The sequence below is a fragment of the Bacillus sp. (in: firmicutes) genome, from assembly GCA_017656295.1.
GTDB lineage: Bacteria > Bacillota > Bacilli > Bacillales > JACDOC01 > JACDOC01.
Map to the genome: position 1 here is coordinate 1 of JACDOC010000015.1, position 57,671 is coordinate 57,671.

General features: G+C 38.1%; 67 protein-coding genes and 1 other annotated feature (1 of these 68 running past the window's edge). Of the genes, 49 read left to right on the forward strand and 18 right to left on the reverse strand.

From position 1 onward, the window contains the following. Positions 1-206 precede the first annotated feature (206 nt). Together H0Z31_11510 and H0Z31_11515 are read right to left on the reverse strand one after the other, a co-directional pair. Positions 207-893, reverse strand: coding sequence for a Crp/Fnr family transcriptional regulator (locus H0Z31_11510; protein MBO8178069.1), 687 nt, complete (start codon positions 891-893; stop codon positions 207-209). A 46-nt stretch (positions 894-939) separates the two neighbouring features. Continuing rightward, a complete protein-coding gene (locus tag H0Z31_11515; GenBank protein ID MBO8178070.1) occupies positions 940-1,752 on the reverse strand; it encodes an undecaprenyl-diphosphate phosphatase in 813 nt (270 codons plus the stop codon). A 170-nt stretch (positions 1,753-1,922) separates the two neighbouring features. On the opposite strand from H0Z31_11515, the gene H0Z31_11520 reads away from it, so the two are divergent. After that, a complete protein-coding gene (locus tag H0Z31_11520) occupies positions 1,923-2,102 on the forward strand; it encodes a YjzC family protein (protein ID MBO8178071.1) in 180 nt (59 codons plus the stop codon). 38 nt (positions 2,103-2,140) lie between these two features. On the opposite strand, the gene H0Z31_11525 is transcribed toward H0Z31_11520, so the two are convergent. Beyond that, complete coding sequence (locus H0Z31_11525) at positions 2,141-2,323, reverse strand: YjzD family protein (GenBank protein MBO8178072.1); 183 nt, start codon at positions 2,321-2,323, stop codon at positions 2,141-2,143. A gap of 220 nt (positions 2,324-2,543) precedes the next feature. On the opposite strand from H0Z31_11525, the gene H0Z31_11530 reads away from it, so the two are divergent. From H0Z31_11530 to H0Z31_11545, 4 genes are all read left to right on the forward strand, one after another. Beyond that, positions 2,544-3,281, forward strand: a complete 738-nt coding sequence (locus tag H0Z31_11530; GenBank protein ID MBO8178073.1) for a hydrolase — start codon at positions 2,544-2,546, stop codon at positions 3,279-3,281. 69 nt (positions 3,282-3,350) lie between these two features. Further along, a complete protein-coding gene (locus H0Z31_11535) occupies positions 3,351-4,184 on the forward strand; it encodes a hypothetical protein (GenBank protein ID MBO8178074.1) in 834 nt (277 codons plus the stop codon). A gap of 137 nt (positions 4,185-4,321) precedes the next feature. Beyond that, entirely contained in the window at positions 4,322-5,290 is a 969-nt protein-coding gene (locus H0Z31_11540) for a BMP family ABC transporter substrate-binding protein (GenBank protein MBO8178075.1), read from the forward strand. Further along, complete coding sequence (locus H0Z31_11545; GenBank protein MBO8178076.1) at positions 5,290-5,481, forward strand: competence protein ComG; 192 nt, start codon at positions 5,290-5,292, stop codon at positions 5,479-5,481. Before H0Z31_11540 ends, H0Z31_11545 begins: the two co-directional genes overlap by 1 nt. 149 nt (positions 5,482-5,630) lie before the next feature. Here H0Z31_11545 and H0Z31_11550 read toward each other — a convergent pair whose 3' ends face one another. Then, the gene (locus H0Z31_11550) at positions 5,631-5,768 is read right to left on the reverse strand and encodes a hypothetical protein (GenBank protein MBO8178077.1); all 138 of its coding nucleotides are present in this window, start codon (positions 5,766-5,768) and stop codon (positions 5,631-5,633) included. A gap of 65 nt (positions 5,769-5,833) precedes the next feature. Between H0Z31_11550 and H0Z31_11555 the strand changes: the two genes are divergently transcribed. Further along, on the forward strand, positions 5,834-6,901 hold the full coding sequence (locus tag H0Z31_11555; protein ID MBO8178078.1) for an FUSC family protein: 1,068 nt from the start codon (positions 5,834-5,836) through the stop codon (positions 6,899-6,901). A gap of 47 nt (positions 6,902-6,948) precedes the next feature. Here H0Z31_11555 and H0Z31_11560 read toward each other — a convergent pair whose 3' ends face one another. Next, positions 6,949-7,191: a hypothetical protein gene (locus H0Z31_11560; GenBank protein ID MBO8178079.1), complete on the reverse strand. Its 243-nt coding sequence runs from the start codon at positions 7,189-7,191 to the stop codon at positions 6,949-6,951. Between the two features lie 203 nt (positions 7,192-7,394). Between H0Z31_11560 and H0Z31_11565 the strand changes: the two genes are divergently transcribed. From H0Z31_11565 to H0Z31_11630, 14 genes are all read left to right on the forward strand, one after another. Then, positions 7,395-8,327: a ketoacyl-ACP synthase III gene (locus H0Z31_11565; protein MBO8178080.1), complete on the forward strand. Its 933-nt coding sequence runs from the start codon at positions 7,395-7,397 to the stop codon at positions 8,325-8,327. Between the two features lie 53 nt (positions 8,328-8,380). Beyond that, positions 8,381-9,619, forward strand: a complete 1,239-nt coding sequence (gene fabF / locus H0Z31_11570; protein ID MBO8178081.1) for a beta-ketoacyl-ACP synthase II — start codon at positions 8,381-8,383, stop codon at positions 9,617-9,619. A gap of 219 nt (positions 9,620-9,838) precedes the next feature. Next, positions 9,839-10,630, forward strand: a complete 792-nt coding sequence (locus tag H0Z31_11575) for a hypothetical protein (protein ID MBO8178082.1) — start codon at positions 9,839-9,841, stop codon at positions 10,628-10,630. Positions 10,631-10,760: 130 nt separating this feature from the next. Beyond that, positions 10,761-11,786, forward strand: a complete 1,026-nt coding sequence (locus tag H0Z31_11580; protein MBO8178083.1) for an ABC transporter ATP-binding protein — start codon at positions 10,761-10,763, stop codon at positions 11,784-11,786. After that, positions 11,786-12,805, forward strand: a complete 1,020-nt coding sequence (locus tag H0Z31_11585; protein ID MBO8178084.1) for an ABC transporter ATP-binding protein — start codon at positions 11,786-11,788, stop codon at positions 12,803-12,805. The genes H0Z31_11580 and H0Z31_11585 overlap by 1 nt, the downstream gene beginning before the upstream one ends. A gap of 25 nt (positions 12,806-12,830) precedes the next feature. Next, a complete protein-coding gene (locus H0Z31_11590; GenBank protein MBO8178085.1) occupies positions 12,831-14,558 on the forward strand; it encodes an oligopeptide ABC transporter substrate-binding protein in 1,728 nt (575 codons plus the stop codon). Between the two features lie 33 nt (positions 14,559-14,591). Beyond that, positions 14,592-15,557: an ABC transporter permease gene (locus H0Z31_11595; protein MBO8178086.1), complete on the forward strand. Its 966-nt coding sequence runs from the start codon at positions 14,592-14,594 to the stop codon at positions 15,555-15,557. Between the two features lie 11 nt (positions 15,558-15,568). Further along, positions 15,569-16,477: an ABC transporter permease gene (locus tag H0Z31_11600; protein MBO8178087.1), complete on the forward strand. Its 909-nt coding sequence runs from the start codon at positions 15,569-15,571 to the stop codon at positions 16,475-16,477. Positions 16,478-16,621: 144 nt separating this feature from the next. Next, the gene (locus tag H0Z31_11605) at positions 16,622-16,828 is read left to right on the forward strand and encodes a hypothetical protein (protein ID MBO8178088.1); all 207 of its coding nucleotides are present in this window, start codon (positions 16,622-16,624) and stop codon (positions 16,826-16,828) included. Positions 16,829-16,891: 63 nt separating this feature from the next. Beyond that, entirely contained in the window at positions 16,892-17,644 is a 753-nt protein-coding gene (locus tag H0Z31_11610) for a YjbA family protein (protein ID MBO8178089.1), read from the forward strand. Between the two features lie 421 nt (positions 17,645-18,065). Beyond that, a complete protein-coding gene (locus H0Z31_11615; protein ID MBO8178090.1) occupies positions 18,066-19,607 on the forward strand; it encodes a spore germination protein in 1,542 nt (513 codons plus the stop codon). 13 nt (positions 19,608-19,620) lie between these two features. Continuing rightward, the gene (locus H0Z31_11620) at positions 19,621-20,733 is read left to right on the forward strand and encodes an endospore germination permease (protein MBO8178091.1); all 1,113 of its coding nucleotides are present in this window, start codon (positions 19,621-19,623) and stop codon (positions 20,731-20,733) included. Then, on the forward strand, positions 20,726-21,910 hold the full coding sequence (locus H0Z31_11625) for a Ger(x)C family spore germination protein (GenBank protein MBO8178092.1): 1,185 nt from the start codon (positions 20,726-20,728) through the stop codon (positions 21,908-21,910). Before H0Z31_11620 ends, H0Z31_11625 begins: the two co-directional genes overlap by 8 nt. A gap of 6 nt (positions 21,911-21,916) precedes the next feature. After that, positions 21,917-22,147, forward strand: a complete 231-nt coding sequence (locus H0Z31_11630; GenBank protein MBO8178093.1) for a hypothetical protein — start codon at positions 21,917-21,919, stop codon at positions 22,145-22,147. Between the two features lie 51 nt (positions 22,148-22,198). On the opposite strand, the gene trpS is transcribed toward H0Z31_11630, so the two are convergent. Then, on the reverse strand, positions 22,199-23,197 hold the full coding sequence (gene trpS / locus H0Z31_11635; GenBank protein ID MBO8178094.1) for a tryptophan--tRNA ligase: 999 nt from the start codon (positions 23,195-23,197) through the stop codon (positions 22,199-22,201). 237 nt (positions 23,198-23,434) lie between these two features. Further along, positions 23,435-23,675, reverse strand: a binding site (T-box leader). A gap of 62 nt (positions 23,676-23,737) precedes the next feature. Then, positions 23,738-24,094 carry a DUF3899 domain-containing protein gene (locus H0Z31_11640; GenBank protein MBO8178095.1) on the reverse strand — a complete coding sequence of 119 codons (357 nt, stop codon included), beginning with the start codon at positions 24,092-24,094 and terminating at the stop codon, positions 23,738-23,740. 363 nt (positions 24,095-24,457) lie between these two features. Here H0Z31_11640 and H0Z31_11645 point away from each other — a divergent pair, with 363 nt between their 5' ends. The 6 genes from H0Z31_11645 to H0Z31_11670 all read left to right on the forward strand — a co-directional run bounded on the left by H0Z31_11645 (position 24,458) and on the right by H0Z31_11670 (position 31,658). Continuing rightward, on the forward strand, positions 24,458-26,128 hold the full coding sequence (locus tag H0Z31_11645) for a peptide ABC transporter substrate-binding protein (GenBank protein ID MBO8178096.1): 1,671 nt from the start codon (positions 24,458-24,460) through the stop codon (positions 26,126-26,128). A 116-nt stretch (positions 26,129-26,244) separates the two neighbouring features. After that, positions 26,245-27,174, forward strand: coding sequence for an ABC transporter permease (locus tag H0Z31_11650; GenBank protein MBO8178097.1), 930 nt, complete (start codon positions 26,245-26,247; stop codon positions 27,172-27,174). Further along, positions 27,174-28,193, forward strand: coding sequence for an ABC transporter permease (locus tag H0Z31_11655; GenBank protein ID MBO8178098.1), 1,020 nt, complete (start codon positions 27,174-27,176; stop codon positions 28,191-28,193). The genes H0Z31_11650 and H0Z31_11655 overlap by 1 nt, the downstream gene beginning before the upstream one ends. A gap of 17 nt (positions 28,194-28,210) precedes the next feature. Then, positions 28,211-29,269 carry an ABC transporter ATP-binding protein gene (locus H0Z31_11660; GenBank protein ID MBO8178099.1) on the forward strand — a complete coding sequence of 353 codons (1,059 nt, stop codon included), beginning with the start codon at positions 28,211-28,213 and terminating at the stop codon, positions 29,267-29,269. Between the two features lie 3 nt (positions 29,270-29,272). Then, positions 29,273-30,214 (forward strand): ATP-binding cassette domain-containing protein, encoded by a 942-nt coding sequence (locus tag H0Z31_11665; GenBank protein ID MBO8178100.1) that lies wholly within the window; start codon positions 29,273-29,275, stop codon positions 30,212-30,214. A 262-nt stretch (positions 30,215-30,476) separates the two neighbouring features. Beyond that, positions 30,477-31,658, forward strand: a complete 1,182-nt coding sequence (locus H0Z31_11670; GenBank protein ID MBO8178101.1) for a putative glycoside hydrolase — start codon at positions 30,477-30,479, stop codon at positions 31,656-31,658. A 69-nt stretch (positions 31,659-31,727) separates the two neighbouring features. Here H0Z31_11670 and H0Z31_11675 read toward each other — a convergent pair whose 3' ends face one another. After that, positions 31,728-31,910, reverse strand: coding sequence for a hypothetical protein (locus H0Z31_11675; protein ID MBO8178102.1), 183 nt, complete (start codon positions 31,908-31,910; stop codon positions 31,728-31,730). A gap of 111 nt (positions 31,911-32,021) precedes the next feature. Here H0Z31_11675 and H0Z31_11680 point away from each other — a divergent pair, with 111 nt between their 5' ends. The 6 genes from H0Z31_11680 to pepF all read left to right on the forward strand — a co-directional run bounded on the left by H0Z31_11680 (position 32,022) and on the right by pepF (position 39,010). Beyond that, positions 32,022-32,594, forward strand: coding sequence for a GNAT family N-acetyltransferase (locus H0Z31_11680; GenBank protein ID MBO8178103.1), 573 nt, complete (start codon positions 32,022-32,024; stop codon positions 32,592-32,594). Positions 32,595-32,842: 248 nt separating this feature from the next. Continuing rightward, entirely contained in the window at positions 32,843-33,238 is a 396-nt protein-coding gene (gene spxA, locus H0Z31_11685) for a transcriptional regulator Spx (GenBank protein MBO8178104.1), read from the forward strand. A 321-nt stretch (positions 33,239-33,559) separates the two neighbouring features. Next, positions 33,560-34,216 (forward strand): adaptor protein MecA, encoded by a 657-nt coding sequence (gene mecA, locus H0Z31_11690; GenBank protein ID MBO8178105.1) that lies wholly within the window; start codon positions 33,560-33,562, stop codon positions 34,214-34,216. A 129-nt stretch (positions 34,217-34,345) separates the two neighbouring features. Further along, positions 34,346-35,857: a cardiolipin synthase gene (gene cls / locus H0Z31_11695; protein ID MBO8178106.1), complete on the forward strand. Its 1,512-nt coding sequence runs from the start codon at positions 34,346-34,348 to the stop codon at positions 35,855-35,857. Between the two features lie 43 nt (positions 35,858-35,900). Continuing rightward, positions 35,901-37,094 carry a hypothetical protein gene (locus tag H0Z31_11700; GenBank protein MBO8178107.1) on the forward strand — a complete coding sequence of 398 codons (1,194 nt, stop codon included), beginning with the start codon at positions 35,901-35,903 and terminating at the stop codon, positions 37,092-37,094. A gap of 101 nt (positions 37,095-37,195) precedes the next feature. After that, positions 37,196-39,010, forward strand: a complete 1,815-nt coding sequence (pepF, locus tag H0Z31_11705; GenBank protein ID MBO8178108.1) for an oligoendopeptidase F — start codon at positions 37,196-37,198, stop codon at positions 39,008-39,010. A gap of 56 nt (positions 39,011-39,066) precedes the next feature. Here pepF and H0Z31_11710 read toward each other — a convergent pair whose 3' ends face one another. The 5 genes from H0Z31_11710 to H0Z31_11730 form a co-directional block, all read right to left on the reverse strand. After that, positions 39,067-39,243: a hypothetical protein gene (locus H0Z31_11710; GenBank protein ID MBO8178109.1), complete on the reverse strand. Its 177-nt coding sequence runs from the start codon at positions 39,241-39,243 to the stop codon at positions 39,067-39,069. A gap of 269 nt (positions 39,244-39,512) precedes the next feature. Then, positions 39,513-40,379, reverse strand: coding sequence for a DsbA family protein (locus H0Z31_11715; GenBank protein MBO8178110.1), 867 nt, complete (start codon positions 40,377-40,379; stop codon positions 39,513-39,515). Next, positions 40,376-40,774: a globin gene (locus H0Z31_11720; protein MBO8178111.1), complete on the reverse strand. Its 399-nt coding sequence runs from the start codon at positions 40,772-40,774 to the stop codon at positions 40,376-40,378. Before H0Z31_11720 ends, H0Z31_11715 begins: the two co-directional genes overlap by 4 nt. Positions 40,775-40,934: 160 nt before the next feature. Next, a complete protein-coding gene (locus tag H0Z31_11725) occupies positions 40,935-41,516 on the reverse strand; it encodes a lytic transglycosylase domain-containing protein (GenBank protein MBO8178112.1) in 582 nt (193 codons plus the stop codon). A 3-nt stretch (positions 41,517-41,519) separates the two neighbouring features. Further along, entirely contained in the window at positions 41,520-42,128 is a 609-nt protein-coding gene (locus tag H0Z31_11730; protein MBO8178113.1) for a CYTH domain-containing protein, read from the reverse strand. Positions 42,129-42,257: 129 nt separating this feature from the next. On the opposite strand from H0Z31_11730, the gene H0Z31_11735 reads away from it, so the two are divergent. From H0Z31_11735 to H0Z31_11750, 4 genes are read left to right on the forward strand one after another with little or no spacing between them, the layout of a single operon-like run. Continuing rightward, complete coding sequence (locus tag H0Z31_11735; GenBank protein ID MBO8178114.1) at positions 42,258-42,632, forward strand: hypothetical protein; 375 nt, start codon at positions 42,258-42,260, stop codon at positions 42,630-42,632. A gap of 23 nt (positions 42,633-42,655) precedes the next feature. Continuing rightward, on the forward strand, positions 42,656-43,306 hold the full coding sequence (locus H0Z31_11740) for a GTP pyrophosphokinase family protein (protein MBO8178115.1): 651 nt from the start codon (positions 42,656-42,658) through the stop codon (positions 43,304-43,306). Between the two features lie 34 nt (positions 43,307-43,340). Further along, positions 43,341-44,138: an NAD kinase gene (locus H0Z31_11745; protein MBO8178116.1), complete on the forward strand. Its 798-nt coding sequence runs from the start codon at positions 43,341-43,343 to the stop codon at positions 44,136-44,138. Between the two features lie 21 nt (positions 44,139-44,159). Then, on the forward strand, positions 44,160-45,050 hold the full coding sequence (locus H0Z31_11750) for an RluA family pseudouridine synthase (GenBank protein MBO8178117.1): 891 nt from the start codon (positions 44,160-44,162) through the stop codon (positions 45,048-45,050). 54 nt (positions 45,051-45,104) lie between these two features. On the opposite strand, the gene prpE is transcribed toward H0Z31_11750, so the two are convergent. Then, entirely contained in the window at positions 45,105-45,821 is a 717-nt protein-coding gene (prpE, locus tag H0Z31_11755; protein ID MBO8178118.1) for a bis(5'-nucleosyl)-tetraphosphatase PrpE, read from the reverse strand. A 348-nt stretch (positions 45,822-46,169) separates the two neighbouring features. Between prpE and H0Z31_11760 the strand changes: the two genes are divergently transcribed. The 11 genes from H0Z31_11760 (at position 46,170) to H0Z31_11810 (ending at position 53,996) form a co-directional block, all read left to right on the forward strand. Then, positions 46,170-48,029, forward strand: a complete 1,860-nt coding sequence (locus H0Z31_11760; protein ID MBO8178119.1) for a monovalent cation:proton antiporter family protein — start codon at positions 46,170-46,172, stop codon at positions 48,027-48,029. A 174-nt stretch (positions 48,030-48,203) separates the two neighbouring features. Next, positions 48,204-48,980 (forward strand): enoyl-ACP reductase FabI, encoded by a 777-nt coding sequence (gene fabI / locus H0Z31_11765; GenBank protein MBO8178120.1) that lies wholly within the window; start codon positions 48,204-48,206, stop codon positions 48,978-48,980. A gap of 220 nt (positions 48,981-49,200) precedes the next feature. Continuing rightward, positions 49,201-49,707, forward strand: a complete 507-nt coding sequence (locus H0Z31_11770; protein MBO8178121.1) for a hypothetical protein — start codon at positions 49,201-49,203, stop codon at positions 49,705-49,707. Positions 49,708-49,961: 254 nt separating this feature from the next. Then, positions 49,962-50,315 (forward strand): DUF1360 domain-containing protein, encoded by a 354-nt coding sequence (locus tag H0Z31_11775; GenBank protein ID MBO8178122.1) that lies wholly within the window; start codon positions 49,962-49,964, stop codon positions 50,313-50,315. Between the two features lie 300 nt (positions 50,316-50,615). Continuing rightward, positions 50,616-51,083 carry a YhcN/YlaJ family sporulation lipoprotein gene (locus H0Z31_11780; protein ID MBO8178123.1) on the forward strand — a complete coding sequence of 156 codons (468 nt, stop codon included), beginning with the start codon at positions 50,616-50,618 and terminating at the stop codon, positions 51,081-51,083. Positions 51,084-51,095: 12 nt separating this feature from the next. Beyond that, a complete protein-coding gene (gene spoVAC, locus H0Z31_11785; GenBank protein ID MBO8178124.1) occupies positions 51,096-51,560 on the forward strand; it encodes a stage V sporulation protein AC in 465 nt (154 codons plus the stop codon). Next, on the forward strand, positions 51,560-52,576 hold the full coding sequence (spoVAD, locus tag H0Z31_11790) for a stage V sporulation protein AD (GenBank protein ID MBO8178125.1): 1,017 nt from the start codon (positions 51,560-51,562) through the stop codon (positions 52,574-52,576). Before spoVAC ends, spoVAD begins: the two co-directional genes overlap by 1 nt. 18 nt (positions 52,577-52,594) lie before the next feature. Further along, positions 52,595-52,951 carry a stage V sporulation protein AE gene (gene spoVAE / locus H0Z31_11795; protein MBO8178126.1) on the forward strand — a complete coding sequence of 119 codons (357 nt, stop codon included), beginning with the start codon at positions 52,595-52,597 and terminating at the stop codon, positions 52,949-52,951. A 154-nt stretch (positions 52,952-53,105) separates the two neighbouring features. Next, complete coding sequence (locus tag H0Z31_11800) at positions 53,106-53,246, forward strand: YjcZ family sporulation protein (protein ID MBO8178127.1); 141 nt, start codon at positions 53,106-53,108, stop codon at positions 53,244-53,246. A gap of 122 nt (positions 53,247-53,368) precedes the next feature. Next, positions 53,369-53,629: a stage VI sporulation protein F gene (locus H0Z31_11805; GenBank protein ID MBO8178128.1), complete on the forward strand. Its 261-nt coding sequence runs from the start codon at positions 53,369-53,371 to the stop codon at positions 53,627-53,629. Between the two features lie 94 nt (positions 53,630-53,723). After that, positions 53,724-53,996: a hypothetical protein gene (locus tag H0Z31_11810; protein ID MBO8178129.1), complete on the forward strand. Its 273-nt coding sequence runs from the start codon at positions 53,724-53,726 to the stop codon at positions 53,994-53,996. Positions 53,997-54,007: 11 nt separating this feature from the next. On the opposite strand, the gene H0Z31_11815 is transcribed toward H0Z31_11810, so the two are convergent. The 4 genes from H0Z31_11815 to H0Z31_11830 form a co-directional block, all read right to left on the reverse strand. Continuing rightward, positions 54,008-54,688 (reverse strand): DUF421 domain-containing protein, encoded by a 681-nt coding sequence (locus tag H0Z31_11815; GenBank protein ID MBO8178130.1) that lies wholly within the window; start codon positions 54,686-54,688, stop codon positions 54,008-54,010. A gap of 113 nt (positions 54,689-54,801) precedes the next feature. Next, a complete protein-coding gene (locus H0Z31_11820) occupies positions 54,802-55,224 on the reverse strand; it encodes a GNAT family N-acetyltransferase (GenBank protein ID MBO8178131.1) in 423 nt (140 codons plus the stop codon). A 6-nt stretch (positions 55,225-55,230) separates the two neighbouring features. Beyond that, a complete protein-coding gene (locus H0Z31_11825) occupies positions 55,231-55,743 on the reverse strand; it encodes a 2'-5' RNA ligase family protein (GenBank protein ID MBO8178132.1) in 513 nt (170 codons plus the stop codon). Between the two features lie 161 nt (positions 55,744-55,904). Then, positions 55,905-56,630: an esterase family protein gene (locus H0Z31_11830; protein ID MBO8178133.1), complete on the reverse strand. Its 726-nt coding sequence runs from the start codon at positions 56,628-56,630 to the stop codon at positions 55,905-55,907. A 128-nt stretch (positions 56,631-56,758) separates the two neighbouring features. Here H0Z31_11830 and H0Z31_11835 point away from each other — a divergent pair, with 128 nt between their 5' ends. Next, complete coding sequence (locus H0Z31_11835) at positions 56,759-57,304, forward strand: phosphatidylglycerophosphatase A (GenBank protein MBO8178134.1); 546 nt, start codon at positions 56,759-56,761, stop codon at positions 57,302-57,304. 241 nt (positions 57,305-57,545) lie between these two features. Then, positions 57,546-57,671: the start of a TAXI family TRAP transporter solute-binding subunit gene (locus H0Z31_11840; GenBank protein ID MBO8178135.1), read on the forward strand. It continues 852 nt past the right edge of the window; the window shows 126 of its 978 coding nt (coding positions 1-126); the start codon lies at positions 57,546-57,548; the stop codon falls past the right edge of the window.

The following is a 57,671-nucleotide window of genomic DNA, read 5'->3' on the forward strand; positions in this document are numbered from 1 at the left end:
GATGAGGTGAATCCAGCTTTGAATAGCCTGGTTTCCTGGTGCGAGAACCATGCGTGGAGAGGCTCCATGTCAAGCTAAATGAATAATAGACAATATACCATAAGAAAAAGGGAGCAATTACCTTTTAAGGATAATTACTCCCGGGGTTTTTTAAACTTCCACTTTTTTGGGGCTAGACCAGAACTCCGATAGGTTTTCTTATTTCGTTATTCCATTCGGCAAATATCAATTGGACAATTTTCGCAATCGATTTCGCGTTTTAAAAATTCGAGGTCATGGACAATGATATGGCCGTTTTTGATAGAAACAATGTTGTTCTTTTTTAAGTCACCTAACATTCGATTAATGACCTCACGGGATGTCCCACATAAATTCGCTACCTGTTGATTGGTTAACTTAACATCGATAAGCATTCCATCTTCTACTTCTTTTCCAAAACTGTTAACAAGTCGGATAAGCGTCGAGAAAAGGGCTCCTTTTTTACCGTGTAATATCAAGTCCCGAAACTTCGATTGTTGGCGTCTATTTTGCAGTTGTATCCATTTTAACCATTCAAGGGTAAAGGAAGGATCCGCTGCTAACGCTTCTTCGAATTCGGTTTTTGGTAAAACAAAGACTTCCCCATCTTCCAGCATTTTTCCGTTTAACGAGTAGGTTGTAGACGGACAAAATAATGTAAACTCACCGATAATGTCTCCTGATTGGCAGATTTGTAAGGACAATTCTTTCCCATCAGGGATGACTTTACTAATTTGAATTTTACCTGTATGGATATAAAATAACTCCTCTACCGGCATCCCTTCTTGAAAAAGATACTTCCCTTTCGCATATTTCCGACGAACATTTTTTTGATGAAACAATTGTTTTACTTTTTCAGTCACTTGCTCATACATGACTGATCACACGCCTTTTTAAAGATATATTACCATATTTATTCAACTATAAAAAGAGAAGAACAAGGGGGCCGACAATTAAACAATACACGGCAAAAATAATTAAGTTTCCTTTCGCCATCACGTTCATAAACCATTTTAAGGAAAAATAGCTGGCTACTAAAGAGCTAAAAAATGCAAGGACATATGGAACAAATAAGTCGTGTAAGTGTGGATCGTTGACTAAATCACTGATGCTTAATACCATTCCTCCTAAGCTAACCGGGATGTATAGAAGAAAGGAATAACGCAGCGCCGTTTCTTGTTTCATTCCCCGGGCCATCGCCGCCACAATCGTAGCACCTGAGCGACTAATTCCAGGAATTAAGGCAACGGCTTGGGCGAAACCGACAATAAGAGCATCTTTCAACGTTAAGTCGCCATCGTTTTTTCGTCCTCTTAAGTTACGAATGAGATAAAGTGCTATACCGGTAATAATTAACGATATTGCCACTGTTCGAATATTGGATAGATGCTCTTTAATCCAATCGTCCAATAAAATGCCTAATACACCGGCTGGGATCGTACCCACGATTAAATAAATAATAAAGCGAAAGTCCGTCTTGGCATGTTCGTTCTTCGTCGTTAAATACTCCCATCCGTTACTGATTAGCCGAATTAAGTCTTGGCGGTAAATGATTAGTACCGCTATTAACGAAGCGGAATTCACCAATAATTCAAAAGTGAAGTTTTCCATCGTAATACCGAAGATATGTTGTGCGAATTGTAAATGGCCGCTGGATGAAATTGGAATTGGTTCGGTAAACCCTTGAAAGGCGCCCAGTAATAAATATTTGATTAAGACGTACAGCTTTTCCATATCCATAAGGAATTTCCTCCATCATATGTTTGTACCATCTCATTTAACACTACACATTCCAGTTTTGTAAAGATACTTTTTATTACATATTTTTTTCATTTTTTCAACTTGTTTAATGAATGATGAACTTTTAAAAAATGGGCAAGATAATGGTAAGGAGGTGGTTGTGGATGGGTCAACGTCATCAATTTCGTCCTGGTGAAAAAGCCCCCAACAACGGAACGTATATTGAAATTGGAGAAACAGGAAGTAATGTAAAAAATCCGAAAAAAATTAAGCTCAAAGCGGGAGATGAATTTCCAGAAGCATCGAATCATAACCGCCACTGGACATATATGCGAAAACCTTAAACAAAAAGCGATTGTCTCATAACGACAATCGCTTTTTATTAATGCTTTTCTACAGGGTCGTTTGGTAGAATGGTTGGAACGACATAAATTAGTACAGTAGCAATCACGGCTAATAGGGCTCCAGTTTCAAAATGGTATTCAGCCCCCATCATAGAACTAACTACGTATGAAAGCATTTGTACTAATAAAAATGCCCAGAAAAACGTTGCTAAATAACGCACGATTTTTCACCTCAATTCTAAAAGTAAGCTATGTACGATACCGATTGAAATTGAAATACATATCTTTTTTCATATTACCATAGATAATTAAAATTTTAAATGATTATCCAAATAAAATGAAACCCCTTTCAGCATTGAAAATTAGGTCATTCTCCCATTCAATCTTTATTTTACTGTCATACGTTATTTAAGAGGACTCTGTCAAAGAGGGGATTTTCATATGGAACAACGATCATTTCAATTACAAGGACAATGGTGCAAGATTCATTATCCAGAGCGGCCAAACGGGTTTGCCGTTTTTATTCTTGGGGACGGGCACCATTTTGTTGAACAAAAGGATAGCTTTTGGACACAGCATTATGGCAGAGCGTACCTTCTTGAGGAGTTAAAACAAGAAGGTTACCTAGTTTTTTATTCTCATCTATTTGGAAAACATTGGGGAAGTAAGCGGGCAGTTGAATTTGCTGTTCAACTATATCATTACATTTGCCAAAAAGAAATCATTAATCATAAAATACACATTTTAAGTGAAGGAATGGGTGTTTTAGTCGCTAAACAATTAATGGAACGAATCCCCGGCCAAATAAGAAGCATGACGTTGTTACAGCCATGTTTGTCTTTAAAAAAATATATACGTCAAGAAAAGAAAAACAAAGTCTTTTATAAAAAATTAAAGCAAGAAATGGCTGCTGCTCATAAAGTACCGTTGGAACAATGTGAACAAATCATCAATGACGAGTCGTTGAATATTTTGATGAATACCAATATACCGCTTCAATTTATTCATATTTTAGATCATAGCCGCTATCAACCACAAATGGAATTGTCGAGAAGAATTAATATTGTCCGTAAACAAAAGGGGAAATCCATTGAAATTCAATATTTACTGCCAGAAAAAAGAGGAATGGTTGGACGAAAAATGATTCGGTTTTTTAAAAAAAATGAGAAGGTACTATAAGCCATTTGTTTTATCTGACCTTCTTCATGCATACGATACAAAGAGGACATTTGTCAGAGGAGGGTCATAATGAATCAGGCAGTAGTGATGGCAGCAGGGCAGTTCCTCGGATTTGAAATATGTAAAGCATTGTTAGAGGAAGGATATGAAGTTGTTGGATTGGATGATATTTGTGAAGAGAACCGGGGGTTAATTGAACAAAAATGGTTGGAAGTAGGGAGGAATGCTAATTTTTCAGCTGGAACAATGGACGAAAGGGAAGTGTGCCTCACGAAGCCAACCTTTATTTTTTTACCGATTTTTGACTATTATTTTCACCATGACGTTTATTTTCAACGGTTACAACAAATCCAACACAACGTGTCCCAATGGTCATTACCACCAAAAAATGAGTTCATTTTTATCCTCCCTACTCAAATGTTATATGAGCGTAATGAACGAGTAGAAGACGTAAAAGAAGTTTTACAGAAAATGAAAACGTGGATGGAAGAAAAGAGATATAAGATAACTGATTATTACGTGCCGACGGTTTATGGACCCTATCAACCGGAAGTTTTTCTATTTCATCAACTTTTGAAGAAAAATTTACATTCTGAACCATCGAATATTGAATTTATGGATGATCCATCCGATGCGATTTATGTGCAGGATGCAGCCGTTTCCATCATTCAACACGTATTATCGGGGAAAAAGGAGGAGAAAGGTCCATTTCTTCTTTCGAGCGGTGAAAAAAATCGCTGGAAAAACATTATCCATAAAATCACGTCCTATACGAATCAATATTTGCTCAAAGAAGAGAGGAAATATCCACTTACAGTAAAACAAATACCTATATCTCAACAAACCCCTTTAGAAGAAGGTTTGGAGCGACAGGCTGTTTGTATACAAAACTATCTGAAGTGACAGGAATACAAATGCCTCTTTTCATGTTATCGATTCAAGGGTAGAATAAAAGAGATTGAGAATCCTAGGGAAATATACGAAATTTTGGCTGTAACATCCCCTTTTACCTGTAGCAATGGAAAAAGGAGTTGCTATATATGATGAAAAAAATAATCGGAATTGCACTTACGCTCCTCCTTCTTACGGCTTGTTCCTCGATACAAGATCAATCTAACTTAACAAAAGCAGGATTACTCGTACCTGATACGATCAGTGATCAAGTGTGGGGAACAAAAGGGTATAAAGGAATGTTAAAAATTCAATCGAAATATAATGTTGATGTATTTTATAAAGAAGGAATGAATTCCAAAGCTTTAGTGGAACAAGCGGTCAAAGAATTTGACCAAAAAGGGGTTAATCTCATTTTTGGTCATGGAAGCGAGTATGCAGAATATTTTAACGAAATAGCTAATGAATATAAACATATCCATTTTGTCAGCTTTAACGGTAATGCGACTGCTTCAAATACGACGAGCCTTCAATTTAAAGGCTTCGCTATGGGGTATTTTGGTGGAATGACCGCCAGTCACATGTCCAAAACGAAAAAAGTGGCCGTTTTAGCGGCATTTGAATGGCAACCAGAAGTCAAAGGTTTTATTGAAGGGGTACAGTTCCAAAATAGCGATACCGAAGTTATTGTCACTTACACGCATAATTGGGATGATGTTGGTATCGCACTTGAAGCATTAGAGGAAATGATTGCAAAAGGCGTAGACGTCGTCTATCCCGCAGGTGATGGCTTTAATGTTCCCGTCATTGAAAAGCTAAAAGAACAGGGGTTATATGCCATTGGTTATGTGTCCGACCAATCGGACTTAGGAGAAACGACTGTGCTAACTAGTACGGTACAACATATTGATAAATTATATGAATTAGTCGCTGAGAAGTTTATACAAGGGGCATTAGAGCCAGGCAATTTACAATTTGATTTTCAAGATGGAGTTATTTCCATGGGGAAATTCAGTCCGTTAGTTGACAATGAATTCAAAGAGCAATTAAATAAATATATCGACCAATATATAAAAACTGGGCAATTACCGGATGAACAACCTATGGAGGGATCGTAATGTCACCAGACAAATCAATGGAATTTATGCAAATTGCGATGAAATATTTACCAGAAGCGAAAGAGAAGTTGGATGAAACAGGGATTGAGTTAACAATGGAAATGCTTCAACCGTTTATGGAGTTATTTATGAAAGTGATGAATGAAGCATATGAACTTGGTCGTAAAGATGCTTTACATGAAGAACAGTAAGCTTGTCGTATATCGGCAAGCTTTTTTAGTGGATATTTAAAATAAAGGTTCTACCCTAAAATAACTGTTGATAACTTTTGCTGTTATTTTATTCATCGATGTGCCAATGGCAATTGGCATGAATGTCAGTTAAACGATACTGTTGATATTCATACATTACGCTTGTGGCGGACGCTTTCCGCGGGCAAGCCGCTTCCCTCGCTACGCTCAAGTAAGGGTCTTGCGGCTTCTTGTTCCCGCTGGAGTCGCCGCCGTGTAAATAACTTGCTAAAAATCAACAATGACATATAACATAGCCTAAATAAAAAAATCCATTCTGTAAATAAGAATTGTTTAGACCGAGGCGATGATCATGGCACTCATTCAAAAACTGAAGCATTTTATCGGAGGAAGAATTATAAAAACGGCCCTATCCGTGTTTTTAACGGCACTCATTTGTAATTGGCTACATATTCCTGCGATATTTGCGATTATTACGGCTATCGTCACCATTGAGCCGACCGCGTCGGATTCTATTCAAAAAGGAATCATTCGCTTTTTTGCTTCTGCCATTGGGGCAGGATATGCCATCCTTTTTTTAACGTGGTTTGGCCATACTCCATTCACCTATGCGTTTGTAACGGCGGCAACCATTATGACATGTCATAAATTACGTTTAGAAGCCGGGATGCTTGTGGCAACTTTAACGGCCGTGGCGATGGCCTCATTAATGGAGCAATTAACTATCACGTCATTTTTCATTCGCTTATCGACAACTACGATAGGAATTGTCATCTCAACCATTGTCAATTTATTGATCTTACCGCCTAAGTATTCTACATTTATCACCAATAACATTCACCAATTATACAAACGGACCGCTAACGTACTGGAGCAACGTCTATTAGAAATTGTGCATCAAAGACCACAACAAAAAGATACAAAATTAAAATACCAACTGATAATTCGTCAAATAGAGAAAACGGAGCAACTTTGTCATTATCAAAAACAAGAATGGAAATTTCATCGTTATTCGAAACAAGAAATGCGAAAGTATCATTACGAACATAAAAAGTTAGCCGTTTTACAACAGATGCTTTATCATTTAGCCAATTTAGTTTATTTACCTTTTTCAAAAATTTTCTGGGATGAAAAGGAAAAAAAACATTTATTAAATATCGTCGAAGCGCTTGTAGATGGATTAAATAATTGCTCTTATTCGTTTGGAGAACGTCAAAAACAATTAGCGCGAGAGTTATTCGATGATTTTAAAGACGACTTATATAATTTGAAAACACATTCTCCGGATACATATGAACATATTTTTTCGCCGAAGTCGATTGTCATATATGAAATCTTATCCATTTATGATTTAGTCGAAGAATTACATCATATTCACCTTCAAGAAGAAAAGCATCAAAATCTCGTCGTTTACCAATAAAAAACCAGTTTGCATCAAGCGAACTGGTTTTTCTCATTAACATCTGGTTAATTGTCATTATTAAAAAAATTTTGGAAATGAGGCGTAATCTTTTTCAGCAATGGCTTGATGGAAGAAGCAACTTTCATTACTTCATCAAGACTATTGAACAGTTGGTCAATATCTACCTCGTTTAATATATTTTCAAACGTATGCACTGTATCCTCTGTTTTTTGTTCTATTTTTTGTTTCTTACCAAACATCAATTCATCAAACCGTAGAAACGGGTGTTGATTGTTCTCTTGATCCATCGTATCACCTCACAAACAGAAGTTCGGACCTACTGTAACATATGCATATTCCTTAATTTCGACTAGACTTGAACACAAAATTGAGTGAAATACATTGCCAGATTGCTTATTTTCCGATAAAATTAGTACCAAGTCATAATAATTGATATCAAAAATAAACTGATGATAGATGAGTTTAAAAAAAGAAAGAAGGGGAAACTTGAATGAACGCTGGAATTATCGGAATTGGCAAGTATGTACCTGAAAAGGTGTTAACAAACCATGATTTGGAAAAAATAATGGACACGTCAGATGAATGGATTCGGACACGAACAGGGATTGAGGAGCGTCGGATTGCCGATGATTCGATGGATACTTCTGATTTAGGGTTTGAAGCGGCAAAAAAAGCAATTGAGAATGCAGGCATTTCTCCAGAGGAGATCGACTTAATTTTAGTAGCCACGGTTACCCCAGACCAACCGTTTCCAACCGTAGCTTGTATGTTACAAGAGCGGTTAGGAGCGAAAAAAGCAGCAGCGATGGATATAAGTGCAGCATGTTCTGGATTTATGTACGGTGTGGCTACAGCGAAACAATTTATCGAATCAGGTGCCTATAAATATGTGTTAATTGTGGGTGTAGAAAAATTGTCAAAAATCTTGAACTGGAAAGACCGGAATACCGCTGTACTGTTCGGGGATGGAGCTGGAGCAGCTGTCATGGGTCCTGTATCAGAAGGTCGTGGCGTTCTTGCGTTTGAACTTGGGGCAGATGGAACAGGGGGAAAACATTTGTACCAAGACGAATATGTAATTATGAACGGTCGTGAAGTATTTAAATTTGCTGTTCGACAAATGGGTGAATCTTGTATGAACGTCTTAGAAAAAGCGGGATTAACGAAAGAAGACGTTGATTTTCTTATTCCACATCAAGCAAACATTCGGATTATGGAATCTGCACGACTTCGTTTAGATTTACCGGAAGAAAAAATGTCGAAAACGATTCACAAATATGGAAATACATCAGCAGCCTCTATTCCAATTTCTCTTGTTGAAGAGGTGGAAGCTGGTAAAATAAAAGATGACGATATTGTCGTTATGGTAGGCTTTGGTGGAGGATTAACGTGGGGTTCCATCGTTATGAGATGGGGAAGATAATAATTTCATTTACTATATTAGTCTTCATAAGAAATAAAAAGGAGATGAAGATTATGCAAAAAAGACGAGTCGTTGTAACAGGACTTGGAACAGTTTCACCACTTGGGGTGGATGTGAAAACGACATGGGAAAATATTATTAATGGAGTTTCTGGAATTGGTCCGCTTACAAGGGTCAATGCAGATGATTTTCCGGCAAAAGTAGCAGCAGAAATCACTGATTTTAATCCAGAAAATTTTATGGATAAAAAAGATGCCCGTAAAATGGACCGCTTTACGCAATATGCGGTAGCTGCATCGATGATGGCCGTGAAAGATGCCAACTTAACAATCGATGATTCCAACGCCCATCGGGTAGGAGTTTGGATCGGTTCTGGTATTGGGGGAATGGAAACGTTCGAACAACAATTCGAAATGTTCCAAAAGCGAGGTTACCGCCGAGTAAGTCCATTCTTTGTTCCGATGATGATTCCTGATATGGCATCCGGACAAGTATCCATTATGTTAGGAGCTAAAGGCATTAACTCTTGTACCGTCACTGCATGTGCAACTGGTACAAACTCTATTGGTGATGCTTTTAAAGCGATTCAACGTGGCGATGCGGACGTTATGATTACCGGTGGAACAGAAGCGCCGATTACGAAAATGTCTGTTGCTGGATTTAGTGCAAACACGGCTCTTACTACAAACCCTGATCCAAAAACAGCTAGTCGTCCGTTTGACAAAAATCGTGACGGATTTGTTATGGGAGAAGGAGCTGGCGTGATTGTACTGGAAGAATTAGAACATGCGTTAAAACGTGGGGCCAACATTTACGCAGAAATCGTCGGCTACGGTGCAACAGGAGACGCTTACCACATTACGGCTCCAGCACCAGGTGGTGAAGGTGGCGCGCGCGCGATGAAGCTTGCTCTTGAAGATGGTGGATTACAACCAGAAGATATTGATTACATTAACGCCCACGGTACAAGTACACCATACAATGACAAATATGAAACAATGGCGATTAAAGAAGTGTTTGGCGATCATGCTTATAAATTAGCGGTGAGCTCTACAAAATCCATGACAGGGCATTTACTTGGAGCGGCTGGTGGTGTAGAGGCGATCTTTACTATACTAGCCATTAAAGAAAATATTTTACCGCCAACAATTAATTATGAAACACCAGACCCAGACTGTGACCTAGACTACGTGCCAAATAAAGCTCGTAAAAAAGAAATCAAAGCGGCAATAAGTAACTCACTTGGATTCGGTGGACATAACGCAACGATTGCGTTCAAAAAATATGAATAAGAGATCGTTTGATGAAAGGTGACTCAACAAATAGAAATTGAGTCACCTTTTTTATGTAAGTGATAGTATTTCTAGATACCATGTAGTATTATGGATCCTTTCCTTCTGTATTGCGACATCCATTTTTGGTTTTTCAAAAGCACATTTACTTCTTTTTGTTTCCCACTTTCTTTCGCTTCCTCATATGATGAAAAAGGAAAATTAGATGAGGTGACAACCGTGGGAGTGATTAACACTAAAAAGTGGCTCGACAAATATTTTGACGATCCAATCAAGATTTGTTCTGCCTTCGATCAAGAGAGGTCAAAAGAAGTCTATAAATATTTACAGCTCTTCGGAATGTATCAACCTTCCTCATTAAATCGAGGCATATACAAAGAGTTAGTAGAAGCAAAAGCATGGCAAAAGATTCTTCAACTTTTTAAAAAGTATCAGAAAAAATGGAAAGGGCCCAATCCATCTATTTACATTTTTCCGATCGATGGAAGGAACGGTAAACTATTAAAAACGACCGGAGGAAAATCGGGAGTAACTTTCAAAGATAAAATATTTTTATTTTTATCAAAGCCAAAAAAAGAGAAAGATTGGGAAGCGTTATTTGTCCATGAGTATCACCATTGTACCCGGATGAATCAACTAAATAAAAAAGAAGACGACTATAACCTGCTAGATTCCCTTGTTTTTGAAGGATTAGCAGAGCATGCCGTTCTTGAATATTGTGGAGAAAAATATTTAGCATCTTGGTGCAACCGCTACAAAGAGAACATATTAAAAATTTATTGGGATCGTAAAATTAAACATTATTTAGACCTCCCAATGAGTGATTCTGTTCATGATGATATAATGTACGGAAGGAAATTTTATCCTGAAATGTTAGGATACGCATTAGGGTTTCAAATCATCTCCCACTTTAAGAAAAAGGGAACTTTTTCGATTACCCAAAGCTTTTCAATGGATTCAACGGAATTTTTAAAAGATGATTTTTTTAAAGAACAAAAGCCCAAAAAATAGGGCTTTTTTAATTTTATTTATTTCAGAATTAAAACAAAATACAAAAAAATCTTGAAATTGAAATAATTTTGTAATACTATTTTATAAAAAATAACAAATATCCTAAAAATAGTTAATTTGGGGTGGCCAAATGATTGAGAAAAAACGGGTTTACGAACAGCAACCACTACTTGAAGTAAAAAATTTAGAAACAGCCTTTGACATTGATGGTGAAGAATATAACGCCGTTGATAACGTCTCGTTTAAAGTCGAACGCCGTAAGATTATCGGCGTTGTTGGAGAATCGGGATGTGGGAAAAGTGTCATGTCCTTATCCATTATGAAGTTACTCCCGAAAGGAATTGGTCGAGTTAAAAACGGTGAAATTTGGTTTGAAGGAACCAATTTAGCGAATTTATCTGATCGGGAGATGAATAAAATTCGAGGAAAAGATATTTCAATGATTTTCCAAGAACCAATGACCTCTTTGAACCCAGTATTTACAATTGGCTTCCAATTAGAAGAAGTTTTTTTTAACCATTTTAAAATCTCCAAAAAAGAAGCACGTATGAAAAGTATTTCTCTCTTAAAAAATGTCGGAATTTCTAGACCTGAAAAAATTGTGGACGAGTATCCACACCAATTATCCGGTGGTATGCGGCAACGGGTCATGATTGCCATGGCCATTGCCTGTCAACCCAAGCTACTTATCGCGGACGAACCAACAACGGCTCTTGACGTAACGGTGCAAGCACAAATTCTTGAGCTGTTAAAAGAAATTCAACAAATGAACAATATGTCCATTATTTTAATTACTCACGATTTAGGCGTCGTTGCCGAAATGTGCGACGAAGTACTTGTCATGTATGCCGGAAAAATCGTGGAAAGAACGGATGTCGATTCGTTGTTCTATAACCCGAAACATCCGTATACGCAATTGTTGATGGGGGCCATTCCGCGAATGGACGAAGAAGTCGATCGTTTAAGCTCAATTAAAGGAATTGTTCCTTCATTGAAAAATATGCCGAAAGTAGGGTGTCGCTTTGCTAATCGTTGTCCGCATGCGATGCCAGAATGTGCGGCCGTCACGCCATTGTTAAATGAAAACGAAACAGGGCATGAAGTAGCGTGCTTACTGTATGAAACGAGTAAGCCGAAAGAAGGGATGAACGCTTAATGACAGTGACAAAATCAATTCGCTTAAACCTAGAAAACAAACAAGCAACGAATCTATCAGAAATCTTGTTAGAAGTGAAAAATCTAAAAACGTATTATCCGATTAAAGGTGGTTTTTTTCGCCGTACGATAGGGGTCGTCAAAGCGGTCGACGATGTATCTTTTGAAATCAAACGCGGGGAAACCCTCGGGTTAGTTGGAGAATCTGGTTGTGGAAAATCAACTACCGGTCGGACGATTTTACGATTGCTTGAACCAACGAACGGACAAATCCTTTTTGATGGGAAGGATATTACATACCTTCGTGGTCGCGAGTTACGCGAGGCACGCCGCGATTTTCAAATGGTGTTCCAAGACCCATACGCCTCACTTAATCCGATGCAAATGGTGGGGGACATCGTTTCCGAACCAATTCAAAACTATACAAAGAAATCAAGAAAACAAATAATGGACGAAGTAATGGATTTGCTGGAACGGGTAGGACTGCCAGAAGATGCATATTACAAATATGCGCACGAATTTTCTGGAGGACAGCGCCAACGAATCGGCATTGCCCGTGCCTTAGCCTTACGTCCAAAACTCATCGTGGCGGATGAACCTGTTTCGGCACTTGATGTGTCCGTTCAGTCACAAGTGTTAAATCTATTAAAAGAGCTGCAACAAGATTTCGATCTTACTTATTTATTTATTGCCCACGACTTAAGTGTGGTTAAACATATGAGCGACCGTATTGGGGTCATGTATTTGGGAAATCTTGTCGAAATTGCTGATAAAAAAAGCATTTATCAAGAACCGTTACATCCGTATACACAAGCGCTTATTTCAGCAATTCCAGAACCCGATCCACGAAAGAAAAAAGAACGAATCGTGCTTCAAGGAGATGTTCCAAGTCCGGTGAATCCTCCTTCAGGCTGTCCGTTTCATACGAGATGTCCGGTAGCCAAAGAGGAGTGTTCTATACAAAAGCCTTCTTTAAAGGAGGTGAAACCAGGTCACAAAGTAGCTTGCCTTCTTTATTAAATGAAAACTAAATGGGGGGAAGAAAATGAAAAGTAAAAAATCGATCTTTTGGCTAACGTCCATTATGCTGGCGTTATCCATGTTTTTAGCTGCATGTAGTGGCGGGGAATCGACGAGCAAACCGACAGAAGATAACAATTCATCTGATGAAAATAACACAGCAAATGAAGGTCCAGTAGATGGCGGAACATTAGTGTACGCGATGGAATCAGAATTTAAAGGGCTGTTAAACTTTAACTTCTATGACAGTCAATCCGATTGGGAGATTATTGCATTCTTTGATGAAGGATTAATTGATTATGATGAAAACTTAAAACCACAGCCAAATATTGCCTCATGGGAAACAGATGATAATAAAGTGTTTACATTTACTTTTGAAAAAGGGGTTAAATGGCATAACGGGGAAGAATTAACGGTTCATGACTGGGTATTCGCCCTTGAAACGATTGCGACACTTGGACCTGAGCACCACCGTTGGTCGAACGTCAATACAATTGAAGGCGCGAAAGACTTCCATGAAGGAAAAGCGGACAGCATTTCCGGTATTGAAGTCATCGATGATTACACGGTTAAAATTACGTTTGATAAAGCACGTGTTAACAACTTAGAAAACTTATGGACATATCCACTTTCTCGTAAAGAGTTTGAAGGAATTGCCCCAGAAGATATGGCCGCTTCTGACCAAGTTCGCCTAAATCCTGTTGGGCTTGGACCATTTAAAGTAAACAAAGTCATTCCTGGTGAGTCTGTTGAGCTCGTTCGATTTGATGATTATTGGAAAGGAAAGCCGCATATTGAGCGTATCGTTGTAAAAGTCATTGACGGCTCTCTCATTGTCGGTGAATTACAAAACGGCGGAGTAGACTTTACTGCATTCCACCCAACATTGTTACCTGAAATTGAAAAAATCAATAACGTTCGTGTTGAAAAAGTACCTGGTCTCTCCTACTATTATATTGGTTTTAAGCTGGGAGAATTTGACGGTAAGAAAAACGTGATGAACAAAGACAAATATGCGAACAAAAAATTGCGTCAAGCGATGCTTTATGCAATCGACCGTGAAGCTTGGGTAGAAGCCTTCTTTAGTGGATTAGGATCTCCTGTTAACCGACCAGTACCTTCAGCGCACTGGATCGCAGCGGACCATAGCGAACTGCCAAACAATTATACGTACGATCCAGAAAAAGCGAAACAATTGTTAGACGAAGCCGGTTATAAAGACGTGGATGGTGATGGCTTCCGCGAAGATCCGAACGGTAATGAATTTGTTGTGAAATTCTCTCACTACGCAACGGGTAATCCAACGTATGAAGCACGTGCCAAAGCTCTAACACAATATTGGGAAGATGTCGGCTTAAAGGCTGAATTAACGATGACAGACGTCAACCTTTACTATGATCAGTTAGAAAACGACGACCCATCTATGGAAGTATTCTACGGTGGTTGGGGAACTGGTGCTGATCCAGATCCATATCCGTTATGGGGTATTGAGTCTGTCTGGAACTATCCTCGTTGGGTAAACGAAGAAGCTGAACAACTTCTATTAGATGCCACTGACATTGAAGTAGTCGGTACAGATACAGAAAAACGGAAACAGTTATACGTAGAATGGCAAAAAATCTTTAACGAAGAAGTTCCAGCATTACCTATCATGGAGCTTTATGACGTATATGCTGTAAGCAGTAAATTGAAAGGTATTACGTTTGACGTTTCTGGTTTCAACTCTCCACACGAGTGGTGGCTAGAACAATAAGTCATACCCTTTTACTAGATAAGGAGAATGCATATGCTGAAATACACCATTCGTCGACTACTTGGGATGATTCCGATGCTTTTCCTTATCTCCATTGTAGTGTTTACCCTGGCAAAATTAATGCCAGGGGATTCACTCAGTGGAGAAATTGATCCGTCCAATACGGATCCGGAGTATATTGAAACGATGCGCGAAAAGCTCGGGTATAATGACCCAATTCACGAACAATATTTCCGTTGGATTACGAATTTCTTTCAAGGAGATTTCGGAAAATCGACTAGATATAAAATTCCAGCAAGTGAAATCATTATGGAACGATTGCCGAATACGATTTTGCTCGGATTCACCTCATTAGTCATTACGTATATTTTAGCTTTTGCCATGGGAATCTACGCCGGAAGAAAACCGTACACCATTGGTGACCATTTAATCGGTGGAGCGAACTATTTGGGACTTGCTCTTCCATCGTTTGTTGCTGGGGTGTTCGCCATTTATTTTTTCTCCTTTAAATTAGGATGGTTTCCTTCTAACGGTTCCGTAGATATTAGCTTAGAAGAAGGGACATTGGCATATTGGATTAGTCGCTTTCATCACGTCTTTTTACCAGCACTTGTCTTAGGAGCGCTCAGTACTGCAAGTTATACGCAATTTTTACGAAATGACATTATTGAAAATAGCCGGAAGGATTTCGTACGTACCGCTCGAGCGAAAGGGACTCCAGAATCAAAGATTTATAACCAGCATATTTTACGAAATTCTATTATTCCAATTGTAACGTTTTTAGGATTTGATATTGTTACATTAGTGAGTGGGGCAATTATTACAGAAACAATTTTTACTTACCCAGGCATTGGACAACTCTTTTTAAATTCGGTGACGAATAAAGATTATCCGGTATTAATGGCTCTCACGTTAATGTTCTCGTTTCTTACATTGATTGGTAATTTGGTAGCGGATTTACTATACGGAATTGTTGATCCGAGAATTCGGGTAGAGTAGGAGGAATGGCGATGGAAGTAGTTACTCAAAAATCAACAAGAACGAATTTAAAACCAAGGAAGAGTATGTCTCCATGGGCCATTGCTCGTCGCAAATTTGTCCGCAATAAACTGGCGATGGTTAGTTTATGTTTCCTAATGTTTATAGCGATCATTTCGTTTTTAGCTCCACATATTACCACACAAGATATTACGAGGGTCAACATTAGTCAAATGTCATTAGAACCTTCCTCTGATCATTGGTTAGGGACCGATAAAAGTGGAAGGGATGTCTTTACAAGGCTGTTGTATGGGGGACGTATTTCACTCTTTGTAGGTATCTCTTGTACCCTAATCGTAATTTTCATAGGTACCGTCATTGGGGCTATTGCTGGGTATTTTGGTGGCTTTGTAGATGGTATTCTTATGCGCTTCACTGATTTTATATTAAATTTCCCAGTTTTAGTTTTTGTAATTGTTTTAAACACGATTTTTTTCGGTAAAGCGAATGGGGTATGGGTATTAATTGTCGTCATTGGAGTTCTCTATTGGGGTGGTATAGCACGTGTTGTCCGAAGTAAAGTGTTAGCTGAAAAAGAGAACGAATACGTATTGGCTGCTGTATCTATCGGAAGTTCTCCAGCTAAGGTAATTATCAAACACTTATTACCTAACGTGTTATCAACAATTATTGTTCAAGCAACGCTTACATTTGCTACTATGATTATTATTGAGTCTGCGTTAAGCTACTTAGGCTTCGGCGTTCCTCAAGAAGTTCCAAGCTGGGGGAATATGTTATCCTTTGCGAATGAACCAGACGTTTTACAATCGAAACCTTGGATGTGGATGCCGCCTGCGTTAGCGATTATCCTTACGATACTTTCTATTAACTTTATCGGTGAAGGAATTAAAGACGCGCTAAATCCAAAATCTCGAAGATAAATCTACCATATTTAATTATGGTAGATTTTTTGCATGTTCACACAACTTCTTTCATATACATACAATAAATGGACAAGTTTGCAAAGGTGTAAAAAAATTCATTAACAATGGAGGAAACTACAACCATTGAGGGTGGAAAATAAAATGTTTCGTATTTTTTTCGTATTAACTGGGTTTGGGTTGGCGGTTTCGGGTGGTGTCACGACGATTATGTATTTAAATTTGTTGACAACCGGGTATACGTTTTTTGAATATGTTTCATTTATTTTCACCCGTGTGGAATGTTATTTACTCTTCATCGGGATGATGATGGTTTCTTTCGCTATTTATGCACCTCGTCGAAAAGAATAGGAATAATTTTACTTTATCCTGCCCATACTGATGGACAAACAGTGTTGAAGCGAGGGGTCAAGCATGCTGTATTTACATGACGTATGGGTCAATTGGTTTGAAGGTGAAGAAAACGGGTATAATGTTTGTCACTTTCATGAGTGGAGAAAAGATGACGTCATTGATTTATTGGACCAAGTTCCCATCATCAAAGTTGAAAGTGTTTTATTTCACTACATAGAAAATGATTTGTCCGAACTTCCGAAGCAATTGTTAAATGATGTGTACCAAAAAGCCTATTTACGGAAAAATCATGAGCGCGTACAACTTGACTATTGCTTCATTGTATCTGATGGAAAAGGGATATTAGCTGTAGATACGATTGGCTATCATATTCCGATTCGAAAAAGCCGCTTAATTCCAAGACAAGAACAACTTGTTTATGAAATGATTGAACAGCTAGAACCGGTCGTTTATGAATTTGATTCGTACCAAACGAAGAAAGAGTATCATATGTTGTCACCACACCCACAATTAATGTACGGATTAACAAGGAAGGAACGCCAGTTAAAACAGTTATTATTTATGGCGTTAGATCAACTCTTTTCTTCCCAAAATACGGCCGAAATTCGCTACTGGTATACCGAGTGGGCACCGGAAAAGTATAGAGAAGTGCAGCAGCTCGATTTTTTTCAAGTGTGGAATCGTCTCTACGAAGAGACGAAAATCGGTTGGACAGATCAACATATAAACCTTTGTGAAAAACTAATAAAAGGGCAACCGTTTTTTGAACGGTTATGGGAAGCTGAAAACGGATCGAAAGTAAATGAACCATAAGATGTTTAAAGAGTAGGAGGTGATTACATCACTCTCCTTTTTTATTTGGTTCTACCCTGAAATAACTGTGGATAACTTTTGCTGTTATTTCATTTATCGATGTGCCAATTTTTATTGGCATGGTTGTCTGTTAAATGATACTGTTGAAATTTATACATTACGCTTGTGGCGGACGCTTTCCGCGGGCAAGGTGCAAGCTACTTCCCTCGCTACGCTCAAGTTTAGGTCTTGCGGCTTCTTGTTCCCGCTGAAGTCGCCGCCTTTCGCTTCATATGAATAACTTGTTAAAAAGTCAACAATGAAATATAACATAGCCTTTTATTTAGAATCATGGATAAAACAAAGCATTTTGGTCATGCTATTTATTAAAGGAAAAAGTTGCTGTATTAGGTAGGGGTTGACCATGAAATGGCGTGATAAAATGCATCAAAAAAAAAAGCAACAAGACAATATCAAAAAAGATAACAACCATGCAAAAAACGTTCTTTCTGAACGGCTCAATGAAAATATTACTTTTTTGATGGATGTATTTGAAGATTGTGCAGATATTGTCTTTCGTCCGTTTTCGATTGGAGGAGAAGTGGCTGCATGCCTCGTTTTCTTTGAAAACCTTGTCGATACGGCCAAAATGGATGAACATATTTTAGCACCGCTTATGCGAGAGACGAAAATTCGTAATGATAATACAGAGCGATTATTACTTGAAGTGATCTCGGTTGAGAATGTAGAAAAAGCAGATTTCTTAGAAGATTGCATTGAATGGATTATAAATGGCTATACTCTTCTATTGGTCAATGGGATGGTAAAAGGTTACGTCATCCAATTAGCGAAATGGGTAACGCGAGCCATCGAAGACCCACCGGCAGAATCGGTCATTCGTGGTCCACGGGAAGGGTTTATCGAATCAATACATGTAAATACGTCCCTTATTAGACGGAAAGTGAAAAGTCCAAAGCTAAAAATGAGAAAGTACGTACTCGGGCGTTACACCCATACACAGGTCGTCATGGCGTATATTGAAGATCTTGTAGACGTAGATTTACTAGATGAAGTCGAAAATCGTTTAAAGCGGATTGATATAGACGGAGTGATTGAAAGTGGCTATTTAGAAGATTTTATTGAGGATAATACTTTTTCTCCGTTTCCACAAATTTTACATACGGAACGTCCGGATGTTGCTGCCGCAAGTTTACTTGAAGGACGGGTTGTTCTAATAGTTGATGGATCACCGTTTGTGTTAATTTTACCAATCACATTATTTTCCCTTCTTCAAGCACCAGAAGATTATTATCAACGGTCCATAATGAGTTCGTTAGTCCGGTTGCTTCGGGATTTCTTTTTTGGCATTGCCTTATTATTACCTTCGCTTTATGTTGCGATTTTAACCTATCATCAAGAAATGGTCCCGACCACTTTATTACTACGCTTTGCTGGTGCTAGGGAACAGCTACCGTTTCCAGCTCTTGTGGAAGCGGTGATAATGGAACTTACTTTTGAAGCATTGCGAGAAGCTGGTTTGCGCTTACCGAAGCAAGCAGGTGCAGCAGTTAGTATCGTCGGGGCATTAGTTGTGGGGGAAGCGGCTGTTTCTGCAGGACTTGTTTCTTCACCAATGGTTATGGTAGTTGCGATTACGGGAATCGCATCATTTACGATTCCTCGATTCTCAATCGCCATTTCTCTTCGAATGCTACGATTTCCAATGATTTTTTTAGCTGGAACGTTAGGGCTTGTGGGAATTATGTTAGGCATTATCGTAATCGTCGTGCATTTATGTGGGTTACGTTCATTTGGTGTACCATACCTTTCACCGTTAGCCCCATATAAACCACACGAGTTAAAAGATACATTGATTAGAGCCCCGTGGTGGAGCTTACGGAAGCGTCCTCATTTTACAGGTCGATATAACTCAACACGGACGGGGAATAGCAAAAAAACAAATTCAAACAACATGCGTGACTAAAGGAGGGATAACGATGCTGGAAAAAGGAAAAATATCAGCCTTACAAATGGCGTTAATTTTACATCCGACGGTTATTGCTACTGGTATATTAATCGTTCCAGCCATTTCCGGAAAACATGCGGGGCGTGACTTATGGTTAACCCCGTTAATAGCCTGTGTTGCCGGTTTTTTTGCCTTTTGGATAGCCTACACCCTCCATAAAATGTATCCTGGAAAAACCGTAATGGAATATAGTGAAATTATTTTGGGAAAATGGTTAGGAAAAATCGTTTCTTTCTGTTTGTTGTTTTATTATATCGATAATTTAGGGATCGTCGTCCGGGAATATGCGGATTTTATTACGGGAGGTTTTTTGCCGAAAACTCCTTTATACATTATTAGTGGCTCAATACTCTTTGTCTGTGCGCTTGCAGTATACAGTGGGATTGAGGTAATTGCCCGGGCCACTCAAGTTTTTTTTCCGGCAACAATTATCCTTTTAGTCGGTGTATTTATTTTTTTAATACCTGAATTGGAATTAAACAACATGTTTCCTATTTTAGAAAAAGGAATTGGGCCTGTTTTTAAAGGTTCGGTAGTTTTTTTCGGATGGTTTAGTGAGTTTTTTTTAGCAGCGTTTTTATTACCATTTGTTACCGATAAAGAAAATGTAAGGAAATGGGGGAATCTATCGGTTGTATCCGTATTGTTTGCGATGATGATCACGAATTTTACAGGACTTTTCCTTTTTGGCGAATCAGTGGAGAAACTTATGTACCCCATTTTAACCGCGGCAAAATATATTAGCGTAGCGGACTTTATTGATCATATCGAAGTCCTATTTGCTATGATTTGGGTTGCTGGAATCTTTATGAAAACCTCTTTTATCTTTTATGCAGCAGCTATGGCTACCGCACAATGGCTTGAACTATCTGATTATAGATCACTTGTTTTTCCGCTGGCATTCGTTGGCGTTGTTTGGTCTATTTGGACAACACCAAATATATCGCATTTTACTCATTTTTTAGGGACGATTGGCCCTTTTTATTTTATATCCGTCAATCTAGCAATTCCAACTTTTTTGCTTTTCATAGCGTTAATTAAACGGAGTATAAATAAAGGAAAGGGTGGACAGGTGCATGGGTAAAGTCGGTCTTATTAGTCTTCTTTATCTTTCATTGTGCTTGGTCCTTTCTGGATGCTGGGATCGTAAAGAAGTAAATGACTTGGCCATCATTGTTGGGGCAGCGATTGACGAGGGAAAGGAAGACCCCGTTTTGTTAACATTATTATTTATGGTTACCAGTGGCGGTACAGGAGGTTCATCTATGGGGTCTCAATCGAATGAAACGCAGCAACAAGAAGTTCTCATGTCGGTAGAAGGTAAAACAATTGCCGATGCAGTATCAAAAATGCAAGAAAAATTGTCGCGTAGAATTTTTTGGGGACATAATCGGGTCATCATTTTTGGTGAGAAACTAGCGAAAAAAGGTATAAAAGAGCATATTGATTTTTTTGTCCGCCATCCAGAAACACGACTTCGGGCTTTTACGTTTATTTCTAAAGGAGAGGCCCATACCTTATTGGAAACGGAACCCCTTTTAGAAGAAAGTCGAGCGGAAATGCTGCGTGAACTAATGGAACTTGATATCGCAATTAAAGTACCAATAAAAGAATTAATGTCTCTATTAAGTAAAGAAGGAGAAAATGCGGTTATCCCGTGGATTGAAACAGCAGAACTGACACCGGAAAAACCAGAGAAAGGCTATCGATTAAATGGACTCGCTGTTATTTCTAATGGAAAAATGATAGATAAACTTACACAAAAAGAATCCCGTGGATTAATGTGGATTCAGGATAAAATTGAACAAGCAACGATTACTGTTCAGCCAAACGAAGAAGAAAAACCCGTTACGATGATTCATTTACATGCGAAAACAGATTTGAAAGCGAAAGTAGAAAACGGGGAACCAATCGTATATTTGAAGATTCGTACAGAGGACGATGTTTTGCAAAATGCCTCAAAAATCAACTTATTAGATGAAAAGGCAGTAAAAGATCTTGAAAAGCAAGCAGCACAAGATATTTCGTCTTATATTGATTTAGTTTTAAATCGTGTTCAAAAAGAATTACAAGTGGATGCGTTAGGTTTTTCCGATGCTTTTTTACGAGCTGATCCGAAATGGTGGAAAAGTGTAGAAAAAGAATGGGACGAAATTTTTCCTACTATTAAAGTAGAAAAAGATGTTAAAGTGTTTGTTCGCCGTCAAGGAATGGTGACCGAACCGTCTGGTATTCCAAAAGAAGAACTGAAAGAGAAGTGATGATTAATGTTTGTGAAGGTCGGAGCTACCATTGCGATGATGGTTCTTTCTTATTTCATTGTATACGTTTCATGGAAACCATTAAAGAAAAAGCAGAAAAAAGAGAAAGTAGCGGTAGTAGGGATTACCTTATTTGGACTTGTATCTGGAATTTGGCTTCTTTATGATCCTAATCTACCAAGTCCGACGAGAATAATTGAGCTGATTTTTGATCCTATAAGATATCTACTTGAGTAATATCTTTTCAAAAAGGGATGACTCCTTTTATAGGAATCATCCCTTTTTAAATTATGATCTTCTTCTTTTTCTTCCTAATCCTATGGCATTTTCAATCTTCTTCAGCATTTTATTGGCTACTTTGTTCGCTTTTTCTGCCCCTTGGTCAAGAATGTCGTCAAGCTCTTCTGAATCAATCAGCTCATAATAACGTTCTTGAATAGGAGTTAAGGCGTTAACGACCACTTCGGCTAAATCTGCCTTAAATTCACCGTAACCTTTTCCTTCATATTTCCGTTCGAGTTCTTCGATTGGTGTGTCAGCTAAAATCGAATAAATGGATAGCAAGTTAGAGATGCCTGGTTTGTTTTCTTTGTCGTAACGGACAACTCCTTCCGAATCCGTTACCGCACTTTTAATTTTCTTTTCAATTTGTTTCGGCTCATCTAACAACGTAATGAACGCTTTTTGGTTCGGATCGGATTTACTCATTTTTTTCGTTGGATCTTGTAAGGACATAATCCGGGCGCCGACTTTTGGAATCCGTACTTCTGGAATTGTAAAAATTTCATTATATCGCTTATTAAATCGTTCTGCTAAATCACGCGTTAATTCTAAATGTTGTTTTTGGTCTTCCCCAACAGGAACAAGGTCCGTACCGTAAAGAAGAATGTCAGCTGCCATTAAAGGTGGATAAGTAAGTAATCCAGCTGATACCGCTTCTTTTCCAGCGGACTTGTCTTTAAATTGAGTCATGCGCTCTAATTCACCAATGTAGGAAATACATTGTAAAATCCATCCTGCTTGCGCATGTGCAGGAACTTCTGATTGGATAAACAAGGTCGCTTTGTTCGGATCAATGCCGACAGCTAAATAGAGAGCTGCAAGACTTCGAATGTTTTTTCGTAATTCCAGCCGATCTTGCGGAACTGTAATGGCATGCTGGTCGACGATACAGAAGTAACAATTGTATTCGTCTTGAAGTTCGACAAATTGCTTTAAGGCTCCGATGTAATTCCCAAGTGTAATGGTACCGCTCGGTTGAATACCTGAAAAAATTGTCTTCATTATAAATCCTCCTTTACTTTTATAAATAAAGGCACTGTTAAACGATACTGTTGATATTTAACATTACGCTTGTGGCGGACGCTTTCCGCGGGCAAGGTGCAAGCCGCTTCCCTCGCTACGCTCAAGTAAGGGTCTTCCCTGGCTTGCTATTCCCGCTGGAGTCGCCGCGGTGTGAATAATTTGCTAAAAATCAACAATGACATTTAACATAGCCTAAATAAAAAAACCATTCATCCCCCAATTAGGGACGAATGGTATATCCGCGGTGCCACCCTAAGTGCCATAAAAGGCCACTCAACTCCCAGTAACATACAACTGGGTACCTTTTTAACGTCAGGTTCACGCTAAAGAATACTAAGAATCATCCGTTCTTCTTTAGGGCTCGAAAGTCCATTCCATTTGGACGGTAGTTTGTTTCCACCAACCACAAACTCTCTGAAGTACCGCTCCCAAATGTACTCTTCTTTCTCATCGCCTATCACGAAATATCGATTTGTGCAATTTATTATATGACATGTAAAAAAGGGAATCAAGTGGGAACGATTAATTATAGTAAAAATACAGTGCTCCGATCATGACAAAAAGAATCAAAATCCCTGTTAATAAAAAAGGAAGGTAATTAACCGTCACCAGTTCTGATAGTTTTCTCATCTCTTCTACTTCTTCTTTTGATAAAGTTCTCCCATTAACGCTAAATACACGGCGAAAACCATATACGGTTAAGTCGAGAAATCCGCTACTCATTAAAAAGATCGATAAAGCAATAAAGAAGAATAATCCACCGATTAGAAACGAAACATTGATATAGTCAATTAATGGAATAGAATTTGTACGAATGAGTACTAAAAGGATAATAACAATTTGTGAGATAGAGAACATGGTTGCTACCTTCTTCCACACTATGGTTAACCCTCCTAAATAATCATACAAGAAATGATATTTTTTTAGTAGAAAATATGATAACATAATGTATAAATAATAAATTTATTGTATAAATATTATAATCATGCAAACTTAATTCTTCCTTCAAATTAATTAAGAATAATTATACTGATAACACAATTATATGGTATTTGTATCCTCATAATTTTAACAGAAAATACTCTAACATCCAATTATATCATGTGTTTGTCACGTTTAGTGATAAAATTTTGTTTCATTTGTGTTAATTTTTTTAATAAAAAATAATGTACAAATTCTAAAAAATATGTATAATAGTCAATGTAGCGATTTTTCAGAAAAATAAAAAAGGGAGGTCTACTAGTGAGAAACTCTAAGTTTTTATTGTTCTTGAGTTTCACCCTTGTTCTAAGCATGTTTTTAGCAGCATGCGCTGGCGGTAGCAACCAAACCGATCAAGGACAAGGTAATGAACCTCAAGATGAACCAAAAGAAGAAGTGAAACAAGTACTTAACTTAATTGAAAGCGCTGAAATTCCAACAATGGACAGCGTAAAAGGTACAGACGCTGTTGCCTTCAACGTCATGAACAACGTATTTGAAGGTCTTTACCGTCTTGGACAAGACAATGAACCTGTCTTGGGTGTTGCGGCTGAAGAGCCACAAGTGAACGAAGACGGTACAGTGTATACGTTCAAAATCCGCGACGATGCGAAATGGTCTGACGGATCTAACGTAACTGCTCACGACTTCGTATTCGCATGGCGCCGTGCGGTGGACCCTAATGTTGGTTCTGAGTACGGTCCATACATGATGAATGGTGTTATTAAAAACGCTGATAAAGTATCTGCTGGTGAATTACCATTAGAAGAACTTGGCGTTAAAGCACTTGATGACAAAACGCTAGAAGTTACGCTTGAGCGTCCAGTTCCTTACTTCAAATCTCTAATGACATTCCCAACATTCTATCCACAAAAAGAAGAATTCGTTACTGAGAAAGGCGACCAATACGCTTCTAACAGCGATAACTTACTATATAACGGTCCATTCGTATTAACTGACTGGAACGGAACAGGTCTTTCTTGGAAAATGGTGAAAAACGAACACTATTGGGACAAAGACACAGTTAAACTTGAAGAAATTAACGTAAACGTTGTTAAAGAAACAAGTACGGCTGTTAACCTTTATGAAACTGGTGAAATCGACCGTGTAGCATTAAGCGGTGAATTTGCACTGCAATATAAAGGTCATGAAGAATACCAAACTTACTTAGAGCCAGTAATTTTCTGGTTTAAATTCAACCAAAAGAACGAAGCTCTTGCGAACGTAAACATTCGTAAAGCGATTTCTATGGCAATTGACCGTCAAGCGATGGTTGACAACATTTTAGCAAACGGTTCTGTGGTAGCAAACTACGCTGTACCAAAAGATTTCGTATTCCATAACGGTAAAGACTTCCGTGATGGAAACGGCGACTTACTTGCTTATGACCCTGAAAAAGCCAAAGAATACTGGCAAAAAGGTTTAGAAGAGCTTGGTAAAACTGAACTTGAGTTAGAAATTCTTGGTGGCGACACTGAGCTATCTAAGAAAATGGACGAATTCTTCAAAGACCAACTGGAAAAAACACTTCCAGGTCTTACAATTAAGCTAAAAGAAGTTCCATTCAAAATTCGTCTTGACCTAGATACGAAAGAAGAGTATGACATCCAAGTGGCTGGTTGGGGTCCTGACTATCAAGATCCAATGACATTCTCCGACCTTTGGGTAACTGACGGTGGAAATAACCATATGAATTACTCTAACCCTAAATACGATGAGTTAATAGAAGCAGCGAAGACAACGCTTGCAACGGATTTAGATGCACGTTGGGAAGCTCTTCAAGAAGCTGAGCGCATCCTTATGGAAGACGCAGCCATCGGTCCTCTTTACCAACGTGGTGTAGCGGTACTTCAAAAACCATATGTTAAAGGATTGGTTGTACACCCATTCGGAGCTGACTTTAGCTACAAGTGGGCATACATCGAGAAATAATATAAGCTTTATGGGGATGAAAAGAGAGTATATTCCGATATACTCTCTTTTTCCCTGTAAGGAAATTGTCGAATATTGAAGAATTTTTTGAAATAACTTTGTAGGAGGTGCAAAACATGGCGAAGTATATTATCCAGCGTTTAATATACATGTTCATAACGCTCTTTCTTATTGCTTCCGCCACCTTTTTCCTCATGAAATTTATGCCTGGGACTCCCTTCACTGCACAGGAAAAATTGACTGAGGCCCAACTCGAAATTTTGAACGAAAAATATGGATTAAATGATCCTCTTCCTGTCCAATATGCCAATTACATGTTGAACTTATTGAAGGGAGACCTAGGTACATCCTTCCAATTTGATAACCGCAGTGTCACTGAATTACTTACAGATCGAATTGGTCCTTCCGCCTTACTTGGTCTCCAAGCGATGATTGTAGGTACGATTTTAGGTGTTATTTTTGGGGTAGTTGCCGCTATAAAACAAAATACATGGCTGGATTATGGTAGTACGTTTTTAGCGGTACTAGGTAAATCGATTCCATCCTTCGTATTTGCGGCCCTTCTTCAATATTGGATTGGGGTTAAAGCCGGTTGGTTACCAGTAGCCTTCTGGGGCGAATTTAAACACACGATCATGCCAACGATTGCGTTATCCATCTTTCCGTTATCCATTGCGGCACGTTTTATGCGTACAGAGATGATTGAAGTTTTAAGCTCAGATTACATCTTGTTAGCACGTGCGAAAGGGGCAAACGGTTTCGAAATTGCCTTTAAACACGCATTTCGTAACGCCTTAATTCCATTGATTACAGTTTTAGGACCACTAGCTGTTGGTCTTTTAACGGGTTCACTTGTTATTGAGAAAATTTTCTCAATTCCAGGTCTTGGGGAACAATTCGTTAAGTCCATTATGGTACTTGACTTCCCTGTTATTATGGGAACAACACTTTTGTTCGCGTTCTTATTAATCCTTATTATATTAATTGTCGATATTTTATACGGCGTCATTGACCCTCGAATTCGTTTAGCGGGAGGTAAGAAGTAATGAAAGCGACTGAAGAAAGAATTCCGAAAGAATTATTTGAACCCGCTCAAATTGACCAATTAAATAATGAAAAAATTGCGAAACCAAGTTTAAACTTTTGGCAAGATTCATGGTTACGTGTTCGTAAAAATAAAGGGGCCATTATAGCCTTGGTTGTGTTAATCTTTTTAACGTTTATGGCCTTTGTAGGACCGTATATGAACGATTACACCTTTGATGAACAAAACTTGGCCCATGCGAACTTACCTCCACGTGTACCTGTGTTAGAGAATTTCGGTATTTTAGATGGGACATCAGAGCGTAACGGCCAAACGTTTAATATGTACGAGCTTAAAGGAATTGAAGATTATTATTGGTTTGGTACAGATAGCCTTGGTCGTGATATTTTTACCCGTTTATGGAAAGGGACGCAAGTTTCCCTTTATATTGCAGTTATAGCAACATTAATTGACGTGTTAATCGGTGTAGCTTACGGAGGAATTTCGGCATATTACGGCGGTCGTGTCGACAATATTATGCAGCGAATTCTTGAAATTCTTGCGGGAATTCCAAACTTAGTCATCGTCATTTTAATGATTCTCGTTTTAGAGCCGGGAATTACTTCGATTATATTTGCTTTAGCTTTAACTGGCTGGATAGGAATGGCTCGTGTCGTACGGGGACAAGTATTAAAACTGAAAAATCAAGAGTTCGTATTAGCGTCCAAAACACTTGGAGCCAGTGACGCGAAAATTATTTTTAAACACCTAATTCCAAACTTAGCGGGTATTATCATCATTAACACGATGTTTACGATTCCAAGTGCCATTTTCTTTGAAGCCTTTTTAAGCTTCATCGGACTTGGTTTACAAGCTCCGTTAGCATCTTTAGGTACGCTAATTGATGATGGGTACAAGACAATGCAATTTTTACCACACGCATTGTTCTTCCCGGCATTAGTCCTCAGTTTATTATTGATTGCATTTAACTTATTAGCAGATGGATTACGCGATGCGTTTGATCCGAAAATGCGCGATTAAAAAGGCAGGTGATTGACGTGGAAAAAATTTTAGAAGTGAAAGATTTAAACATTTCTTTCCATACGTTTGCCGGCGAAGTAAAGGCCATTCGTGGAGTTAACTTTGATTTATACAAAGGTGAAACGTTAGCGATTGTAGGGGAATCAGGTTCCGGTAAATCGGTAACAACGAAATCGATTATGCGTCTGTTACCAGAGCATAACTCGGAAATTAAAGGCGGACAAATTTTATTTGAAGGAAAAGATTTAGCAAAAGCATCGGAAAAAGAGATGCAAAAAATTCGCGGAAAAGACATTTCAATGATTTTCCAAGACCCAATGACATCACTGAACCCAACGATGACAGTTGGTAAACAAATTATGGAACCATTGTTAAAACACCAAAAATTAAGTAAAGCGGAAGCAAAACAACGGGCGATTGAATTGTTAAAGCTTGTCGGTATTCCGAAACCAGAAATTCGGTTTAAACAATATCCACACCAATTCTCTGGTGGTATGAGACAACGTGTTGTAATTGCGATTGCGCTAGCTTGTAATCCAAAAATATTAATTGCCGATGAACCAACTACGGCTCTTGACGTAACGATTCAAGCGCAAATTCTTGATCTGATGAAAGACTTACAAAAGAAAATTGATACGTCCATTATTTTTATCACCCACGACTTAGGGGTTGTAGCGAACGTTGCTGATCGTGTAGCTGTTATGTACGGAGGACGTATTGTTGAAATTGGAACAGTAGATGAAATTTTCTATAATCCGAAACATCCTTACACATGGGGACTCATTAGCTCCATGCCAAGCTTAGATACAAAAGATGATGAACTATATGCTATTCCAGGTTCACCACCAGACTTACTTGACCCTCCGAAAGGGGATGCGTTTGCTCCGCGAAATGAATATGCGTTAAAAATTGATTTAGAAAAACAGCCGCCAATGTTCAAAGTGTCGGATACTCATTATGCAGCCACATGGTTACTACATCCAGATGCACCAAAAGTGGAACCGCCAGAAGCGGTGAAGAAGCGGATGCAACAGTTTAAAGCAAACAGCACATCTCCCAAAAAGGAGGGGAAATAACTGATGGAGCAAAGAGAAAAGTTACTCGAAATTAAAAATTTAAAGCAATATTTTAACGTGGGAAAACCAAACGAAGTACGGGCGGTTGACGACATTTCCTTTGATATTTATAAAGGAGAAACATTAGGACTGGTTGGTGAGTCCGGTTGTGGAAAATCAACGACTGGGCGTACGATTATTCGTCTGTATGATGCGACAGATGGAGAAGTTCTATTCAAAGGAAAAAACGTACATGGTAAAAAATCTCGTGCGGAATTGAAAGAATTTAACCGTAAGATGCAGATGATTTTCCAAGACCCTTACGCATCGTTAAACCCACGGATGAAGGTGGCTGATATTATTGCCGAGGGTATTGATATTCATGGGCTAGCTAAATCGAAAGAAGAACGGATGGAAAAAGTTTATCAACTGTTAGAAACAGTTGGTTTGAACCGTGAGCACGCCAACCGTTACCCACACGAATTCTCTGGCGGTCAACGGCAACGGATCGGAATTGCCCGCGCATTAGCGGTTGAACCTGAATTCATTATTGCGGACGAGCCAATATCTGCCCTTGACGTATCCATCCAGGCCCAAGTCGTTAACTTAATGAAAAAACTCCAAAAAGAAAAAGGGTTAACCTATTTATTCATTGCTCACGATTTATCGATGGTTAAATACATTAGTGACCGTATTGGGGTAATGTATTTTGGTAAATTAGTAGAGTTAGCACCAAGTGATGAGCTGTACAACAATCCAATTCATCCATATACTCAAGCATTGTTATCAGCCATACCGTTACCAGATCCAGAATATGAGCGCTCCCGTAAACGGAAAATTTATGATCCAAGCATTCATAACTACAAAGAAGGCGAAGAAGTAAAAATGCGTGAAGTGAAACCAGGTCACTTCGTCTACTGTTCAGAATCAGAATTTGAAATGTATAAACGTAAATACGGTCAATAATAGCGATCTCCCTCATATGGGGATCGCTTTATTCTTTTTTTCAAATGTATCATTTTGCTACAATGACTTTTCTTTTTAGAAATAGGTAAGGTATGAACAATGAGTGAATACATTTATTAAAAGGAGGTGAACGGTTGTAAGCAATTTCCTCGGAAATTCGACAAAATTTAATAACTTCATTTTTCTCTTCTGTAATTACTGATAGAATAATAGTAAATACTGACAAAATATACGTCTGAGAGGAGATTCATAGGTGGTTACCATCAAACGATTAACCTTTTTTCTCGTCATCGTGCTTATTCTGTCCCTTTCTACACCTGTTTTCGGGACACAAACGTACCTCATCCACACTGAAAGAAAACATGGCCCGTTGACGAAACAATGGGAACAACCTTTAAAACGGTTTGTGTATGATTCGGGATTGACGTTTCAATATCCAGATGCCGTCCGAGGAATTTATGTAACGGGACATTCAGCCGGGGGCAACCGTTTTCAAGAACTCATTCAGCTTATTGAATCAAGTGATTTAAATACCATGGTAATTGATATTAAAGACGATTGGGGCAATTTAACATATGTTCCAAGTGAGAATTCTCCTTTTTATGACATTGGACAAAATTATATAAAAGATCCAAAAGCATTATTAAAAACGTTAGAAGAAAAACAAATTTATCCGATCGCCCGTATCGTCGTCTTTAAAGATTCGGTATTATCACGTAAAAAGCCGGAGTGGTCCTTTGTCAATCAAAATCAAGTATGGAAAAATGGGCGTGGGGAGTCGTTTGTAAATCCATTCGTCAAAGATGTTTGGAATTATAACGTACAAATTGCTATAGAAGCAGCAAAAATGGGATTTCAAGAAATTCAATTTGATTACGTACGGTTCCCAGAAGGATTTGAAAAACGTGATAAAATTTTGACATACAGTATGGGTGACTATGAACAAATCGAGCTAGATAATGTTCAAAAACGAGTAAAAGCGGTCACCGATTTTGTGGCCTATGCAAAAAAACAGCTAGAACCTTATGGTGTAAAGGTTTCCGTCGATATTTTCGGATATACGGCTACTCTACCAGAAGCGCCTGGCATTGGACAAAATTTCTCCAAAATATCAGAACATGTTGATGTGATTTCTTCGATGATTTATCCAAGTCATTGGACTTCGTATTTTGGCATTAGTAAACCTGACTTAGAGCCATATCGACTAGTAAGCGAGTATGCAAAAGTAGAGAATGAAAAATTAAGTCAACTCGAATCCCCGCCAATCTCGCGTCCATGGATTCAAGATTTTACCGCCTCTTGGTTAGGGAAAGGTAATTATCAAGTGTATGGAAAAGAAGAAGTGGAAGCCCAAATACGTGCGTTACATGATCATGGTATACAAGAGTTTTTAATTTGGAATGCAGGTAACCATTATACACCAGGAGTCGATTATACGCCTTAAATGCAACAAATCTCCCTTGAATGGGAGATTTGTTGTTTATTTCCGAAAAAAACGGGTATAACATGAATGTCATTTACGTATGCGATGAATTTTGTTCCAATTTTGTTGCGTTCTTTTTGTTTGCACGATGAACTCTCTTGATGAAGAACGGCTGAACAACCATTCTCCTAAAGAGTTCGTTATTACACCTAAAAAAGCTGTAATCCCTACAATAAAAATCGTTAATAAAAGTAATTCAATGACGATGCCCACGTAATACCCCCTCCATTTTTCTTGTTCATTTTATTTGTATGAAGGTTGTACAGAATGTAATGCTAGCGAGGGAAAAATAATAATCAAATGGAAGAAAAGGGAGTTGAGTGTATGCATTGGTATGAAAAATTAAGTCAATATTTCCCGATTGAAGAAATGAAGTCGAGGGAACATATGGAAACTTTACTAAAGGAAAGAGGCGAAATTTATCATAAAGACGAAGGGCCAAATCATGTTTTGATGTATGCAGAATTAGATGATTTTATTTTTATTGATTATTTATTTGTTTCTAAAAATGCTCGTGGTCAAGGATTAGGACACCAATTGATTGAAAAATTAAAAAAGAAAGGAAAACCGATTATCTTAGAAGTTGAGCCTTTAGACTATGAAGATTCCGATACCGAAAAACGGTTACGTTTTTATAAACGTGAAGGTTTTGAGCACGCGTCCAGTATTGGATATCGTCGTCGATCGCTTGCAACAAACAAAATTAACGAAATGGAAATTTTATATTGGGCACCGAATAATGAACCGGAAGAGCTTGTTTATGAAGCGATGAAAAAAACGTACGAAATGATTCATACCTATAAAGATGAGGACTTATATGGAGAATCATACCAACCTGTAGAAGAAGTATTGACATTTGAGGAAAACCGCCAAAAGGATATTTTAGAGGAAATTTAAATAAAAAATGAAACCTTTTTGCATTATATTTCGTATAACTTAATAGAATGAAAAATGTGTTTGTTGTAGGGTGGAATTGCATAAAAGGAAATGTGAAATTTTTATTAAAACTATATCTTTAGTTCGCTAAATAGTATATAATAAACTATATAGATTTTTTATTTATAGTAATTATAAATAAAAAATGATTTTGACATCTTCGTTCAGTCGATTCACATATATTTTCTTTTTAAGGAGAGTGATGCATGATGGTAACATTGTACACAACACCAAGTTGCACATCATGTCGTAAAGCAAAAGCATGGCTTGAAGAACATGGAATTCCTTACAAAGAACGTAACATTTTTTCTGAGCCATTAACGATCGATGAAATTAAGGAAATTTTACGTATGACGGAGGATGGAACGGACGAAATTATTTCCACACGTTCCAAGGCGTTTCAAAAGCTAAACATCGATTTAGATACACTTCCACTACAAGACTTATTTGAATTAATTCAAAATAATCCAGGTTTATTGCGCCGTCCGATTATTATGGATGAAAAGCGTTTACAAGTGGGATATAATGAAGATGAAATTCGTCGTTTCTTACCAAGAAAAGTACGTACGTTCCAGTTACTCGAAGCACAAAAAATGGTAAACTAAGTCCCGTTTGAGCTGACAGTTAAAGTGTCAGCTCTTTTTTTACATTAAAAGCATACATCCACGAACTTCAGAAGAAAATATACGTAATATTTATAAATTTCTGGCTTGAATTCGCACTTATTTTTCGTTAAAATGATGTGACAATACTAGTGATAGGCAGAAGTTGATTTTAGAAATGGGAAGATATTTTGTTTCCATTTCATTAATTTTTATCATAAAATAGAATTACCAACATCAATAGTGCTCAAGTCTCACAGTTTCCGTTCTTAATTGGGGTGTTCAATCCCTTCATTACTTTCTAACGGAAGGGAGAGGTGTACAATGGAAATCGAACGCATTAACGAAAACACCGTTAAGTTTTACATTTCATACGTTGATATAGAAGAGCGCGGCTTTGACCGTGAAGAGATTTGGTATAATCGGGAACGGAGCGAAGAACTATTTTGGGAAATGATGGATGAAATTCATCAAGAAGAAGATTTTACGTTTGAAGGTCCACTATGGATTCAAGTGCAAGCGTTGGAAAAAGGACTAGAAGTGGTAGTGACCAAAGCACAAATTTCGAAAGATGGTCAGCGATTTGAACTTCCGATTCCTGAAGATAAACTGCGAGACTTTCCTGTTGACGAGCGCATTGAGCAGTTTTTGGATGAACATTTCCATATCAAATCTGAAACAGATGATGAAACGTTAGATTTTACGTTAATGTTTCAAGATTTTGAGCACGTGTTAGCTTTAGCAAAACGCCCCCGTCTTGAGCAATTAAAAACGAAGCTATTCTCGTTTGAAAATAAATACTTTCTTCAAGTCGAGTTTCCAGAGGGTACGTTCGAAGAAGATGAAATTGACGACATTTTAAGTATTTTACTCGAATACGGACAAGAATCACTAGTAACTGTTCATCGTTTAGAAGAATACGGGAAAGTGATTATTTCTGAAAATGTATTCGAACAATTAAATAACTATTTCTCTTCATAAAAGGTTGTCTTGGCATGTGACAACCTTTTTTCTTTGTACATACTACTTACGTTTTTCTCCCAATTTTTATGAAAATAAGGTATATTTCTAAAAGGAAGACATGTTGATTTTGGTTGGGCAGGTGTTTATATGAGAAACACGGTACGGGTGATCATCTTCTTATTATTATTAATCGGCATTTATTTGATTTTTCAAAATCAATTTCCATCTGAATTACTAAAATATTTTAGTTTGTTTATTTCTTTTTCCGTTTTGTTTATTAGTTTTTTAATTTTCTTAGAAAATCGTCATCCCGCCCAAACATTAACTTGGCTGGTGGTGTTAGGGAGCTTTCCGCTAGTTGGCTTTATTTTTTACCTTTTGTTTGGGCGCAACTATCGGAAAGAACGGATTTTTCGAAAAAAATACATTTTAGACCAAGAAGCGTATAGTAAATATGAACGAATCGATGAACGAGCGGAAGAAAAAATTCATCAATTAGGAAAACATCAACAAAAACTGTTCCGTCTTGCCCATCGTTTAGGAAATAGCCCAATTTCATTTGCAACGGAAACGAAAGTTTTAACAAACGGTCAAGAAACGTTTGATCACATTTTACAAGAGCTAGAAAAAGCGAGACATCACATCCATTTAGAATATTATATTGTTCGCCACGATGGCATTGGAACCAAAATTAAAGACATTTTGATTAGAAAAGCTCGTTCGGGAGTGACCGTTCGTTTTTTATATGACGCCGTCGGTTCGTGGAAACTTTCTTCTGCTTATATTCAAGAATTACGGGATGCTGGTGTCGAAATGGTACCGTTTGGTCCTGTTAAGTTACCATTTTTAAATAATAAGTTTAATTTCCGCAATCACCGTAAAATTATTGTTATTGACGGCAATATTGGTTTTGTCGGTGGCTTGAATATCGGTGACGAGTATTTAGGGTTAAATGAACATTTTGGCTTTTGGCGAGATACGCATTTAATGGTGAAGGGGGAAGCCGTTCGCACCCTGCAGCTCATCTTTTTACAAGATTGGTATTACATGACGAACGATAGCTTCTTTTCACCAGGTTATTTGTCTCCTAATCCAGTCCCTGTTCAAGACAGTGGGGGAGTTCAGTTAATTGCAGGAGGGCCGGATAACGAATGGAGTGTTTTGAAAAATATTTTCTTTTCTATGATCACATCAGCAGAAAAGTCCGTTTGGATTGCTTCTCCATACTTTATTCCAGATGAAGATATTTTTTCTGCGTTAAAAATTGCGGCGTTAAGCGGGATTGACGTCCGGTTGTTAGTCCCGAAGCGTCCTGATAAACGAATTGTATTTTACGCATCGAGGTCGTATTTTCCGGAAATGCTTGAAGCCGGTGTAAAAATATACGAATATAATAAAGGATTTTTGCATAGTAAAATTATGATTGTTGATGAAGAATTAGCATCGATTGGTACATCTAATATGGATATGCGAAGCTTCCATTTAAATTTTGAGGTAAATGCCTTTTTATATCGTACCAATAGTACGCAAACATTAGTGAACGACTTTTTAAATGACTTACAAAATGCTGATGAAATTGATTACGAACAGTTTAAAAAACGATCGCTTTTTCATCGAATTGTCGAATCAACTTCCCGTTTGCTGTCCCCTCTTTTATAATAAAGAGGGGATTCCCTTTTTTTAGATTAAAGGAGGCGATTGATTGATTACTGCTAAGACGAATGATGGTACAAGTATTACCGTTCATCCTGGGATGAAACGAGACAAGTTATTCCGCTTAAGAAAGAAGTATTCCTTTTATTGTCCAGGGTGCCACGAGCCAGTTATGTTAAAAATAGGTCAAGTGAAAAGTCCTCATTTTGCTCACGTAAGAAAAAGGTGTGATTGTTGGAGTGAAGGAGAAACTGACCAGCATTTGCAAGGAAAATGGCTTCTTTATCAATGGCTTCAATCCCAAAACGATCATGTCTATTTAGAGAAGGCCATTGGACAGACAAGACAACGCCCCGATCTTTTCATTTCCTCCCATTCTTCGTATGCTATTGAATATCAATGTGCGACCATTCCTATTTCTATTTTTATCACTCGTACGAATCAATATAACCAACTAGGCATTTGCCCGGTTTGGATTTATGGGCATCCTTTAACAGAAATCGCACGTTTTCCCGAAATGGTTCGTTTGAATCGATTTCAGTCCCTGTTTGTCCAATACGATGAGTACGCAGGATTTTGGTTATGTACGTTTTCCCCAGACACGCAATCCTTTATTTTTTATACCCATTTACTTTCTATTACCTCTCACAAAGTGTTTACAAAAAAGATGACGGTTCCCCTTACAAGGGCGACCTTTCCTATTCAACCGCCTTCAAGTCTTCCGTCTCTATCCGCATTATATGATCACTGGTTTCAAGAAAGGCGTTACATGCTGCAAGAACGTATTCGTTATCCACACCGAACCGATTCCTTCTTACAATTTTTATCTAAAAAGCAAACGACCGTATGGACATTACCTCTCGTCGTTGGACTTCCTTTACGTGAAAATTTGATGTTTACGCCATCTGTGCTCGATTGGCAAGGATATCTTTATTTTTCCCTCATACATCAAAGAAAAAAAGGAGAAGTATGTTCCGTTCAAGAGGGTACAAAGGTACTGCAAATGTGTTTAAAGAGAAAATGGTTACATCAACGTTCCATGCCGCTTGTTTCGTACTCATTGAACAAAGCAGTTGTTTCCTATTTCAATGTGCTCACTCATTTACATGTTTTAAAAAGGGAGACGAAAGAGGTCTATCGAATCATTGACAAACCAAAAATACCGTATACCCTTTTGGAATTGGAGAAACTAGAAAAAGATATTGCTCATCGCTTGTCCAAACGCATCACGCATCCTTTTTGACATTAGTAGATTGGAACGAAATAATAGTAAAAGATGAAAGGATTTTGTGAAAATATCAAGAATTGTTTAAAGACAGAATAATTTTCCAATGGAGGGTGTCTATGGCAAACGAAACCAAAGTAAAACAATTACCAAAGCGACATGAAGTCCCTGAAGATTTAACATGGAGACTAGAAGATATTTTTGCAAGCGACGAGGAATGGGAAAAAGAATATCAGAGTGTGGCTAACGAAATTCAAAAAGCAGAACAATTTAAAGGAACTCTAATCGAAAGTGCGGAGCGGCTACTCGAAGCTCTTCAATATCAAGATAAGATTTCTGAAAGAACAGGGAAATTGTACGTGTATGCCCATATGCGTTACGATCAAGATACAACGAATACATTCTATCAAGGTTTAGATGACCGTGCGAAATATTTATATAGCCAACTTTCCAGTGCGTTATCGTTTATGGTTCCTGAAATTTTATCGATCCCGGAAGAACGCTTAAAACAATTTATTGCCCAAAATGAAGATTTGAAGCTATACGAGCATGCATTAGAAGAAATTACACGCAAGCGGCCACATGTATTATCTGCTGAGCAAGAAGAAATGCTTGCAGAAGCATCCCAAGCACTCAATGCATCAAGTCAAACGTTTGGTATGCTCAATAACGCAGATTTGCAATTTCCGACTATTAAGGATGAAAACGGAGAAGAAGTTCAACTTTCCCACGGACGATTTATTCAGTTTATGCAAAGCGAGGATCGACGGGTTCGTCAAGATGCGTTTAAAGCAATGTATGACACGTACGGCAAGTTTAAAAATACGTTTGCTAGCACGCTAAGCGGGGCAGTGAAAAAAGATAATTTTTATGCGAAAGTGCGCAATTATGAGTCCGCACGTCAAGCTGCTCTTTCAGAAAATAACATTCCGGAAAAAGTATATGACAATTTAGTCGAAACCATTAATAAGCATCTTCCGTTATTACACCGGTACATCTCATTACGCAAAAAAGTGCTTGGTGTCGATGAACTTCATATGTACGATGTGTATACACCGCTTGTGAAAGAATCGAAAATGAAAGTTACATATGAAGAAGCAAAAGAGTATCTGTTGAAGGGACTTGCCCCATTAGGCGAAGAATATATAAATATCGTAAAAGAAGGATTAGAAAATCGCTGGGTCGATGTAGTTGAAAACGTCGGGAAACGCAGTGGGGCGTATTCATCCGGAACGTATGGAACGAATCCGTATATTTTAATGAACTGGCAGGACGATATGAATAATCTATTTACGTTAGTTCACGAATTTGGACATAGTGTCCATAGCTATTTAACGAGAAAGTATCAACCGTACACGTACGGACATTATTCGATTTTTGTCGCTGAAGTTGCCTCTACTTGTAACGAAAACTTATTAAATGATTATTTATTAAAGACTGTAACGAATGAAAAGCACCGCTTATACTTATTAAACCATTATTTAGACGATTTCCGAGCAACCGTCTTCCGTCAAACAATGTTTGCCGAATTCGAACAATTGATTCATGAGAAAGCGCAACGTGGAGAGGCGTTAACCGCCGAGTTACTGACAAAAGAATATTACGAATTAAATAAAAAATATTTCGGTCCTGATATGGTCGTTGACGAAGAAATTGGCTTGGAGTGGGCCCGTATTCCACACTTCTATTACAATTTCTACGTTTATCAATACGCGACAGGTTTTAGTGCCGCAACCGCTCTTAGCAAACAAATTTTAGAAGAAGGTGAGCCAGCTGTTACCCGATATATTGATTTCTTAAAGGCTGGATGCTCTGATTATCCAATCGAAGTGTTGAAAAAAGCTGGGGTGGACATGACAACGTCCCAACCGATTGAGGAAGCATGTCAAGTATTTGAGCAACGGCTAAATGAATTAGAAAGCTTGTTATCTTAAATGAAATGATACTAACGTGAAAAAGGAGAACACGAAGGTATAAGTGTTCTCCTTTTTTAACGAAATCCTCTAAACCGTTTCCGCTCATTTAAATAATAGAAAAATAGTAAAAATGAAAGAAGCAATAGTGGTGAAGTGAGATAAATAGGAATTAAATTTAATAAGCCGAGGATGTGTAATCCAAATGAAAAAACGATCAATAAGATCATGAAACTAAGCATGATTTTTTTCATGAAAACGGTCCTCCATTAGGATGTTAGGAGTATTAATATATGTGTCGAAAATAAAAATATGACAATATTGTGAAATAAAAAACAAAGTGTTGCAAAAATTTGTCGAGATATGTTATATTTTATTCGTGAGGTTGATCACAAGCAAACATATACCCCTTTGTTTGACCGTGAAAAATTTCTCCCATCCCCTTTGTTCGTAGAAAGAAACACCCTAGCCTTAATGGCTAGGGTGTTTCTATTTATTATTTTCATATCATTTTTTTCGAATACTAGTACTCGTTTTGTTTGTCCCCATTATAACGCCAAAATGTGCCGTACTTCGCAGGTATTCGTTCGACTTTATTCTGAAGGACCCATTTTTTCATTTCTCGTTCGGCCTCTGCCATGGAAAGATCGTAGACGACTGAAATTTCTTTTGTTGCAACAAGTTTAAAGTGTTGTAAAAACATTTCCAACGGTGGTTTTGGTAGTGGTTCTAGCTTTTTCCCTAACATTTCCTCTAATATCGTGACGTATATATCATACGGATAAATGCCTGAAATTTTTAAACCCTCATCCTCAATGTTTTCATTAAAAAAGACGAGTGTTGGAATTTCGTCTACTTCCATTTCCGAGGTGATTTTTAAGTCACATTGAAAGGCTTTGGCTGCACTTTCTGAATGAAGGTCCTTTTTAAATTCCGTAACATCCAGACCAGCTTTTGTTGCCACTTCCACTAAAATATTGATATCAGAAATGTTTTGCTTACCTAAAAAGACATATTCTTGAAGAATACGTTGAAATTTCAATCCATACTTACGTCCTTGCAGCTCTGCTGCCTTAATTGCAATGGACGCAATAAACGGTGACTCAATTGGATTTTCCAACCATAAGCTTCCATCACAGGACATTCCGGAGCGGCTAGCCGTTCGTTCCCAAATTTCAGCGATATTTTCATGATGCTTGCGAGCTGTTATGTTCAACCTTGCTAAATTTCCGCTCAACACGTGTTTTAGGCGAAAGTATTGTCCATATTCAATATGGAGTTTTTTAATGTATGGTTCCAATGCCCAACATTCCGGGCAAAGAGGATCTATAAAGAAATAAATCTCGATTGGCTTGTTATCAGAATTTGTACAAAAAGTCAAATGGCTCAATGTGACTCACCTTCATGTTCAGGTTGATTCACCATATGATGAGCGGTTAATGTAAACCGTTGCATTAAATACTCCTTTAATGGACCCGAAATTTCCACTTCGTCTAACGCCTCATTCATGCAAGCTAGCCAGGCATTCGCACGTTTTGGCGTAATTGGGAAAGGTAAATGGCGCGCCCGAAGCATCGGATGACCATATCGCTCAGAATAAATCGGCGGTCCACCTAAAAATTGGGTTAAAAACAATTTTTGTTTTTGGGCTGTATTCGTTAAGTCGTCCGGGAAAATAGGCGATAAGTCCGGATGAGCTTTGACTCGACGATAGAAGGCATCAACGAGCATCGAGAGTTTTTGTTCACCGATTAACTGATACGGCGTGTCTATTTTCTCGACCATTTAAAAAACTCCTTTTAGTCAATTTTGTATGTCCTATTTTAGCAATGCCCATTTTATATCTCAAACATAATGCTTAATTGAGGGGCAACTCCCATTATACTGAGACAACATGAAAAAGAAAAACGTCAATTTAAGACACGCTTAAATTGACGTTTCATCTCTAGGCTAAAAATGCTTCTTTTACTTTTTGCACATATGCGATCGTTTCTTTAAATGGAGGAATTCCTCCATGTTTTTTCACATTTCCAGGACCAGCGTTGTATGCCGCTAATGCTAAATCTATATCTCCATTAAATTGGTCTAATAGCTGACGTAAGTATTTTGTACCAGCCATTATATTTTGTTCAGGATCAAAGATGTTGGTTACTCCGAGCGCTTTAGCGGTAGACGGCATGAGCTGCATGTATCCAGATGCCCCCGCACGGCTTACGGCCATTGGATTAAAATTCGATTCATGTTGAATAATGGCCTTTATTAATTTTTTAGGTACATTATACGTTTGGGCAGCTTTTTGAATCAGCGTTTCGACATTTTTATGTAAAATGATCCAATTATTAGTCGGCATGACAGGAAGCGGTCTCTTCCTTTTTGTCATTGCCGAAGTGGTTGGTTCATCATTTTTTAGCCATTCTGCAAAGACGGAAGCAAAGCTGTCCGTTGCATAACTGTTTTCGATTGGAGCGGACCGAAAGCTACGTATCGCTTGAATTTGTAGAAGAGCTTGAAGCTGTTGAATATTCATCGTCTACTTCCTTTCCTCGGTTCGGTCAGCTTGAAGCTGACGATATTTCTCCTCGTAGAATCGTCTTACTTTGTTTTTCGTTGGACGAGTAGGAATCGCCAATTGTTGCAGTAATTTGTCAAAAGCTTGTTTTCCGCTTACAGGATCTGTCACTTCGTATTCTATCTCAAAATCTTCCTTCGATAAATAGTAGCTATGGTCTAGGACAAGTAGCCCGTTTTTATATGTAAGCTCCGCTCGATCTGTACTTAACGTTCCAAAATACTTGATCGTAGATAAGGATATGTTCATTTTTTCTAATTCATGCGCAACTTCTCCAGCCATAAATTTTCCTTCAGTAAGCATTGCTTCAGCTGCATCTTTTGTCAGCGGTTCATTAGTTTCTAAAAGTCCATTTGGATGCGGCTGTTTTAACGTCCATTCAAATGCTCCGTTTTTTTCGCGAATACGTAAAGCAGCCCCTTTTTCTTTCAAGGCAAATGAAGGGGTGTCAAAATAATGATTATGCTGAGTGATAAAAGCAGAGGGAGGAACTTGAAAAAAATCAACGAGTCGATCAAACTCCACTTTTGTTAGCATATTTTTAAATTCGATTTCTACTTCTTTCGTCAACGCGATTCGTCCTTTCTCTATTCTTCTAGCTTTATTATCTATTTTGAAAAAGAAAACATCAATATTTAGAAGAATAAAGGGGGAGTATGTTAAAATAAATAAGGATATGAAAGTGGAAGGGGTATTTTCATGAGAAAAAAGGTACATATTCAAACAGCAACCATTGAAAACTCAACATTAACATTACAACCAACAGAACCGGTCTCATTGAATGATATGGTGCCTTCTGGACAAATGATTGTTGATTCGGACGAATTAGCGTTCGTTTATTTAGTAAAGGAGCAAAATGAGTATACATATATTTATTTACACGAAACGATTTGGTCTCAGCTCAAAGAAGCGATGGAACAACAGCTTCAAGTCAAAATCGTAAGTAATCACGAAGAAATCGTGCTTGAAAATGCGGTTGAAGAATTACAGTACTTAGTGGCCAATATCGAAGGAAACGGCAACTATGGGGAAAAAATGGTCGAAAAAGTAGAACATATTTTTCTTGGAAAATAGGGGATTTGTTGAGGTGGTCATCGGTGAAACATTGGGATTTATTTTTGGCACCGTATAAACAAGCGGTTGAAGAATTAAAAGTAAAGTTAAAAGGAATGCGTGCCCAATTCGAATTAAATAACGTCCATTCGCCGATCGAGTTTGTGACTGGAAGAGTCAAACCGATTGCGAGTATTTTAGATAAAGCGAATCAAAAAGGAATTCCGTTAGATAAATTAGAAACGGAAATGCAAGATATTGCTGGGCTACGAATGATGTGTCAATTTGTTGATGATATTAAAAAAGTTGTAGAATTGCTTCGAATGCGAAATGATTTCCGTATAGTGGAAGAGCGCGATTACATTTCTCATAAAAAGCCGAGCGGATATCGTTCGTATCATGTCGTCATTGAATATCCTGTGCAGACGATTTATGGGGAGAAAAAAATTTTGGCGGAAATTCAAATTCGTACGCTAGCAATGAATTTCTGGGCGACGATAGAACATTCGTTAAATTATAAATATAAAGGTCAATTCCCAGAAGAAATTAAAACGAGATTGCAACGAGCTGCGGAAGCCGCATTCCTATTGGACGAAGAAATGTCGCAAATTCGGGAAGAAATTCAAGAGGCACAAGCATTTTTTACAAAGAAAAAAGAAAAAAATGAACAAGACAAATTAAAAAGTAACGATTAATCTTCTAGCAATCTAATGAAAAGGGTGGCGTACGATGAGATTTTCCATCACATCCAAAGGAGACTCTAAATCGAATACGTTGATGCATAAAATGCGAACGTATCTCCAAGATTTTGATTTAATTTATGATGAAGATCAACCAGATATTGTGATTTCTGTAGGTGGAGACGGAACACTTTTATATGCGTTTCACCGGTATAGCTCCCGCTTAGATAAAACTGCTTTCGTTGGGGTGCATACCGGCCATTTAGGCTTTTATGCAGATTGGGTGCCTGAAGAAATCGAAAAACTAGTCATTGCGATTGCGAAAACCCCGTATCAAATCATTGAATATCCGTTACTAGAAGTGATCATTAGATACCAACATGGGGGGAAAGAATCGCGGTATTTAGCATTAAACGAGTCGACAGTCAAAAGTGTCGAAGGAACCCTAGTGATGGACGTAGAAATTCGTGGGCAACACTTTGAGCGATTCCGCGGAGACGGACTGTGTATATCTACCCCATCAGGAAGTACGGCCTACAATAAAGCGCTCGGGGGAGCGATTATACACCCATCATTACAAGCCATTCAAATTGCTGAAATGGCTTCCATTAATAATAAAGTGTTCCGTACAATAGGTTCACCGCTTATATTACCTGCCCATCATACGTGTATGTTAAAACCGGTCTATGGTCCGGATTTTCTCATTACGATTGACCATTTGACGTTATTACATAAAGATGTGAAATCAATTCAGTTTCGGGTCGCTGATGAAAAAATCCGGTTTGCCAGATTTCGACCGTTCCCTTTTTGGAAACGAGTGCACGATTCCTTCATAGCGGATGAATAATAACATGAAAGGTCGTTGTCAATGAGTCCTTTTACTTTATCGTGGGTCATACGTAAGAATGAACAAAATCAATTGATACGGGATTTTTTACTACAACACCATATTTCCAAAACCACTCTAACTGCCATTAAATTTAAAGGTGGAAAGATTACAGTCAACGGTATCGAACAAAATGTTCGCTACCGATTGCAAGAAGGGGATCAATTAACGGTGACCTTTCCCCATGAGCAAACGACGGTCAAGGGGGAGGACATTCCCCTCCAAATTTGTTATGAAGATCGGGATGTGCTGGTAATCAATAAGCCTCCGCACATGAATACCATCCCTTCCCGGGAGCATCCTTCAGGGAGTTTAGCTAATGCAATTATAGGTTACTATGAAAAAATAGGATACGAAGCAACGGTCCATGTCGTGACGCGACTTGACCGGGATACGTCGGGGTTAGTGTTAGTGGCAAAACATCGATATGTTCATCATTTATTCAGTCAATTGCAGCAAAAAGGAAACGTAAAACGGACTTATCAAGCATTTGTCGAAGGAACGTTGAAAACGAAAAAAGGAACGATTGAAGCACCGATTGGAAGAAAAGACACCAGTATCATTGAACGAGAAGTACGAGAAGATGGGCAATATGCATGCACACATTACGAAGTCATTGCGGAAAAAAGAACCGCCTCTCATGTTCAACTTCGGTTAGAAACAGGGAGAACGCACCAAATTCGGGTACACATGTCTTATCTTGGACACCCATTGCTAGGAGATGAATTATACGGAGGTTCTCGGAAATATATTCATCGACAAGCACTCCATTGTAGTGAGTTGTCTTTTTATCACCCGTTAAAAGAAGACATTCTTTCGTTTCGCGCTCCCATTCCGGAAGACATGCTTACAGCGTGGAAGGAATGTGAATAAGGACGAGCCAAATGAACGGTTCGTCCTTTTTTGTTATCCGATTGGTTTAAATTTTTATGGAACATACGGCATAGAAGAAAGGACGCTTACGGTTTCTAACTCAGGATAACGTAAAGCGGTGAGTTTCCCACCAAATACACAGCCTGTATCAATGTTGACCGTTCGATTCACCCATCGAGGTTCTTTCACGGGTGTATGACCATACACAATAAGTGCCTTTCCATGATACGATTGAGCCCAATCTCTCCGGATGGGCGTTCCATCAGGATGCGTTTCCCCTGTAATATCACCGTATAAGACAAACGTTTGTATTCGCTTATTTGTTCGACCGATATCTTTTTCTTTTATTCCTGCGTGAGCGATGACCAGTTTATGATCATCTAGTACATGATAAAGGGGAGATTGTTCGTACAGCTCCATATATTTTTTTTTGATTTCCTTTTGTTTTTCAGGCGGTAGGGCGGTAAATTCAGCGACGGTCGTTTCTAACCCATGTGTAATTTGGACATTCCTTCCTAAAAAATACCGATAAAGCTTGTTGCAATGATTTCCAGGAGCATAGAAGGCGAGGTTGTTTTTCCAAAGCTTGTACACCGTTTTTACCACTTTTAATGAGTGGGGGCCACGATCCGTTAAATCGCCTACAAATGCTAATTTTCTCCCAAAAGGATGAATCGGATATCCGCTTTGCCAATCGTAACCGAGCATTTTTGTCAGTTCGTAAAATTCATCCCAACAACCGTGGATATCTCCAATAATATCGACTTTCATGGTGTCCTCCTAAAAAGTTTTGTTAAATTCATCTATTTTTCTTGCGTTTTCTTTCTTTTTCCTTTAAAAAGGTAAATAAAGTGTCAAAGTCAAAGGTAGAATTTTATATAAGGACAGTAGGTGGAGATTTGTTAGTATATAAAGGTCTTCCATTTTAAGTATAGCCTTTTTGGTGTAGGAAAACGGAATAAAAAGTATTATGTTTTTTATAAAAAGATGGTATAATCGACAGAAGTTCTTTGGCAATCCCCATCGAACATAATGATGTGAGAGGACGAATCAGCATATAGTAATACAAATCGTTTGTCAAAAAAGTATGGGAAAAGAAGTAGGGAAAGGAGAATGGGGATGGAGCAACATGCATCAGTTACATCACTCGTTATCGTTATTTTAGTGGCCTTCATCACGCCCATTTTGTTACATCGATTAAAATTAAACGCTATTCCTGTCGTGATTGCAGAAATTATTATGGGTTTGTTTATCGGAAAAAGTGGATTTGACCTTGTCGAACCTGACATGTGGCTAGAGACATTATCTACCCTCGGATTCATTTTTTTAATGTTTTTAAGTGGGTTAGAAATTGATTTCTCGGCTTTTTCGAACGGGAAAAAACGAGAAAAATTACCGAATGGAAAAGAAGAACCGAACCGTTTTCTCGTTTCAATGATCGTCTTTATTGGAATTTTTCTTGTGTCATTAGCGTTGTCATACGTGTTTGTTCTGTTAGGTCTTATAGATAACGTCTTATTAATGACCATAATTATTTCCACCATTTCTCTTGGTGTGGTCGTACCAACGTTAAAAGAAGCACATATTATGAAGTCACCTATTGGTCAAACGATTTTGCTTATTGCGGTGATTGCTGATTTAGTGACGATGATCTTACTCGCTTTGTTCGTGTCGTTAAATGATACTGGACACGGTAATATGTTTTTATTACTTCTTTTGTTTGGAGCGTGTGTTTTCTTCTATATCTTTGCCAAACGATTCCGAAACAAAAAATTTATGGAGAAGTTATCAGCTGGAACCGTTCAAATCGATACACGGGCCATTTTTGCCTTAATTACGTTATTCGTTGCTTTATCCGAATCGGTTGGTGCGGAAAACATTTTGGGAGCCTTTTTAGCTGGTGTTCTCGTTTCGCTTTTATCACCGAACCCGGATTTGGTGCATAAATTAGATTCTTTTGGCTACGGATTTTTAATTCCGATATTCTTCGTAATGGTCGGTGTTGAGTTAGACTTATGGTCAATGTTAAGTAACAAAAAAATGCTCATGTTGATTCCGTTACTTTTACTTGCGTTCTTTATTTCGAAATGGATTCCAGCCTTGATTTTAAGAAGATGGTATGATTGGAAAGTGGTTCACGCATCCGCCTTTTTATTAACTTCCACATTATCATTAGTCATCGCAGCGGCAAAAATTGCTGAGCGGATGGGAGTCATTACACCGGAAATGAGCGGAACGTTAATTTTAGTTGCGGTTATCGCATGTGTGATTACACCGATTATGTTTAAAAAATTGTTCCCACTTGAAGAGGAAGTGGAGACAAAAATCAAAGTGGCCATTGTTGGAGCGAACCAATTGACCATGCCGGTTTATCGCGAACTAAAATCGTCGTTATATGAACCGATGTTGTATCACACTAAACAAGATAAATCCGATCAAATCATCTCCGATTCATTATTTCATATTGAAGAAATTGATGATTACGAAATTGAAACGCTCCAAAAGGAAGGTATTTTTGAAGCCGATATTGTCGTCATTTCCACGGGTGACGAAGAACGAAACGCTACCCTTGCCGTAGCCGCTAAAGAACAAGGTGTCGAACGTGTCATTGCCCGCATTGAAAGCCCAGATTTAGAAGAGTCATTGCGTGAGCAGGACGTCGAAGTATTCTCTGTCTTTTTATCAACGAAAGCGTTATTACGTGCCCTTATTGAATCACCAAGTGTAATCAATATTTTAACGAACCAAGAAACAAGCCTATATGAAATAAATATGCGAAATCATTTGTTTGAAGGCATGACGTTACGAAAATTCCCGTTTACGGGCGATGTCATCTTTGTCCGCATTTTCCGTGGGAAAGATTCCATTGTTCCGCACGGAGATACGGAACTTCATATGGGCGATCGACTCATTGTAACAGGATCGAAAGAATATGTCGATGAACTGAAGCGCGAGCTCGAATTTTGTGAGAAATGTTAGTATTGAAAGAGGTCTCTCCGTTACAGGGAGAGGCCTTTTTCTTTGTAAATGAACATATCCTACTTGGATTTCCGGATAAAACCAATTGATTTTCGTTCTTCTCTTTTCAAATCCCCTAATTTCGGTTAAAATTATGACTAGGTACTAATAACAGATGAAAATAGGAGGAGTTTTATGACCCTATCGTTAAAAGGAAAAACGTTTGTTGTTATGGGTGTAGCGAATAAACGTAGTATTGCTTGGGGGATTGCCCGATCCTTACATAATGCTGGAGCACGATTAATTTTTACGTATGCAGGTGAACGTCTCGAAAAAAGTGTTCGTGACTTAGTTGAAACGTTAGAAGGAAACGACTCACTTGTATTACCATGCGATGTAACGAATGATGAAGAAATTGCAGCATGCTTTGCCACCATCAAAGAACACGTAGGAAAAATTGATGGAATTGCTCATTGTATTGCGTTTGCGAATAAGGAAGAACTGCAAGGCGAGTATATGAATACAACAAGAGAAGGTTTCTTATTAGCTCATAATATTAGCTCGTACTCTTTAACGGCTGTTGCTAAAGCAGCGAAGGAGTTAATGTCAGAAGGCGGAAGCATCGTGACATTAACTTACCTTGGCGGTGAGCGTGTCGTAACGAACTACAATGTTATGGGTGTAGCGAAAGCTTCTTTAGAGGCAAGTGTTAAATATTTAGCCAACGATTTAGGAAAATACGGTATTCGTGTTAATGCGATTTCAGCTGGACCGATTCGTACGTTAAGTGCGAAAGGGGTAAGTGATTTCAATAGCATTTTAAAAGAAATTGAAGAGCGTGCTCCGCTTCGTCGTACAACTACGCAAGAAGAAGTTGGCGATACAGCGTTATTCTTATTCAGTAATTTATCTCGTGGAATTACAGGGGAAACGATTCACGTAGACTCTGGTTACCATATTTTAGCACGGTAAAACAAAGGCTGACTCGAATATAAAAAAACGAGTCAGCCTTTGTTATTTCAAGGAGGTAGGTCATGACTATGACAGTATCAATAAATTATCAATCATCAATCAATATTTTGTAAAGTTATTTTTAAAATTTGCTCCTCCATACACGAAATAAATATTTATGAAACGTCCGCTTTATCCTTGCATACATTTAGATGAGGGAATTTTATTTGGAGGTGACATAATGGGAAAAGAATCAAATGAGCCAAAAAAACCGCTACTTTATATTCAGCAACCATCTTTACAATTAGTAAAACCAAAAATGCAAGATATGTTTAAAACAAGAGCCAATGAAAAATCGGTAAAAGAATCAAAAAAAAAGCAGAAAAAACAAGCAGAACAAACTAAGGAAGTCAGCTCATTAGTCGGTACTCTTGATGAGCCGAAGGAAAAAAAAGATGAAAACGAACAAGTAGAACAACCAAGAGAGGATCGGTTTGGACTTTACAGGGTTCGTGATGTCAAACCGTTCAAAGAGCTATCAGTTGTAGAAAAAATCGACTATTTATCTCGTTTTCCGAGCTTAATTGCTCCATTGCCATGCGAATTTGTAACAAAAAATGGTTCCGTTAAAGGGATTCTCTATCGTCGAAATAACGATCAAATAATCATTCGTATGTTCAACGGGGAAACGAAAGACATCCCGCTGTCTCAAATAAAAAATATCCATATGATTGGGCAAAGAAATTAACCAGCCGATACATTTTGTTTGGCTGGTTTCCTTCCGTTATTCGTAATTGTCCATAAACACAACGGCCACGCAAGGAATCGTACAAAAAGCAACGTCGATCAACAGTAATTTTATTTTTATGAAATCAACTACATTAGATTCTTTATCAAGATTAATGCATCATTCATCATTCTCAGTTACTAATTCACCTACCTTATGACTTTTAGTGAGTGAGCTAATACACGAAGTAGAGCACAATAGAAAGGGGCGCAATTATGCATGTTTCCTGGTTGTTCCTATTTATATTAAGTTTTGCAGTGTTTCGTATGACTCGGCTCCTCGTTTTTGACCGTATAACTGAATTTATCCGAGCCCCTTTTTTTGAAAAAATAAAAGAGAGAGATGAAAACGGGGAATGGGAAACGTATCTTGTGCCGAAAAAAGGGGGGATTCGTGGATTTATCGGTGAATTGCTAAGTTGCTATTGGTGTATGGGAATTTGGGTGACGGGCTTTGTTCTTGCTGCCTATTGGTGGTATCCAACCATATCGTTTCCGTTCATTCTTCTTTTTTGTATTGCTGGCTTAGCCGCTCTTATTGAGTCTGTATTGCAACATTGGTTCAATTAGGTCATGCATAAAGAACAATATCTGTATGTGTGCAACATATAGTAGAAAAGAGCATTCTTTTACAAGAGAGAGGAGAAAGGTAATGATACAAAAACCGGTTAAAGTACAGAAAAATAGTACCATCGTTAAACATCCGAAAACAAAAAAAGGTGGATGTGGCTGCGGAAAAAAGAAAAAAACATACCGTAGCTTCTTTCGATATTAAACTCGGCTCATGCCGGGTTTTTTCGTGTGATAAAACATAAAATCTGAATTTCGGAAAAAACTAATGATAACGAAAAAAACATAAGGAGAATGGTGATGAAGAAACAATGGATTGTTAGTACATTTACGTTGGTTCTTTTTCTTTTCGGATGTGCAGGGGGAAATGATGAAATAAAGGATAGCCAGCTTTCTTTACTGAAAACCACGAATCCCCCTCCGTTAGAACTAAATAAGGAGAAGGAAACGGTCGCTTCTCAAGTCAAAAAAGAAGTGCAACAGATGAAAGAACTATACGATGTGGCCGTCATTGTAGGTGAAGAGGATATTTTAGTGGCTTATAAAGTGAAGCATCTTTATCGTATTCGTATGAAAAAAATTGAAAAGAATCTCAAAAAAACGTTAGAGAAGAAATTTCCAGGTGAAAACTTTTCTGTCTCCAGTGATTACAAAGTTTTTCTTGAAGCTGTTCGATTAAAAGAAAAACTAGATGAAGGAAAAATAAGTAAAAAAGAAGCGAATAAAAAATTAAAAAAGTTAATTAAATTGAAGGATAAACAAACATAGGAGGTCTCTGGAATGAAAAACCAACAACAAGTTCAACAAGAGTATCAGCAGTTAGAAAAGCAATTAGAGATAAAACGTCCACTGTTAAAAAATTGCATTAAAGCTTTCTTTGTTGGAGGGACGATTTGTCTCATTGGACAGGCCGTTACATATTTTTATGTTTATTTCTTTAATTTTACGGAACAATCGGCTGGGAACCCAACCGTGGCAACAATGGTATTTTTCTCTATGTTGTTGACGGGATTCGGTATATATGACCGTATTGGCCAATTTAGTGGGGCTGGAAGTGCGGTACCGGTTACAGGCTTTGGTAATGCAGTTATTTCAGCGGCGATCGAACATCGGACGGAAGGATTTGTCCTAGGTGTTGGCGGGAATATGTTTAAGCTTGCTGGCTCGGTCATTTTATTCGGTGTATTTTCCGCGTTTGTTATAGCCATTATCAAAACGATCCTCATTAAATGGGGGGTTATTTAATGAAAAAAGGAAATGGTAGTTGGGTATTTCCTAATCAGCCGACCATCCTTACGACAGGGGTAGTGGGGGGACCTTTTGAAAAAAACGGGTTACTAAAAGATGACTTTGATTTTTTTTACAACGATTTATGGATGGGACAAAAATCGTACGAAAATGCGCATCGAGTGCTGATTGAAGATGCTGTTCAAACCGCGTTACAAAAGAAAAAGATATCCCCCCAACAAGTGCAATTTTTTCTATCTGGGGATTTAATCAATCAAATCACTCCTTCGAGTTTTGCTGCTCGTTCGATCGGTATCCCGTATATTGGCCTTTTCGGAGCATGTTCCACGTCAATGGAAGGATTAGCGTTATCTGCGATGATTATAAATGGTGGTGGTGCAGATTACGTCGTAACTGGGGCAGCAAGCCATAATGCAGCAGTAGAAAAGCAGTTTCGATACCCAACAGAATACGGCAGTCAAAAACCTCCAACCGCACAATGGACGGTCACTGGAGCAGGATATGCGCTCATCGGGACAAGAGAGCAGGAGGTGAATCCTGCTCCACGAATTATATCAGCCACCATTGGAAAAGTGTTAGATTTAGGATTGAAAGACCCGTTTAATATGGGGGGAGCTATGGCGCCTGCTGCTGTGGAAACCATCACCCAACATCTGGAAGATTTAAACATTGAACCATCCTATTATGACCTCATTGTCACAGGAGATTTAGGAACAATTGGTCGTAATGTGGCATTAGAGTTATTTGATCAAAGAAAAATCGCCATCGATAAATCGATGTTCCAAGATTGTGGACTCATGATTTATAGAGACGGCCAACCGGTGCAAGCTGGGGGAAGTGGTGCCGGCTGTTCTGCAACAGTCTTGTACGGACACTTATTGAACCAAATGAAGGAAGGAACGTATAAGCGAATATTAGTAGTTGCTACAGGAGCTTTATTAAGTCCATTAACGTTTCAACAAAATGAATCCATTCCATGCATCGCGCATGCGGTGGCTATCGAATGGATATAAAGGAGGGTGATTCGAAATATGCTGGCCATGTTTTTTTGGGCGTTTGTCGTTGGTGGACTTATTTGTGTCATCGGCCAACTGTTGTTTGATGTAGTAAAGTTTACACCAGGGCATACGCTAAGTACATTAGTTGTTATTGGCGCAATTTTAGAAGGATTCGGTTTGTATGAACCATTAATTGATTTTGCTGGTGCAGGAGCCACTATTCCGATTACGAGTTTTGGTAATGCGCTTGTTCACGGAGCAATGCAAGAGGCGGAAAAACACGGTCTTGTCGGTGTATTAACCGGAATGTTTGAAGTGACAAGTTCTGGTATTTCAGCAGCCATTATTTTTGCGTTTATCGGTGCGCTTATATTTAAGCCAAAAGGTTAAAAACAGCTTTCATGAGCTGTTTTTTTTATTTTTTTAAAGTAAAGGTATTTGTTTGCAAGGAAGAAAACGCGGGGAGTTAGGATGGTGCCTATACCGTTTGTAGAGAAATGACATATGTTAATAGTGAGCTTAACAAAAAGTGAGGTGACTGTTCATGTTTGGTTACGGTGGTTACGGCGGTTACGGCTGTGGTTGTGGATACGGCGGATACGGCGGATACGGCGGAGGATCAACATTCGTGTTAATCGTTGTATTATTCATCTTGTTAATTATTGTAGGCGCAAGCTTCTGCTAATGGATTGAGGGTGAAGGATGGGATCTCGTATGGTTGATTCCATCCATTTTGTTTTTTTTATCACCAATGAGGATGTCGTATCATACGTTAACAGTAGATAAAAGGGAGGGCGGAATGAACAAATGGATAATCAATTTTTTAAGAACATCGAGAAAAAAACCGGTGTCAATATGAAAGACGTATTTGAATTAGCGAATTCGCTGCAAAATGCGAATTTTAATGATGAGAAAACGATACGTGGAGTCATTAAGCGAGTTTCTCAAATTGCGAATAAACCTGTGTCGAAAGAGTTAGAAGATAAAATTGTGCAATCAATTATTAAAGATGGCAAAAAAATAGACTTTGGTACGATTTCCAATATGATCAACAAAAATAACAAATGAGACTTGTCATCAGACAAGTCTTTCTTTTTACGGTCATTAAATGAGAGTAACTAACGTATGAATATGGTAAATACAAGAAAAAAGGAGTGGTCGGATGGGTTATCTCTTACCCCTTTCTTCATTTGAACGGGAACAATTTCATCACCGGATGATTAATGAACAAAAGGAGCTGTATCGGTTAACGGCCACGTATAAATCAATGTTTCAACCGATCGATTCACGATTTCAGCGAAAGGATGTCCCTTTTTCCAAGAAAGAAAAGAAACCCTCCTTTTTCCGCAACCAGTCTGCAGCTTCTCATTCCACCAATGAACAGCTCATTGCAGACATAACCGGGAAAGGACGGCTATTTAATGAAAGAATTTAAAGAAAGCATACTTATTTAGACGAATATCCTTGTATAATCATGGCTTTCCCTTCTTCATACTCGGCGTACAACACCTCGCGAATGGTTGAAAATCCCTCTTTTTTTACTTTTGATTCTAGCCACTGTTGATCTTTTCCAACAAGCTCTAAGTTACGATGAATGATTTCTCCATCCATAATTAAGGCAACAGGTAAGGAAGGGGCGGATAAAGAGAGATCCAAATCCTTCTTTGTTACCGATTCATATTCGGGTTTTTTTAAGGTGCTGATCGTCCCATCTGTTTCCAAAAGAGCATATTCGCATTCCCGAATAGAAAAGATGCCTTTCGATCGAAGGAGATGTTGAAGTTGATTTAAATCTAAATGATTTTTTTTCAATTCTTCATAAATAATTTTCCCTTTTCTTATCACAATGGACGGTGTGCCTTCTAGTACATTCCGCAATTTTCTTGATTTTTGCGTGGCGATTTCTGTAAAAAATATTAACAACCCCCATAATCCGATCGCAAATAATATGTGATGAATATAAACATTTTGATCGAATAACGCATTCCCTACGAACTCACCGAGGATGAGGGCCGAGATAAAATCAAACGCTGTAATTTGGGTAATTTGTGTTTTTCCTAAAAATTTCGTTAAAAACAATAAAGCGAAGTAACCAATAATAAGCTCAATTGTAATTTGTATATACATAAAACGATTCTCCCTCTATATAAATACATTTTCATTGTAGACGGTTTCAAACGTTATCATACATACAAATAAAAAAACGCTTATTCTTTGCCCAAGGAGCAAAGAATAAGCGTTTATAACATTTTTTCCATTGTTTGATGAGGGATGCCAGCGTCCATAAATTCATCAGAAATCACTTTGTAATGGAGCCGTTCGTAAAAAGGAATCGCGTGTGTTTGCGCATTTAACACCACTTTGGATAATTGCTTTCGTCTAGCTTCTTCTTCAATCGCTTTCATAATAAGTTTTCCTGCCCCTTTGTTTCGATAAGCAGGGAGTACACAAATTCGTTCGATTTTTCCTTTCCCATTGAGAATCCTCAAACGTCCCGCGCCTACTGGTTCTTTTCCATCGTATAATACGAAATGGGTTGCTGAATTTTCGTGTTCATCGATTTCTTCTTCAGGAGGAACGTTTTGTTCTTTGACAAATACTTCATGTCGAACAAAAAAAGCATCTTCTAATTGCTCAGGTGTGTCAACGACCTTAACTTCCATGAACCATTATTCCTTTCCTAATCTAAATGTTTCATAAACTGTCCATGAACCATTTTCTAACTGATACAACAAATGGAAACGGTCGATGGTTTCCTCATGTGTAACGTCCAGCATGCGTAGTGAACTGTATACGTCGGCTAATTCCCCATTTGACAGCTTTTGTCCAATTGTAATATGAGGGACAAACATGTATTCAGGTTCCCCGCCTAATTCTCCGGAGTGTAAATCATTATGCAGATTTTTTAACGTTTCCGTGCACTCCACCTTTAAATAAATCACGTTATTTACTGGTTGAAAGGAACTAATTTTGGTTACTTTTAACGGGAAAGGATCATATTTTTTGGCAATTTGATGCAGGGTATCGGCGATTTTTTTTATTTCGTCTTCATCTGCTTCAAACGGGTATTTTAATGTAAGGTGCGGAGGAATCAATGCGTAATGAGGGTCATAACGTTTTCGATAAGAGTTGGCTAAATCTTGGAGCTTCTTTGAAGGGAAGATGGCAATTCCGTACTTCATATGTGTAACCTCCTTATTGGAAATATTTCCAATTGATTAATAATAAATGATGTATATTATTATATCAAATTTTCCGAAATTTTAGTATAGGAAAAGAGAAGGGGTTTCCCTTCTCAATAACCTACTCGTTAAACAAACTTTCGATCAACATACGTTATATTTTATCCAAACATATGGGTAAGTGCCCGTTTTAAATCTGGCTGCCAATATTTCCACGTATGGTCCCCGTCAAATTCTTCATAAAAATGTGAGAAGCCTTTCTCGTTAAACAATTGATGTAGTTGACGGTTTGGTTCTAAGAAATCTTTCACTTGCCCATCTGTCGTTTCAACTGCAGTTTCATTTTTACCAATAATTTGATAGACCGATAATAGTTGTAATTGTTGATGATTTTTTACGGCGTCTAGAACGTGTTCATCGACATAAGGGGATTGGAGAATGGCTTTTCCAAATGTGTGTGGATATTTTAGAGCGGTCATTAATGAAACCGTAGCTCCTAAAGAATCCCCAATGAGCGCTCGTCCCATTCCCATTTGATACGTCGGAAACTCATCGTCTAAAAACGGCACAAGTTCGTGTGCAAGAAAGCGGATGTATGCTTCATTTTGCTCACCTTCTGGATGATATTTCGCCCGGCGATCTTGAACATTCTTATATGGAATTCCAACAATAATTAAATTATCAATTTCCCGGTGATGAAGAAGCTCGTCGACTACGCGTGCAATTCTTCCTAGTTGGAAATAGTCTTTTCCATCTTGAGCAATGAGAAGAGAGTATTTATATAAGGGAGAAAACGTTGCCGGCAAATATACCCAAAGCTGAAGATCTTCATTTAAGGATGTACTATGAAACGTCATTTCTTTAATTTGACCTTTTGGAACTGTCATGCTGATTCCCCCAATTGAATTAGTTAAGCGATTACATTGTACCATAACTTAAGGAAAATTCCCAAAACAGTAATAGAAAGCGTTCCGTGTTATAATGAATAGTAGCTGACAGCTAGGGAGGGAGAAAAATGACACAAAAACGAATTCATTCCGATGAAGTAACAAAAGCGGCACGGCAACGATTACTAGATCGTGGTGTCACGATTGAAGCGATCGCTGAAATTGTCTATGAAATGCAATATCCATACAACCCACAATTAACAATGGAAGAATGTATCGAAAGTGTGGAAAAAGTTTTGTTAAAACGAGAAATTCAACATGCGATTTTAGTCGGTGTTGAACTTGATATGCTAGCAGAACAAAAAAAGCTATCTGAGCCTTTACAAACCATTGTAGAAACGGACGAAGGGCTGTTTGGTGTCGATGAAACGATCGCGTTAGGTGCGGCCCTTGGTTATGGAAGTATTGCTGTTACGACATTTGGGCATTTAGACAAGAATAAAGTTGGAATTATTCGGGACTTAGATACGAAGAAAGGAAAAGGGGTACATACCTTTTTAGACGATATTGTCGGAAGTATTGCGGCTAATGCAGCATCGCGTTTAGCTCACCGTTCCCGTGACCTCGAAGAAGGGCTTAGTCGCGAATTAAATGATGAAGAATTAATTGGATGAAGACCCTTAAACGAGGGTCTTTTAATGTTAGTTATTGTAAGCGTTTGTATACATTTTTTATGCAAAAACTTTGGGAGGGATTTGCCGAATCTAGTAGATTCATATTTTTTAAAAGCATCAACAAATTCTTTCATGCCGAAAAATAATGTCACAAATAATAATAAAAATTTGACAATTGTGTCATAGGTTATGTTAAAATATGATACAGCAATCTGTAATTTTATAAAAGGGGGAATAGAATATGAAGAAGCGTAGCTTTTTTCTTTTCACTGCGTTGATCGTTGCCCTGTCCATGGTGCTTGGAGCATGTGGTACTAACGACGATTCTTCCAATGGTGGAGACGTAGACTTCATTAGTATCGTAACA

Coding starts and splice junctions, on each gene's coding strand:
- H0Z31_11510 (MBO8178069.1), bottom strand. CDS start 893: ATGTATGAGCAAGTGACTGAAAAAGTAAAACAATTGTTTCATCAAAAA.
- H0Z31_11515 (MBO8178070.1), bottom strand. CDS start 1,752: ATGGAAAAGCTGTACGTCTTAATCAAATATTTATTACTGGGCGCCTTT.
- H0Z31_11520 (MBO8178071.1), top strand. CDS start 1,923: ATGGGTCAACGTCATCAATTTCGTCCTGGTGAAAAAGCCCCCAACAAC.
- H0Z31_11530 (MBO8178073.1), top strand. CDS start 2,544: ATGGAACAACGATCATTTCAATTACAAGGACAATGGTGCAAGATTCAT.
- H0Z31_11535 (MBO8178074.1), top strand. CDS start 3,351: ATGAATCAGGCAGTAGTGATGGCAGCAGGGCAGTTCCTCGGATTTGAA.
- H0Z31_11540 (MBO8178075.1), top strand. CDS start 4,322: ATGATGAAAAAAATAATCGGAATTGCACTTACGCTCCTCCTTCTTACG.
- H0Z31_11545 (MBO8178076.1), top strand. CDS start 5,290: ATGTCACCAGACAAATCAATGGAATTTATGCAAATTGCGATGAAATAT.
- H0Z31_11550 (MBO8178077.1), bottom strand. CDS start 5,768: ATGTCATTGTTGATTTTTAGCAAGTTATTTACACGGCGGCGACTCCAG.
- H0Z31_11555 (MBO8178078.1), top strand. CDS start 5,834: ATGGCACTCATTCAAAAACTGAAGCATTTTATCGGAGGAAGAATTATA.
- H0Z31_11560 (MBO8178079.1), bottom strand. CDS start 7,191: ATGGATCAAGAGAACAATCAACACCCGTTTCTACGGTTTGATGAATTG.
- H0Z31_11565 (MBO8178080.1), top strand. CDS start 7,395: ATGAACGCTGGAATTATCGGAATTGGCAAGTATGTACCTGAAAAGGTG.
- fabF (MBO8178081.1), top strand. CDS start 8,381: ATGCAAAAAAGACGAGTCGTTGTAACAGGACTTGGAACAGTTTCACCA.
- H0Z31_11580 (MBO8178083.1), top strand. CDS start 10,761: ATGATTGAGAAAAAACGGGTTTACGAACAGCAACCACTACTTGAAGTA.
- H0Z31_11585 (MBO8178084.1), top strand. CDS start 11,786: ATGACAGTGACAAAATCAATTCGCTTAAACCTAGAAAACAAACAAGCA.
- H0Z31_11590 (MBO8178085.1), top strand. CDS start 12,831: ATGAAAAGTAAAAAATCGATCTTTTGGCTAACGTCCATTATGCTGGCG.
- H0Z31_11595 (MBO8178086.1), top strand. CDS start 14,592: ATGCTGAAATACACCATTCGTCGACTACTTGGGATGATTCCGATGCTT.
- H0Z31_11600 (MBO8178087.1), top strand. CDS start 15,569: ATGGAAGTAGTTACTCAAAAATCAACAAGAACGAATTTAAAACCAAGG.
- H0Z31_11605 (MBO8178088.1), top strand. CDS start 16,622: ATGTTTCGTATTTTTTTCGTATTAACTGGGTTTGGGTTGGCGGTTTCG.
- H0Z31_11610 (MBO8178089.1), top strand. CDS start 16,892: ATGCTGTATTTACATGACGTATGGGTCAATTGGTTTGAAGGTGAAGAA.
- H0Z31_11615 (MBO8178090.1), top strand. CDS start 18,066: ATGCATCAAAAAAAAAAGCAACAAGACAATATCAAAAAAGATAACAAC.
- H0Z31_11620 (MBO8178091.1), top strand. CDS start 19,621: ATGCTGGAAAAAGGAAAAATATCAGCCTTACAAATGGCGTTAATTTTA.
- H0Z31_11625 (MBO8178092.1), top strand. CDS start 20,726: ATGGGTAAAGTCGGTCTTATTAGTCTTCTTTATCTTTCATTGTGCTTG.
- H0Z31_11630 (MBO8178093.1), top strand. CDS start 21,917: ATGTTTGTGAAGGTCGGAGCTACCATTGCGATGATGGTTCTTTCTTAT.
- H0Z31_11650 (MBO8178097.1), top strand. CDS start 26,245: ATGGCGAAGTATATTATCCAGCGTTTAATATACATGTTCATAACGCTC.
- H0Z31_11655 (MBO8178098.1), top strand. CDS start 27,174: ATGAAAGCGACTGAAGAAAGAATTCCGAAAGAATTATTTGAACCCGCT.
- H0Z31_11665 (MBO8178100.1), top strand. CDS start 29,273: ATGGAGCAAAGAGAAAAGTTACTCGAAATTAAAAATTTAAAGCAATAT.
- H0Z31_11680 (MBO8178103.1), top strand. CDS start 32,022: ATGCATTGGTATGAAAAATTAAGTCAATATTTCCCGATTGAAGAAATG.
- spxA (MBO8178104.1), top strand. CDS start 32,843: ATGGTAACATTGTACACAACACCAAGTTGCACATCATGTCGTAAAGCA.
- mecA (MBO8178105.1), top strand. CDS start 33,560: ATGGAAATCGAACGCATTAACGAAAACACCGTTAAGTTTTACATTTCA.
- cls (MBO8178106.1), top strand. CDS start 34,346: ATGAGAAACACGGTACGGGTGATCATCTTCTTATTATTATTAATCGGC.
- pepF (MBO8178108.1), top strand. CDS start 37,196: ATGGCAAACGAAACCAAAGTAAAACAATTACCAAAGCGACATGAAGTC.
- H0Z31_11710 (MBO8178109.1), bottom strand. CDS start 39,243: ATGAAAAAAATCATGCTTAGTTTCATGATCTTATTGATCGTTTTTTCA.
- H0Z31_11720 (MBO8178111.1), bottom strand. CDS start 40,774: ATGGTCGAGAAAATAGACACGCCGTATCAGTTAATCGGTGAACAAAAA.
- H0Z31_11725 (MBO8178112.1), bottom strand. CDS start 41,516: ATGAATATTCAACAGCTTCAAGCTCTTCTACAAATTCAAGCGATACGT.
- H0Z31_11735 (MBO8178114.1), top strand. CDS start 42,258: ATGAGAAAAAAGGTACATATTCAAACAGCAACCATTGAAAACTCAACA.
- H0Z31_11745 (MBO8178116.1), top strand. CDS start 43,341: ATGAGATTTTCCATCACATCCAAAGGAGACTCTAAATCGAATACGTTG.
- H0Z31_11750 (MBO8178117.1), top strand. CDS start 44,160: ATGAGTCCTTTTACTTTATCGTGGGTCATACGTAAGAATGAACAAAAT.
- prpE (MBO8178118.1), bottom strand. CDS start 45,821: ATGAAAGTCGATATTATTGGAGATATCCACGGTTGTTGGGATGAATTT.
- H0Z31_11760 (MBO8178119.1), top strand. CDS start 46,170: ATGGAGCAACATGCATCAGTTACATCACTCGTTATCGTTATTTTAGTG.
- fabI (MBO8178120.1), top strand. CDS start 48,204: ATGACCCTATCGTTAAAAGGAAAAACGTTTGTTGTTATGGGTGTAGCG.
- H0Z31_11770 (MBO8178121.1), top strand. CDS start 49,201: ATGGGAAAAGAATCAAATGAGCCAAAAAAACCGCTACTTTATATTCAG.
- H0Z31_11775 (MBO8178122.1), top strand. CDS start 49,962: ATGCATGTTTCCTGGTTGTTCCTATTTATATTAAGTTTTGCAGTGTTT.
- H0Z31_11780 (MBO8178123.1), top strand. CDS start 50,616: ATGAAGAAACAATGGATTGTTAGTACATTTACGTTGGTTCTTTTTCTT.
- spoVAC (MBO8178124.1), top strand. CDS start 51,096: ATGAAAAACCAACAACAAGTTCAACAAGAGTATCAGCAGTTAGAAAAG.
- spoVAD (MBO8178125.1), top strand. CDS start 51,560: ATGAAAAAAGGAAATGGTAGTTGGGTATTTCCTAATCAGCCGACCATC.
- spoVAE (MBO8178126.1), top strand. CDS start 52,595: ATGCTGGCCATGTTTTTTTGGGCGTTTGTCGTTGGTGGACTTATTTGT.
- H0Z31_11800 (MBO8178127.1), top strand. CDS start 53,106: ATGTTTGGTTACGGTGGTTACGGCGGTTACGGCTGTGGTTGTGGATAC.
- H0Z31_11805 (MBO8178128.1), top strand. CDS start 53,369: ATGGATAATCAATTTTTTAAGAACATCGAGAAAAAAACCGGTGTCAAT.
- H0Z31_11810 (MBO8178129.1), top strand. CDS start 53,724: ATGGGTTATCTCTTACCCCTTTCTTCATTTGAACGGGAACAATTTCAT.
- H0Z31_11815 (MBO8178130.1), bottom strand. CDS start 54,688: ATGTATATACAAATTACAATTGAGCTTATTATTGGTTACTTCGCTTTA.
- H0Z31_11820 (MBO8178131.1), bottom strand. CDS start 55,224: ATGGAAGTTAAGGTCGTTGACACACCTGAGCAATTAGAAGATGCTTTT.
- H0Z31_11825 (MBO8178132.1), bottom strand. CDS start 55,743: ATGAAGTACGGAATTGCCATCTTCCCTTCAAAGAAGCTCCAAGATTTA.
- H0Z31_11830 (MBO8178133.1), bottom strand. CDS start 56,630: ATGACAGTTCCAAAAGGTCAAATTAAAGAAATGACGTTTCATAGTACA.
- H0Z31_11835 (MBO8178134.1), top strand. CDS start 56,759: ATGACACAAAAACGAATTCATTCCGATGAAGTAACAAAAGCGGCACGG.